Source organism: Flavobacterium piscis, assembly GCF_031457575.1.
Classification (GTDB): Bacteria; Bacteroidota; Bacteroidia; order Flavobacteriales; family Flavobacteriaceae; genus Flavobacterium; species Flavobacterium piscis_A.
Genome location: NZ_JAVDWQ010000009.1, coordinates 1 through 57,671, shown reverse-complemented (window position 1 = coordinate 57,671; position 57,671 = coordinate 1). Strand labels below are relative to the sequence as shown.

The 57,671-nt window shown below is 33.1% G+C and carries 57 protein-coding genes (1 of these 57 running past the window's edge); 35 read left to right on the top strand and 22 right to left on the bottom strand.

All coding sequences use genetic code 11. The features are described 5' to 3' along the window. Positions 1-231, bottom strand: the 5' end (the start) of a protein-coding gene (locus J2W48_RS13740) for an LTA synthase family protein (protein WP_310282207.1). 1,275 nt of this gene lie to the left of the window's left edge; 231 of the gene's 1,506 nt are visible here — the first part of the coding sequence; the start codon lies at positions 229-231; its stop codon lies off the left edge, out of view. A 512-nt stretch (positions 232-743) separates the two neighbouring features. Next, positions 744-1,559, bottom strand: a complete 816-nt coding sequence (locus tag J2W48_RS13735) for a 2,3,4,5-tetrahydropyridine-2,6-dicarboxylate N-succinyltransferase (RefSeq protein ID WP_310282205.1) — start codon at positions 1,557-1,559, stop codon at positions 744-746. A 261-nt stretch (positions 1,560-1,820) separates the two neighbouring features. Between J2W48_RS13735 and J2W48_RS13730 the strand changes: the two genes are divergently transcribed. The 4 genes from J2W48_RS13730 to J2W48_RS13715 all read left to right on the top strand — a co-directional run bounded on the left by J2W48_RS13730 (position 1,821) and on the right by J2W48_RS13715 (position 5,523). Next, positions 1,821-2,450, top strand: coding sequence for a PAS domain-containing protein (locus J2W48_RS13730; protein WP_310282204.1), 630 nt, complete (start codon positions 1,821-1,823; stop codon positions 2,448-2,450). Positions 2,451-2,610: 160 nt separating this feature from the next. Beyond that, complete coding sequence (locus tag J2W48_RS13725; protein ID WP_310282203.1) at positions 2,611-3,348, top strand: class I SAM-dependent methyltransferase; 738 nt, start codon at positions 2,611-2,613, stop codon at positions 3,346-3,348. 148 nt (positions 3,349-3,496) lie between these two features. Continuing rightward, positions 3,497-3,913 (top strand): Holliday junction resolvase RuvX, encoded by a 417-nt coding sequence (ruvX, locus tag J2W48_RS13720; protein WP_310282202.1) that lies wholly within the window; start codon positions 3,497-3,499, stop codon positions 3,911-3,913. A gap of 110 nt (positions 3,914-4,023) precedes the next feature. After that, the gene (locus tag J2W48_RS13715; RefSeq protein ID WP_310282201.1) at positions 4,024-5,523 is read left to right on the top strand and encodes a malate:quinone oxidoreductase; all 1,500 of its coding nucleotides are present in this window, start codon (positions 4,024-4,026) and stop codon (positions 5,521-5,523) included. A 30-nt stretch (positions 5,524-5,553) separates the two neighbouring features. Here J2W48_RS13715 and J2W48_RS13710 read toward each other — a convergent pair whose 3' ends face one another. Beyond that, a complete protein-coding gene (locus J2W48_RS13710; RefSeq protein WP_310282357.1) occupies positions 5,554-7,779 on the bottom strand; it encodes an FUSC family protein in 2,226 nt (741 codons plus the stop codon). Positions 7,780-7,981: 202 nt separating this feature from the next. Here J2W48_RS13710 and def point away from each other — a divergent pair, with 202 nt between their 5' ends. The 3 genes from def (at position 7,982) to mazG (ending at position 9,969) form a co-directional block, all read left to right on the top strand. Further along, entirely contained in the window at positions 7,982-8,572 is a 591-nt protein-coding gene (def, locus tag J2W48_RS13705) for a peptide deformylase (protein ID WP_310282200.1), read from the top strand. 42 nt (positions 8,573-8,614) lie between these two features. Further along, positions 8,615-9,094 (top strand): DUF5606 family protein, encoded by a 480-nt coding sequence (locus J2W48_RS13700; protein WP_310282199.1) that lies wholly within the window; start codon positions 8,615-8,617, stop codon positions 9,092-9,094. 104 nt (positions 9,095-9,198) lie between these two features. Next, positions 9,199-9,969 carry a nucleoside triphosphate pyrophosphohydrolase gene (gene mazG, locus J2W48_RS13695; RefSeq protein WP_310282198.1) on the top strand — a complete coding sequence of 257 codons (771 nt, stop codon included), beginning with the start codon at positions 9,199-9,201 and terminating at the stop codon, positions 9,967-9,969. A gap of 78 nt (positions 9,970-10,047) precedes the next feature. On the opposite strand, the gene J2W48_RS13690 is transcribed toward mazG, so the two are convergent. The 5 genes from J2W48_RS13690 to prfB form a co-directional block, all read right to left on the bottom strand. Next, the gene (locus J2W48_RS13690; protein WP_310282197.1) at positions 10,048-10,470 is read right to left on the bottom strand and encodes a DoxX family protein; all 423 of its coding nucleotides are present in this window, start codon (positions 10,468-10,470) and stop codon (positions 10,048-10,050) included. Between the two features lie 120 nt (positions 10,471-10,590). After that, positions 10,591-12,219, bottom strand: coding sequence for an acyl-CoA carboxylase subunit beta (locus J2W48_RS13685; RefSeq protein WP_310282196.1), 1,629 nt, complete (start codon positions 12,217-12,219; stop codon positions 10,591-10,593). Positions 12,220-12,465: 246 nt separating this feature from the next. Next, positions 12,466-13,464: a UDP-3-O-(3-hydroxymyristoyl)glucosamine N-acyltransferase gene (lpxD, locus tag J2W48_RS13680; protein ID WP_310282195.1), complete on the bottom strand. Its 999-nt coding sequence runs from the start codon at positions 13,462-13,464 to the stop codon at positions 12,466-12,468. A gap of 922 nt (positions 13,465-14,386) precedes the next feature. Further along, positions 14,387-14,833 carry a peptide-methionine (R)-S-oxide reductase MsrB gene (gene msrB, locus J2W48_RS13675; RefSeq protein WP_310282194.1) on the bottom strand — a complete coding sequence of 149 codons (447 nt, stop codon included), beginning with the start codon at positions 14,831-14,833 and terminating at the stop codon, positions 14,387-14,389. 105 nt (positions 14,834-14,938) lie between these two features. Further along, a protein-coding gene (gene prfB / locus J2W48_RS13670; protein ID WP_310282193.1) for a peptide chain release factor 2 occupies positions 14,939-16,037 on the bottom strand; the annotation gives its coding sequence in 2 pieces (ribosomal slippage) (positions 14,939-15,973 and positions 15,975-16,037; 1,098 coding nt in all). A 241-nt stretch (positions 16,038-16,278) separates the two neighbouring features. Between prfB and J2W48_RS13665 the strand changes: the two genes are divergently transcribed. Further along, positions 16,279-17,298 carry a threonine aldolase family protein gene (locus tag J2W48_RS13665; protein WP_310282192.1) on the top strand — a complete coding sequence of 340 codons (1,020 nt, stop codon included), beginning with the start codon at positions 16,279-16,281 and terminating at the stop codon, positions 17,296-17,298. Between the two features lie 169 nt (positions 17,299-17,467). On the opposite strand, the gene J2W48_RS13660 is transcribed toward J2W48_RS13665, so the two are convergent. Together J2W48_RS13660 and J2W48_RS13655 are read right to left on the bottom strand one after the other, a co-directional pair. Continuing rightward, a complete protein-coding gene (locus J2W48_RS13660; protein ID WP_310282191.1) occupies positions 17,468-17,926 on the bottom strand; it encodes a hypothetical protein in 459 nt (152 codons plus the stop codon). A 155-nt stretch (positions 17,927-18,081) separates the two neighbouring features. Next, positions 18,082-18,387 (bottom strand): hypothetical protein, encoded by a 306-nt coding sequence (locus tag J2W48_RS13655; protein ID WP_310282190.1) that lies wholly within the window; start codon positions 18,385-18,387, stop codon positions 18,082-18,084. 188 nt (positions 18,388-18,575) lie between these two features. On the opposite strand from J2W48_RS13655, the gene J2W48_RS13650 reads away from it, so the two are divergent. The 3 genes from J2W48_RS13650 (at position 18,576) to J2W48_RS13640 (ending at position 20,660) form a co-directional block, all read left to right on the top strand. Next, a complete protein-coding gene (locus J2W48_RS13650) occupies positions 18,576-19,148 on the top strand; it encodes a YciE/YciF ferroxidase family protein (RefSeq protein WP_310282189.1) in 573 nt (190 codons plus the stop codon). Between the two features lie 76 nt (positions 19,149-19,224). Continuing rightward, positions 19,225-19,956: a DNA-formamidopyrimidine glycosylase family protein gene (locus tag J2W48_RS13645; protein ID WP_310282188.1), complete on the top strand. Its 732-nt coding sequence runs from the start codon at positions 19,225-19,227 to the stop codon at positions 19,954-19,956. Continuing rightward, positions 19,953-20,660, top strand: a complete 708-nt coding sequence (locus tag J2W48_RS13640) for a DUF72 domain-containing protein (RefSeq protein ID WP_310282187.1) — start codon at positions 19,953-19,955, stop codon at positions 20,658-20,660. The genes J2W48_RS13645 and J2W48_RS13640 overlap by 4 nt, the downstream gene beginning before the upstream one ends. A 55-nt stretch (positions 20,661-20,715) precedes the next feature. Here J2W48_RS13640 and J2W48_RS13635 read toward each other — a convergent pair whose 3' ends face one another. Beyond that, positions 20,716-21,216, bottom strand: coding sequence for a pyridoxamine 5'-phosphate oxidase family protein (locus J2W48_RS13635; protein WP_310282186.1), 501 nt, complete (start codon positions 21,214-21,216; stop codon positions 20,716-20,718). A 190-nt stretch (positions 21,217-21,406) separates the two neighbouring features. On the opposite strand from J2W48_RS13635, the gene J2W48_RS13630 reads away from it, so the two are divergent. The 3 genes from J2W48_RS13630 to J2W48_RS13620 all read left to right on the top strand — a co-directional run bounded on the left by J2W48_RS13630 (position 21,407) and on the right by J2W48_RS13620 (position 23,517). After that, positions 21,407-21,838, top strand: coding sequence for a response regulator (locus J2W48_RS13630; protein WP_310282185.1), 432 nt, complete (start codon positions 21,407-21,409; stop codon positions 21,836-21,838). Between the two features lie 239 nt (positions 21,839-22,077). Beyond that, positions 22,078-22,419 (top strand): hypothetical protein, encoded by a 342-nt coding sequence (locus J2W48_RS13625; RefSeq protein ID WP_310282184.1) that lies wholly within the window; start codon positions 22,078-22,080, stop codon positions 22,417-22,419. Between the two features lie 270 nt (positions 22,420-22,689). Then, the gene (locus tag J2W48_RS13620) at positions 22,690-23,517 is read left to right on the top strand and encodes a hypothetical protein (RefSeq protein WP_310282183.1); all 828 of its coding nucleotides are present in this window, start codon (positions 22,690-22,692) and stop codon (positions 23,515-23,517) included. A gap of 70 nt (positions 23,518-23,587) precedes the next feature. Here the strand turns inward: J2W48_RS13620 and J2W48_RS13615 are convergent, their stop codons facing one another. After that, entirely contained in the window at positions 23,588-23,848 is a 261-nt protein-coding gene (locus tag J2W48_RS13615; RefSeq protein ID WP_310282182.1) for a SemiSWEET family sugar transporter, read from the bottom strand. Positions 23,849-23,864: 16 nt separating this feature from the next. Continuing rightward, positions 23,865-24,713, bottom strand: coding sequence for an SDR family oxidoreductase (locus J2W48_RS13610; protein WP_310282181.1), 849 nt, complete (start codon positions 24,711-24,713; stop codon positions 23,865-23,867). Positions 24,714-25,062: 349 nt separating this feature from the next. Between J2W48_RS13610 and J2W48_RS13605 the strand changes: the two genes are divergently transcribed. Genes J2W48_RS13605 through J2W48_RS13585 form a run of 5 tightly spaced genes read left to right on the top strand, consistent with a single transcriptional unit; the run spans position 25,063 to position 31,622 of the window. Continuing rightward, positions 25,063-26,286 carry a hybrid sensor histidine kinase/response regulator gene (locus tag J2W48_RS13605; protein ID WP_310282180.1) on the top strand — a complete coding sequence of 408 codons (1,224 nt, stop codon included), beginning with the start codon at positions 25,063-25,065 and terminating at the stop codon, positions 26,284-26,286. A 4-nt stretch (positions 26,287-26,290) separates the two neighbouring features. Continuing rightward, positions 26,291-29,863: a response regulator gene (locus J2W48_RS13600; protein ID WP_310282179.1), complete on the top strand. Its 3,573-nt coding sequence runs from the start codon at positions 26,291-26,293 to the stop codon at positions 29,861-29,863. 11 nt (positions 29,864-29,874) lie between these two features. Next, complete coding sequence (locus J2W48_RS13595; protein WP_310282178.1) at positions 29,875-30,240, top strand: response regulator; 366 nt, start codon at positions 29,875-29,877, stop codon at positions 30,238-30,240. A gap of 6 nt (positions 30,241-30,246) precedes the next feature. Beyond that, positions 30,247-31,056 (top strand): CheR family methyltransferase, encoded by an 810-nt coding sequence (locus J2W48_RS13590; protein ID WP_310282177.1) that lies wholly within the window; start codon positions 30,247-30,249, stop codon positions 31,054-31,056. Next, positions 31,038-31,622 (top strand): chemotaxis protein CheB, encoded by a 585-nt coding sequence (locus J2W48_RS13585; protein ID WP_310282176.1) that lies wholly within the window; start codon positions 31,038-31,040, stop codon positions 31,620-31,622. The genes J2W48_RS13590 and J2W48_RS13585 overlap by 19 nt, the downstream gene beginning before the upstream one ends. A gap of 311 nt (positions 31,623-31,933) precedes the next feature. On the opposite strand, the gene J2W48_RS13580 is transcribed toward J2W48_RS13585, so the two are convergent. Together J2W48_RS13580 and J2W48_RS13575 are read right to left on the bottom strand one after the other, a co-directional pair. Next, positions 31,934-32,440, bottom strand: a complete 507-nt coding sequence (locus J2W48_RS13580) for an MBL fold metallo-hydrolase (RefSeq protein ID WP_310282175.1) — start codon at positions 32,438-32,440, stop codon at positions 31,934-31,936. Positions 32,441-32,448: 8 nt separating this feature from the next. Further along, complete coding sequence (locus tag J2W48_RS13575) at positions 32,449-33,192, bottom strand: Dph6-related ATP pyrophosphatase (RefSeq protein ID WP_310282174.1); 744 nt, start codon at positions 33,190-33,192, stop codon at positions 32,449-32,451. A gap of 89 nt (positions 33,193-33,281) precedes the next feature. Here J2W48_RS13575 and J2W48_RS13570 point away from each other — a divergent pair, with 89 nt between their 5' ends. The 3 genes from J2W48_RS13570 to J2W48_RS13560 all read left to right on the top strand — a co-directional run bounded on the left by J2W48_RS13570 (position 33,282) and on the right by J2W48_RS13560 (position 36,972). Then, positions 33,282-33,848: a transposase gene (locus J2W48_RS13570; RefSeq protein ID WP_310282173.1), complete on the top strand. Its 567-nt coding sequence runs from the start codon at positions 33,282-33,284 to the stop codon at positions 33,846-33,848. 50 nt (positions 33,849-33,898) lie between these two features. After that, the gene (locus tag J2W48_RS13565) at positions 33,899-35,959 is read left to right on the top strand and encodes a M1 family metallopeptidase (RefSeq protein ID WP_310282172.1); all 2,061 of its coding nucleotides are present in this window, start codon (positions 33,899-33,901) and stop codon (positions 35,957-35,959) included. 110 nt (positions 35,960-36,069) lie between these two features. Next, entirely contained in the window at positions 36,070-36,972 is a 903-nt protein-coding gene (locus tag J2W48_RS13560) for a patatin-like phospholipase family protein (protein ID WP_310282171.1), read from the top strand. A gap of 76 nt (positions 36,973-37,048) precedes the next feature. Here the strand turns inward: J2W48_RS13560 and J2W48_RS13555 are convergent, their stop codons facing one another. Next, positions 37,049-37,570, bottom strand: a complete 522-nt coding sequence (locus J2W48_RS13555; RefSeq protein WP_310282170.1) for a DUF7935 family protein — start codon at positions 37,568-37,570, stop codon at positions 37,049-37,051. 124 nt (positions 37,571-37,694) lie between these two features. Here J2W48_RS13555 and J2W48_RS13550 point away from each other — a divergent pair, with 124 nt between their 5' ends. From J2W48_RS13550 to J2W48_RS13540, 3 genes are all read left to right on the top strand, one after another. After that, entirely contained in the window at positions 37,695-38,456 is a 762-nt protein-coding gene (locus J2W48_RS13550; RefSeq protein ID WP_310282169.1) for a sulfite exporter TauE/SafE family protein, read from the top strand. Positions 38,457-38,720: 264 nt separating this feature from the next. Beyond that, on the top strand, positions 38,721-41,057 hold the full coding sequence (locus tag J2W48_RS13545) for an ATP-dependent helicase (protein ID WP_310282168.1): 2,337 nt from the start codon (positions 38,721-38,723) through the stop codon (positions 41,055-41,057). Between the two features lie 112 nt (positions 41,058-41,169). Next, positions 41,170-41,790 carry an L-threonylcarbamoyladenylate synthase gene (locus tag J2W48_RS13540; protein WP_310282167.1) on the top strand — a complete coding sequence of 207 codons (621 nt, stop codon included), beginning with the start codon at positions 41,170-41,172 and terminating at the stop codon, positions 41,788-41,790. A 165-nt stretch (positions 41,791-41,955) separates the two neighbouring features. On the opposite strand, the gene J2W48_RS13535 is transcribed toward J2W48_RS13540, so the two are convergent. Genes J2W48_RS13535 through J2W48_RS13525 form a run of 3 tightly spaced genes read right to left on the bottom strand, consistent with a single transcriptional unit; the run spans position 41,956 to position 44,312 of the window. Further along, positions 41,956-42,789, bottom strand: coding sequence for an OmpA/MotB family protein (locus tag J2W48_RS13535; protein ID WP_310282166.1), 834 nt, complete (start codon positions 42,787-42,789; stop codon positions 41,956-41,958). Between the two features lie 33 nt (positions 42,790-42,822). After that, the gene (locus tag J2W48_RS13530) at positions 42,823-43,842 is read right to left on the bottom strand and encodes a glycosyltransferase family 2 protein (protein WP_310282165.1); all 1,020 of its coding nucleotides are present in this window, start codon (positions 43,840-43,842) and stop codon (positions 42,823-42,825) included. Between the two features lie 23 nt (positions 43,843-43,865). Continuing rightward, complete coding sequence (locus J2W48_RS13525; RefSeq protein ID WP_310282164.1) at positions 43,866-44,312, bottom strand: type I restriction enzyme HsdR N-terminal domain-containing protein; 447 nt, start codon at positions 44,310-44,312, stop codon at positions 43,866-43,868. 96 nt (positions 44,313-44,408) lie between these two features. On the opposite strand from J2W48_RS13525, the gene holA reads away from it, so the two are divergent. From holA to ettA, 3 genes are all read left to right on the top strand, one after another. Beyond that, a complete protein-coding gene (gene holA / locus J2W48_RS13520; RefSeq protein WP_310282163.1) occupies positions 44,409-45,413 on the top strand; it encodes a DNA polymerase III subunit delta in 1,005 nt (334 codons plus the stop codon). A 67-nt stretch (positions 45,414-45,480) separates the two neighbouring features. Further along, a complete protein-coding gene (locus J2W48_RS13515) occupies positions 45,481-45,663 on the top strand; it encodes a CAL67264 family membrane protein (protein WP_230714740.1) in 183 nt (60 codons plus the stop codon). Positions 45,664-45,735: 72 nt separating this feature from the next. Continuing rightward, positions 45,736-47,427 (top strand): energy-dependent translational throttle protein EttA, encoded by a 1,692-nt coding sequence (ettA, locus tag J2W48_RS13510; protein ID WP_310282162.1) that lies wholly within the window; start codon positions 45,736-45,738, stop codon positions 47,425-47,427. 182 nt (positions 47,428-47,609) lie between these two features. Here the strand turns inward: ettA and J2W48_RS13505 are convergent, their stop codons facing one another. From J2W48_RS13505 to J2W48_RS13495, 3 genes are all read right to left on the bottom strand, one after another. Continuing rightward, the gene (locus J2W48_RS13505; protein ID WP_310282161.1) at positions 47,610-48,053 is read right to left on the bottom strand and encodes a thiol-disulfide oxidoreductase DCC family protein; all 444 of its coding nucleotides are present in this window, start codon (positions 48,051-48,053) and stop codon (positions 47,610-47,612) included. Between the two features lie 11 nt (positions 48,054-48,064). Further along, positions 48,065-48,370, bottom strand: a complete 306-nt coding sequence (locus J2W48_RS13500; RefSeq protein WP_310282160.1) for a GIY-YIG nuclease family protein — start codon at positions 48,368-48,370, stop codon at positions 48,065-48,067. Positions 48,371-48,499: 129 nt separating this feature from the next. Beyond that, complete coding sequence (locus tag J2W48_RS13495; RefSeq protein ID WP_310282159.1) at positions 48,500-50,665, bottom strand: endonuclease MutS2; 2,166 nt, start codon at positions 50,663-50,665, stop codon at positions 48,500-48,502. A gap of 136 nt (positions 50,666-50,801) precedes the next feature. Between J2W48_RS13495 and J2W48_RS13490 the strand changes: the two genes are divergently transcribed. The 7 genes from J2W48_RS13490 (at position 50,802) to J2W48_RS13460 (ending at position 57,552) form a co-directional block, all read left to right on the top strand. Continuing rightward, positions 50,802-51,470 carry a uracil-DNA glycosylase gene (locus J2W48_RS13490; protein ID WP_310282158.1) on the top strand — a complete coding sequence of 223 codons (669 nt, stop codon included), beginning with the start codon at positions 50,802-50,804 and terminating at the stop codon, positions 51,468-51,470. Positions 51,471-51,696: 226 nt separating this feature from the next. Next, the gene (locus J2W48_RS13485; RefSeq protein WP_310282157.1) at positions 51,697-52,875 is read left to right on the top strand and encodes an AIR synthase related protein; all 1,179 of its coding nucleotides are present in this window, start codon (positions 51,697-51,699) and stop codon (positions 52,873-52,875) included. Positions 52,876-52,992: 117 nt separating this feature from the next. Next, complete coding sequence (locus J2W48_RS13480) at positions 52,993-53,349, top strand: hypothetical protein (protein WP_310282156.1); 357 nt, start codon at positions 52,993-52,995, stop codon at positions 53,347-53,349. A gap of 25 nt (positions 53,350-53,374) precedes the next feature. Continuing rightward, complete coding sequence (locus J2W48_RS13475) at positions 53,375-53,971, top strand: GNAT family N-acetyltransferase (protein ID WP_310282155.1); 597 nt, start codon at positions 53,375-53,377, stop codon at positions 53,969-53,971. A gap of 163 nt (positions 53,972-54,134) precedes the next feature. Then, entirely contained in the window at positions 54,135-56,474 is a 2,340-nt protein-coding gene (locus J2W48_RS13470) for a GH92 family glycosyl hydrolase (RefSeq protein WP_310282154.1), read from the top strand. 70 nt (positions 56,475-56,544) lie between these two features. Next, positions 56,545-56,988: a hypothetical protein gene (locus J2W48_RS13465; protein WP_310282153.1), complete on the top strand. Its 444-nt coding sequence runs from the start codon at positions 56,545-56,547 to the stop codon at positions 56,986-56,988. Between the two features lie 399 nt (positions 56,989-57,387). Further along, on the top strand, positions 57,388-57,552 hold the full coding sequence (locus J2W48_RS13460) for a hypothetical protein (RefSeq protein WP_310282152.1): 165 nt from the start codon (positions 57,388-57,390) through the stop codon (positions 57,550-57,552). Positions 57,553-57,671 lie beyond the last annotated feature (119 nt).

Below are 57,671 nucleotides of genomic sequence, written 5' to 3'. Positions count from 1 at the left end.
TGGCTTTTTTTGTAAGCCACCACGGCCAATAACAAGTATGATAATTAATGAAAGGACAAAATATGCTGTTTGTTGATAATAATTCTTTCTTGTTACGGTTTCTAAAATATGTATCTTTTTTAGATTTGGAATTAATTTCCAAAAAATAAAACTAAGCAAAAGAAATATTACTGCGATGTACCAAAACTCTTTTAAAAAATTGGGTATCAGTCCGATAGCTTCTTTTTCCATTCCCTTTGCAGTAATCATACCGTAAGTACTTCTTCTGCCAGTAAAACGATAATAAATAATATCTATAAAATTGGTAGCAATAAAAAGTAAATTAATAGCAAAAAAAGTAATTTTTAAAGTAAACTGATAGTTTCTGTTGTATTTAAAATTACCTGGAAACAAATGTACAATTACAAAAACAGTGTTGATAAAAGCAACTGCTGCAAAATCAAAAAGCAATCCTCCTGTAAAGGTTTGTAAAGTAAATTCATCAAATTGCTCAAGATTGATATAATAAAATAAAATGCGGCTCAGCTGATAAATAGTAACAATTAAAAGAAATCTTTTAAAAAATAAGGCAATACTTTTTTTGTAGTTGTTCATCGATAGTTAGTGCTTTGTTACGTTGTTAGCTAATGTTTTACTGATATTTCTGTAAACTAAAAAAGATTTAGAAAACATAATATATAGTTTTCTAAATCTTTTTATGAATATTAGAATTTGCGACAAAAATATAAAAAAAATGTATCTGATTATACCGCTACATCATATTCTCTTAACGCATTATTTAATGAAGTTTTCAAGTCTGTAGAGGGTTTGCGTGTACCGATAATTAGTGCACAAGGAACCTGAAATTCACCCGCAGCAAACTTTTTAGTATAACTTCCCGGAATTACTACAGAACGGGCAGGAACAAATCCTTTCATTTCAACTGGAGTTTCTCCGGTAACATCTATAATTTTGGTTGAAGCAGTCAAACATACATTTGCACCCAAAACAGCTTCTTTACCTACGTGAACACCTTCTACAACAATACAACGTGAACCTACAAAAACCCCATCTTCAATGATAACAGGAGCAGCTTGCAATGGTTCTAAAACTCCACCAATTCCAACACCACCACTCAAGTGAACGTCTTTACCAATTTGTGCACAACTACCAACAGTTGCCCAGGTATCTACCATTGTTCCTGCATCAACATAAGCACCAATATTTACATAACTTGGCATCATAATTACGCCACTGGAAATATAAGCCCCATAACGGGCAGATGCCCCGGGAACTACACGAACTCCTTTTTCAGCATAATCTCTTTTTAGCAACATTTTATCATTGTATTCGAAAATTCCAGCTTCTAATGTTTCCATTTTTTGAATAGGGAAATACATTACAACAGCTTTCTTTACCCATTCGTTTACCTGCCATCCGTCACCTATTGGTTCAGCAACACGAAGTTTTCCAGAATCTAATAATTCTATAACTTCCCTGATAGCATCAGTTGTGGTTGTTTCTTGTAATAAAGCTCTGTTTTCCCAAGCTTGTTCTATTATCGTTTGTAAAGAATTCATAAAGTTTAAGTTTTTGGCAAAGATATGTTATTTGAACAAATTCAAAAAGGCAAAACAATTTGAAAATGTTACAAATTTAACTTTTTGTTTTTAATTTAAGAAGTTGTCTTTTGAATTGACATTGCTTTTTGTTACTTTTTTTTATTTTATAAATATGATAAATATCAGATTTTGATTTTTAATTTGTCTTTAATTTTGCAATACATAAGACCATACTTAAGCTATAATACAAAACTAATTAACGATTTTAGACTACTATATATGAATCAGGAAAATCAGATCAAAAACAGAGTTACAGTTATTGATAAAGAAGTCACGTGGGACAAAACACAGGTTATTATGAGCAAAACAAATGCTTTTGGGATAATAGAATATGCCAATGAAGTATTTGTAGATGTTTCAGGTTATGAAGATTATGAATTAATGGGACAGCCACATAATATTATCCGTCATCCGGATATGCCAAAAGTTATTTTTAAAGTGCTTTGGGAAAATTTGAAACAAGGAAAAAACTTTCATGCAATTGTAAAGAATTTAGCGAAATCAGGCAGATATTATTGGGTAATTACTGATTTTGAAATTGCTAAAGATGAAAACGGTGTGATTGTAAATTATTTTGGCAGAAGACAATCTGTACCTCAGGAAGTTATTTCGCTGCATATTGAGCCGCTTTATAAAAAGTTACTGCAGATTGAAGCCGCTAGCGGGGTTGAATTTAGCGAGAAATATTTGATTGGATTTTTGGAAGAAAAAAAGAGAACGTATGTAGAATATATCAAGGAATTGATTTACGAACAGGAAAAGGCACAGTCCAAATTCAATCACTATGAAGTGCAAGAAGGAGATGATGAGGAGGAGAGAGGTTTTTTTAGACGATTATTTAATAAATAAAGATATTTTTTTAGTTGTTTTAATTTTTGGGTAAATCCGTTTTGAAATTTTCAAAGCGGATTTTTTTTATGATTTTTGATGTTGAAATTTAAAGTTCCTATTTTATTGAAAATATCATATCTTTAAAATTGTACAATTAGGATATAATTGAAATAATATTATGAAAGATAATTTTTCGAAACAGGCTGTTGATTATTCTAAATTTCGTCCACAATATCCTGATGAAATGATTGAATATGTAATTTCATTTGCCAATAAAAGATTAATAGCACTTGATGTTGCTACAGGAAACGGGCAAGTAGCAAACAAACTTTCGGTTTTTTTTGAAAAGGTTTATGCAACCGACATCAGTCAAAAACAACTAGATAATGCAATTAAGTCCGAAAATATAATTTACATTAAAGAATCTGCTGAAAAGACTTCTTTCGAAAATCAGCAATTCGATTTAATTGTTGTGGCACAAGCCGTACATTGGTTTGATTTTGAGTCTTTTTATAAGGAAATCTACAGAATATTAAAGCCTGAAGGCATTTTTGCAGTTATGGGCTATGGATTATTTTCTACCAATCCGGATTCAGATAAAATTTTGAGACATTTTTATTATGAGATTGTAGGGCCTTATTGGGATGTCGAGAGAAAATATCTGGATGAAAATTACGAAACAATTCCGTTTCCGTTTGAAGAAATTCCAGCAGAGAAATTTCAAAATCAATTTACATGGACTTTTGAAACATTGATAGGATATCTTCAGACTTGGTCTTCGGTGCAGCATTATATTTCAAAAAATAATCAAAATCCAATAGATTTGATTTTCGATGATTTGAAAATCTCGTGGAAAAATAATAATCAGGAAGTTACATTTCCGTTATTGTTAAGAATTGGAAAATTAAATCCATAAAGTATAGCCTGAAAAGTTTTATATTTGTATTGTAAATGAAAGTATTATGGAAGCGATTAGATTAGAGTTTATAACTGTTTACGAAGTTGATGTGAAAAATAAAAAGTTTATGTCTTCGGTTTCATAAAATATAAAGACTCCTTATAAAATGCCAAGAATTCTCTCCATAGACTACGGACAAAAGCGTACCGGAATTGCCGTTACAGATGAAATGCAGATTATAGCTTCAGGCTTAACCACGGTTCCAACCAATACTTTAATTGATTTTTTGAAGGATTATTTTGCCAAAGAAAAAGTTGAAGCAGTTTTAATTGGCGAGCCAAAACAAATGAACGGGCAACCTTCAGAAAGTGCTTCTATTGTAAAAGGATTTGTAACGCACTTTTCAAATATTTTCCCAGATATGAAAGTTGTTCGTGTGGATGAGCGTTTTACTTCAAAAATGGCTTTTCAAACTATGATCGATAGTGGATTAAGCAAAAAGCAGCGGCAGAACAAAGGACTGATTGATGAAATTTCCGCAACGATTATGCTTCAGGATTATCTTTCTTCAAAAAGATTCTAAATCAATATCATAATCTGGAATTTTGTAATTTTCTAACTTTTAACTTGTAAAAATTAGTTTTTTTTTGCGATTATAAAAAGTACCTTTGCATTTTAAATAAAATTACTGTTATGCCTGACAAAACAATACGTTCAAATAGTGAAGTAGTACTTATTGGAGCTGGAATTATGAGTGCCACTCTAGGAGTAATTTTGAAAGAATTACAACCTGATATTAAAATTGAAATTTACGAAAGACTCGATGTTGCGGCAGCTGAAAGTTCTGATGCATGGAATAATGCAGGAACGGGACATTCTGCATTTTGTGAATTAAACTATACCCCGGAAAAGGCAGATGGCAGTGTAGATCCTAAAAAAGCAATTAGTATTGCTGAATCTTTTGAGGTATCACGTCAGTTTTGGTCTTATTTGGTACAACAAAAAAAAGTACCTACTCCTGATAATTTTATTAAAAGTGTTCCCCACATGAGTTTTGTTTGGGGTGAGCAAAATGTAAAATACCTTAAATCACGTTTTGAGGCTTTACAAAAAAATCCATTATTTGCTGAAATGCTTTTTAGCACTGACTTTGAGCAATTAAAAGAATGGATGCCGCTTGTGATGGAAGGCAGGGAACCTAATGAAAAGTTGGCAGCAACTACAATGGCTATTGGTACCGATGTAAATTTTGGTGCTTTGACCAGAAGTATGTTCAATTATTTAGAAAAATTAGACGGTGTGTCTTTGCATTTTAATCATGAGGTAAAAAAATTAAGACAACGCGATGATAAATCATGGCGAATTAAAATTACAGATTTATCTACTGGGCAAAAACGTAAAGCATATCCTAAATTTGTATTTATTGGTGCCGGAGGTGGTTCATTGCCATTATTAGAAAAGGCAAATGTGCCGGAAGGAAATGGTTATGGAGGTTTTCCCGTAAGTGGTCAATGGTTAAAATGTACAAATCCGGAAGTTATCGCTAAACATCAGGCAAAAGTATATGGTAAAGCAAGTGTTGGAGCTCCTCCAATGTCGGTTCCACATATTGATACCCGTGTTATTGACGGTGAGAAAGCATTACTTTTTGGACCTTTTGCAGGATTTTCAACTCGTTTCTTAAAAAATGGTTCTTATCTGGATTTACCCTTGTCTATAAAAGCAAATAACCTAATTCCTATGTTGTCAGCAGGATTTCATAATATTCCATTGACAAAATATTTAATAGAACAGGTTAGGCAATCCCCAAAAGACAGAATTAAAGCTTTGCGCGAATATTTGCCTACAGCAAGATCAAAAGATTGGGTTTTAGAGAAAGCGGGACAACGTGTTCAGGTTATTAAAAAGGATGAAAAATCAGGTGGGGTTTTAGAATTTGGTACAGAGGTTATCAATACTCATGACGGGACCCTGGCTGTTTTGCTGGGTGCATCTCCCGGAGCTTCTACTGCTGTTTCTATTATGATAGATCTGATAAAAAGATGTTTTCCGGACCAGATTAAAACACAAGAATGGGAAGCAAAATTGAAAAACATGATCCCTTCTTATGGTCAGGTCCTAAATGATAAACCTGAACTTTTAGCGGAAATACGAAAAGTGACATCAGAAGTTTTACAACTAAAAAATAATTAAAACAGACTTTATATAAAACAGCAAGCCCGGTTAATTATCCGGGTTTGTTGTTTTTAGTTCTTGTGTAATTTTTAAAATCTTTTCGGATAGGTTGCTCATCCAAATCAATTGTTCTATAACCATCTGTGCCTCTTGCATCTTAGCCTGACGGGTTTCTTTATCAAGTTCATCATCAGTTGCCAAACGGGTGAAATTTTTACGCTTAAGTTCTTCAAATTGTAAAGTGACATCTTCTTTATCAAAAAAAGTATCGGTTATGATGGTTTCGTTCCTTAAAATTGAAACTGCATTGTCTAAATTTGAAAGAATTGTTTTTATAATGTAATTAAATGACTCTGAAGCTGAAGTAGTTTGATGTAATTGAATATAGGTTGATAAGGATGTTAAAGCAGATAATAATGAATGGTTTAGAACTACAAGTTTATTGACTTTTGGAAGTAATTTTTGTTTCGATTTGGGTTCCTGCATCATTCTCTGAAAAGAAGTCATTAAATTTCCAATTTCAATAAAAGTGTGTTTTCTCGCCAATCTGTATGAAGTTGGTACTTCACCTTTTTTATTATAAAAATCTGCAATTTCTTTAAGATATACGCGGTTAGCCCTAATCGAATTTTCAATGTGTATTGGAGTGTTAATAAACTCCCATGCCGGCCATAAGAACTGATTCGCAATAAAAGCCAAAATAGCTCCGGCAAGAGAATCCAGAATTCGAAACTGAATTACTTCTACTATATCCGGAACCAAAATGCCATATATAAATACAACATACATCGTAACAAAAGTAGCACTGATTTTGTAATTAATTTGTGCGAAGGAAATTCCAAGAAGCATACAAACAATAGAGAAAATGCTCAAGGCGACATGATTCTGTATAAAAGAGACAATCCCAAATGCTAGTAACCCGCCCAATATAGTTCCGAAAATTCGATTATAAGAACGTTCTTTTGTTAAGCCATAACCAGGCCTCATAATCACAACTATTGTCAATAAAATCCAATACACATTTTGAAAAGGAAGAAATTTTCCAATAATAAAACCAATTAAAATTGTAATGGTCAATCGCAATGAATGCCTGAAAATAGACGAAGAAAAGCTTAAATTTTCAATCAGGGTTCGCAATGGATAATATTGTGGTGTCAGGAATTTTTCTAATTCCTTATCTTTATCTTTTAATTTATAAGATTGCATGGCAAGCGAAAATGCACGCTGTATGATTTTAATTTTGCCAACCTGATTTTTGGCATATTTCAGCATGTTAGTTAACATTAAAACACCTTCGGCGGAGTCTTCTTTTCCTAACGTTTTTTCGTAGTCAAAAATGGCAAATTCAAGTGCATCAAGTTCGTTTTTTAAATCATTCTTATCAATATATTTTGTGATATGATGTACATTTTTGGATAGTTTTTTTAAGGTAGAAGCTAATTTATAGGCGACATTTTGATACGTTCGTAAAACATTTGGATGTTTATCAAATTTTTCATGGAGTTTACTATGGTCAAAAGAAGTATATAAGGCCAGTTCCTGAATTTCAACTAAGGTGATAAAAACCAATAGCATTTTTCGGTTTTGACTGCTTCCTGTGGTTGCATTTTGGTTACCAAATAATACTTCACGTAAATCTTCATGAATCAGATTAAGTTCAACCTGGATGCTTAATTGTTTTTCGATAATTTCTTTTCTATTCGCTTCCGGACTCCATAAATCGCCTCTGAGTTTTAAATATTTTGCAGTTAATCTTATGCCCTCCGCAATTTGAAGTTCAATATATTTATAAGGCTGTGCAAAATGAAAAATAAGCGATACTGTCAGATATAATATTCCTCCAATGAAAATATAAGAGGAGTAAAATACAGCTTCCATACCCTGATGCAAGTGACCGAAAGATAATGATATTGATAGTAAGGCCGAAAACGAAACTAAAGTTGCCCGTTGCCCGTACACTGAAATCATAGAGCATAAAAAAAGTAAAATTGCCAAAAACGGGTAGAATAAATAAGGAAATGGGTAAGCGAGATTTACCAATAAGTTTACTCCTGAAACGATAAATGAAGCAACTACCAGCCCTTTTATCTTATGGCTCAAAGTACTCGGAATATCACTTGGGTAAGTGAAAAAAGCACCAAGCGCAATAGTAAAACCAATTTCAAAATAGCCTAAAAAGTGTAAAGTTAAAACAGGGATAACTGATGCGATAGTTACTTTTGAAGCGTTTAAAAATGAGGTGCTGTTGGTAAATTTGGCAATACGGTCGAGCATATAAATTGGTTTACCAGCAAAGGTAAGAATTGTACGAATCAATTTGGCATAATTATGGCTTTGATTTTTAACAGTAGTCAAAAAAATAAGAGATAATATGCAATTTAGAAATATTCATTACTATATTTTTACTATTTTTGCCACCTGAATTCAGCGTATCAAATTCAGAATTTTCAGATGATAATTATATAAAATAATACAAATGATTTTACCAATTGTAGGATATGGTGATCCGGTTTTAAGAAAAGTGGGTGAGGCAATTACGCCGGAATATCCAAACTTAAAAGAAATATTAGCAAATATGTACGAGACCATGTACAATGCATACGGGGTAGGCCTTGCTGCGCCACAAGTTGGTGTTGCCATTCGTTTATTTGTTATTGATACTACACCTTTTAGCGATGATGAAGACTTACCGGCTGGTGAGCAAAAAGATCTTAAAGGTTTTAAAAGAACTTTTATCAACGCCAAAATTGTAAAAGAAGAAGGTGAGGAGTGGAGTTTTAATGAAGGATGTTTGAGTATACCAGATGTTCGTGAAGATGTGTACAGAAAGCCAACTGTTACTATTGAATATTGCGAGGAGGATTTTGTAATGAAAACGGAAGTTTTTGACGGTTTGATTGCAAGAGTGATTCAACATGAGTATGACCATATTGAAGGTGTTTTATTTACAGATAAAATTTCATCTTTAAAGAAACGTTTGATTCAGAAGAAACTAAAAAATATCACCGAAGGCAAAACATTTCAGGAGTATAGAATGAAATTCGCAGCTGCCAAAAAAGGAAGATAAAAAATATAATTAAAGAAATTCTTAATACTAATTTTAATAAACATGAATTTAGAGAAAATTTTAGCCATTTCGGGAAAACCGGGTTTATATGTATTGAAAGTGCAAACACGTACAGGTTTTGTGGCAGAATCATTATTAGATGGAAAAAAAATCACAGTAAATTTAAAAAGTAATGTAAGTTTATTGTCTGAAATTTCAATTTACACTTACGAAGGTGAAAAACCATTGACAGAAGTAATGCAACGTATTGCTGTTAAAGAAAACAAAGGTCAGGCTATTTCACATAAGGAAGATAATACAAAATTAATTACTTATTTTAAAGAAATATTGCCAGAATATGATGAAGAAAGAGTTTATCCTTCAGACATTAAAAAAATATTAAACTGGTATAATATGCTTCAGGCAAAAGGTTTAGTTACTGATGAAGCACCTGCAGCTACTTCAACAACTGAAGAAATTGCTGTTGAAGAGCCAGTAAAAAAAGCTCCTGCTAAAAAAGCAAAAGCAAAAAAAGAAGAATAGTAGTTTTTCTGCATTCAAATATAATTAATCCTGTCAAGATGTTTTTCCTGACAGGATTTTTTACTTTTACATTTATTCCGTAATAACCAGCAAAACTTTAAAAAATGAGTAAAGAACTTCAACTTCAGGCTTTCGAAAGATTATTAATTATAATGGATGAATTGCGCGAACAATGTCCGTGGGATAAAAAACAGACCATCCAAACGCTTCGGCATCTAACGATTGAAGAGACTTATGAGTTGGGTGATGCTATTTTAGATAATGATCTCAACGAAGTGAAAAAAGAGCTGGGTGATTTGCTTTTGCATATTGTGTTTTATGCTAAAATTGGAAGCGAAACTAATGATTTTGACATGGCTGACGTTTGTAATGAAATCTGTGAAAAACTCATTCATCGCCATCCCCATATTTACAGTGATACAGTTGTAAAAGATGAAGAGGAGGTTAAACAAAATTGGGAAAAACTAAAACTGAAAGAAGGGAAAAATTCTGTTTTGGAAGGTGTTCCTAAAAGTTTGCCCGCATTGGTAAAAGCAAGCCGGATTCAGGATAAGGTAAAAGGTGTAGGTTTTGATTGGGAAGAGCCACATCAGGTCTGGGATAAAGTTCAGGAAGAATTAGAAGAATTGCAGGCAGAAGTGACGTCAGGAGATCAGGATAAAATTGAAGCCGAATTCGGGGATGTATTATTTTCGATGATTAATTATGCAAGATTTCTAAATGTAAATCCGGAAGATGCTTTAGAGCGTACAAATAAAAAATTTATTAAACGTTTTCAGTATCTGGAAAGCAAAGCTGGCGAATTAGGAAAACCATTGATGGATATGACGCTGACAGAAATGGATGTTTTCTGGAATGAAGCAAAAAAGTTATAAAAAAAGAGATTCGATAATGAACCTCTCTTTCCTGAATTTAATAATCGACGCTTAAATACAATCCTGATTTAAAAAGATTTATTGTTGCATTTTGAAATAATAGTCTGCTGAGTGTTTTCCACTTCCGTAAAAAAGAAAAAAGATGCAAATTAAAAGTACAGTAACAGCTAAAACTAAATTTTCTGAATGCATTTGCCCCATAAAATTAACTAACACAGCTCCAAAAAGAATTGGTAACTGGGCAGCAATTGCCCAACGTGTCAGTAGTCCAAAAACAATCATAATTCCGCCAATCATATGGGCAGGTGCGATATAATGTAAAAGAAACATACCGCCTCCAAACTGATCAATAGGCGAAATTAACTCCTGTAAATACTGAATATTGGTTACAAATGAAATTCCTTTCATGAATAGAAAAACACCCAATATGATACGTACTAAATCAATAGGTAAATAAGTGTGCGCATTGGCCCATTTATTTAAATTTTTTACATTTTCCATGATACTTATGATTAAGAATAATACACTAAGTTACTAATTTTTAATTAGATATTTGTCTTTTAAGTATTTGAAAATAAGTTTTTTACATTTATTTAGATATATTTTGAGAATTTGTGAAAGCTAAACCTGAATGACACCTAAGTTAAATTGCTTTTGAATTGGTGCATGGTTGGCAGCTTCTATTCCCATAGAAATCCAGGTACGGGTGTCTAACGGATCAATAATAGCATCTGTCCACAATCTTGAAGCAGCATAATAAGGAGAAGTTTGTTCATCGTAACGTGCTTTTATTTTGTTGAACAACTCAGCTTCTTTGGCTTCATCTACGATTTCTCCTTTTGCTTTAAGTGACGACGCTTCAATTTGGGCCAGTACTTTTGCAGCCTGTGTTCCTCCCATAACGGCAAGTTCTGCACTTGGCCAGGCAAATATTAATCTCGGATCATATGCTTTACCACACATGGCATAATTTCCTGCTCCATATGAATTACCAACGATTACAGTAAATTTAGGTACAACCGAATTACTTACGGCATTGACCATTTTGGCACCATCTTTTATTATTCCGCCATGTTCTGATTTAGAGCCAACCATGAAACCGGTAACATCCTGTATAAAAACCAGTGGAATTTTTTTCTGATTACAATTCGCAATAAAGCGAGTGGCTTTATCAGCACTATCAGAATAAATTACACCACCAAACTGCATTTCGCCTTTTTTGGTTTTGACCACTTTTCTTTGGTTGGCCACAATTCCTACTGCCCAGCCGTCAATTCTGGCATAACCGGTGATTATAGTCTGACCATAGCCATCTTTATATGCTTCAAACTCCGAATTATCAACCAAACGATTGATGATCTCCATCATGTCGTATTGTTCATTTCGGGCTTTTGGTAAAATTCCGTAAATATCTTTAGGTTCTAAAGCAGGTTTTTCGGATTTGATACGGCTATAGCCGGCTTTATCATAATCACCAATTTTGTCAACTATATTTTTTATTTTATCTAAAGCATCTTTGTCATCTTTTGCTTTGTAGTCAGTCACCCCTGAAATTTCACAATGTGTTGTGGCACCGCCTAAAGTTTCATTATCGATTGATTCTCCAATTGCTGCTTTTACCAAATAGCTTCCAGCGAGGAAAATACTTCCGGTTTTATCAACAATCAAAGCTTCATCACTCATAATAGGTAAGTAAGCGCCTCCTGCAACACAACTTCCCATCACGGCAGCAATCTGAGTGATACCCATGCTGCTCATTTGGGCATTGTTTCTAAAGATGCGTCCAAAATGTTCTTTGTCCGGAAAAATTTCATCCTGAAGAGGTAAATAAACACCTGCACTATCTACCAAATAAATGATTGGTAACCTGTTTTCCATGGCAATTTCTTGCGCACGAAGGTTTTTCTTTCCTGTGACAGGAAACCAGGCACCGGCTTTTACAGTAGCATCATTGGCAACAACAATACACTGTTTGCCCTTAATGTATCCTATTTTAATGACAACACCTCCCGAAGGACATCCGCCATGCTCAGCATACATTCCTTCTCCAACAAAACCACCAATTTCAATACTTTTAGAATTTTCATCCAATAAATAATCAATTCGTTCGCGAGCTGTCATTTTACCTTCAGCATGTAGTTTTTCAATACGTTTTTCGCCTCCTCCTAATTTTACTTTGGCAAATTTTTGTTTTAGTTCAGAAAGTAATAGTTTATTGTGATCTTCGTTTTTATTGAAGTTTAAATCCATAAGATATTGATGTTTTTACAAAATAGTGTTGGCTAATTTACAAAATCAATTGAAACCCACATAATAAAATATTTTCTTCAGCGTGAATGAAAGAGGGTTGCTGTTATTCAAAATTCAGATAATTTTCAGGAAGTTGAAAAGTAATATTTTTAATCAGATTAAAAATTATTTTTTAAGAATGTAAAATGCTATAAACAAAAAAAACAGAAGCTGACTTCTGTTTTTATATGACAATATTAAGGTAAATTATTTTTTAGAATCGCACACCATTCGTTTTAAAATAGCCCATTGTTTTAAGGCGTCACGAGCTTCAACAGCAGGATATCCCAGCATGGTTTTTCCGGCAGGAACATCTCCTGTAACACCAGATCCGGCGCCAACAATGGCTCCGTCGCCAATATTAGTATGATCTTTTATAGATGCGCTTCCGCCAATAATGACTCCGTTTCCTAAAGTTACAGAACCGGCTAAACCACTATTTCCTGCCATGATACAAAATTTACCTAATTTACTATTATGCCCAATTTGAACCAGATTATCAATTTTACAACCATCACCAAGAACAGTTGAACTGAATTTTCCACGGTCAACACATGTATTAGCACCAATTTCAACTCCGTTTCCGATAATTACATTCCCTATTTGTGGAATTTTTACCAACCCTTTTTCTTTGCAAGGACGAAATCCAAAACCATCTGCACCAATTGTTGCATTTGGATGAATAATACAATCGTTCCCAATATGACAACGTTCGCGAACCACAGTTCCTGACCAGATAATTGTGTTTTTTCCAATAGTGCATTCGTCAAGAATAGTGACATTGGGATAAATTGTCACGTTTGGAGCAATTTCAACTTTTGGACCAATGTAGCATCCGGCACCAATACGGGCTCCTTCGCCAATAACAGCAGATTCATCTATAGTAGCTGTTTTATGAATATCGTTATGGAATAACGGAGTAGGAGGTGCAAAAAGAGCCAATATCTGAGACATTGCCAAATCAGCATTTTTTACTTTTATAAAAGCACGATTCACACCCGGTTCAATCGAAATATCTTCGTTAACCACTGCTACTGATGCTTTTGAGGAAGACCAGAATTTTTCATACTTTTTATTGCCTATAAAAGAAATTTCTGAAATAGCAGCCTTTTCTAATTGTTCTGCTGCAGTAATTTTTTCTGACGTAGAGCCATAAATTATTCCATCTAATACTTCGTTAATTTCTTGAATTGAATAGGATTTCATGTAATAAAATTTAATAAATGTTATTGGCGAATTTTTGCCAAATAAAATCAATTACATTTTAATTACCTAATATTGTTATTAAGATTTTTATATAGTGTTTTGAATAACAACTAAAATATTACAAATTTAACAGTAATTCTGTCAAATTATTGAAGGTTTTCTAATTTTGGTGATTAAACAGGCTTTAAATTTGCTTTCTGTAATAGCTTTTGTGAGTTTAGAATTTCCTCCGGATTCGCATAAACAATATACATGGTTTTATTGTTAAAAAAGAATCTTCTACATTAAAATCAATTGATTTTAATGTATTAATGTCCTTGTTTTTGGGTGTGGCAGATAAAAAAGTGAGATAAGGCCGAATAGGGTTTCCTGATTTCCAAATGCATTTTGTTTAGTGCTTTTTTGTAATTCCTGAGGTATCAAAAGAAGGATCGGAACCTAATATTCAATTTTTTTTTTAATTGAAATTGCAATTAAAATTTCTAATCTGAAGTATTAGTAAGTAAACTTTTAAAAATATATTTCCACTTTGAATATTAGTGCTCAGTTTTGTATTGTAAAATCTGTAAAAACGGCTCTAAGTACTTCTGTTTTAATGAGTTTTGACCACTTACATTGATACCCCAACAAAAACAATATGTAGGTTTCCATATTACTTAAAGTTAATTGACTAAACCATTATGGACTGAAAGGCCATAGATTTGGTTTGTCAGACTAAAATCCCGCAAGGCTGTAACACCTATTTAGTAACCACAAATCACACCAATTAACCCTAATTAATTGGTGGAAATTTGTGCAATTTGTGGCTATTATTTTTTAGAAGCTAAAGCATAATCCACTAAAGGACATAGTTGTAAAACTATATCTGAGACCAACAAAAAAATGATTTACTTTCGATTAAAAGGAATCGCTTTTTAAATTATTATTCTTTTATTTTAGATAAAGATATGGCATTAATACAATAACGTAAGCCAGTAGGCTCAGGGCCATCGGGAAAAACATGTCCTAAATGGGCATCGCAGGTATTGCAGACCACTTCAACCCGGATCATTCCGTATGATTTATCAGCATGGTAGGCAATAGCATTTTCCTTAATGGGTTGTGTAAAAGAAGGCCATCCGGTTCCTGATTCAAATTTTTCGCTGGCATCAAAAAGCAAAGTGCCACAACATTTACATTCATAGATTCCAGGATCGAACAAACTACAAAGCTCTGAACTAAAAGATCTTTCAGTACCTTTTAAGCGTGTTACCTGATATTCTTCAGGAGTTAAAAGCTGTTTCCAGTCTTCATCTGTTTTCTCTATTCTTTTTTCAGGAGTCGGATTTCCTTTGTTGGTGTACCGAATTATATCTGCCCATTTAATCATGACTTTTTATTTAGTTCTTAGTTCCGGTTTTCAGTTTCAGTTTCAGTCTCAGTTTTTTGCTGCTTTTAGAACTGCGATTGCGACTGAAAACTGCGACTAAAAAAATTATTCCTCTTCTTTCTGTCCCATCATCATTAAAAATGCTTTTAGGAAAGGATCGATATTTCCGTTCATAACCCCATCAACATCGCTGGTTTCGTAGCCTGTACGGACATCTTTTACTAGTTTATAAGGTTGCATTACGTAATTACGAATTTGCGAGCCCCATTCGATTTTCATTTTTCCGGCTTCGATATCGGCACGTTGGGCTTGTTGTTTTTTCAATTCGATTTCATACAATTGAGAACGTAACATTTGCATGGCACGTTGCCTGTTGTCTTGCTGTGAACGTGTTTCAGAACACTGAATCTGGATTCCGGTTGGTTTGTGCACCAATTGTACTTTAGTCTCTACCTTATTTACATTTTGTCCTCCTGCACCACTGGAGCGCGAGGTTGTAATTTCGATGTCAGCAGGATTAATGTCAATTTCGATACTATCATCAACAAGCGGGTACACATAAACTGAAGCAAAAGAAGTGTGACGTTTGGCATTACTGTCAAAAGGAGAGATTCTTACCAAACGATGTACACCGTTTTCTCCTTTTAAATATCCAAAAGAATAATCGCCTTCAAATTCTAAAGTTACGGTTTTGATACCAGCAACTTCGCCTGCCTGGAAATTTAGTTCCTTTATTTTGAAACCATAACTTTCTCCCCACATCATATACATGCGCATCAGCATTCCTGCCCAGTCACAACTTTCTGTTCCGCCTGCTCCGGCAGTAATCTGTACTACGGCACTTAAACTGTCACCTTCATCAGAAAGCATGTTTTTGAACTCAATGTTTTCAATATGCGCCTGCGTTGTACTGTAATGCTCATCTAATTCCTCTGCAGAAAGTTCCCCTTCTTTATAAAAATCATAGGCAAGTTGCAGTTCATCAGTAAGTTCAATGGCCTTGTCGTAATCTTCGATCCATTTTTTTTTGTTTCGAAGGTTTTTTACAATTATTTCGGCTTCTTTAGCGTTATTCCAAAAGTCGGGAGCAAAAGTTTTTTCTTCTTCGTTGGAAATTTCAATTAGTTTGGCATCAACGTCAAAGATACCTCCTCAACGCACCAAGGCGCTCCACAATACCTTTTATTTGTTCGGTAGTTGTCATAAATTTATAGTAATTTTGTTTTGAAAAATTATCGGGTCACCGATTTTTTAGCCTTGATAGAAGTGAAAATCCTTTTTTTGTAAAGGGTTATTTTTTGTTAAAGAAAAAAAGCGACCGGCGGAAGCTCTTTTTTCTTTTTACAAAAAAAACGTTTTGAAAAAAGATTGAAACGAATAGCAAGATTGGCTTCTGATAATTTTACTGGTTTTAAAATGCAAAAATAAGATATAGTTTTTAGAATATGGAAATAAATTTGATTAGCGATACGATTACCAAGCCTACCTACGAAATGTTGCAATATATGTTCAATGCCCAGGTGGGAGATGATGTATATAAGCAAGATCCTACGGTGATTGAGTTGGAAACAAGGGTTGCTGAGTTTTTTGGTATGGAAGCAGGTTTGTTTTTTCCGTCAGGGACTATGGCTAATCAGGCAGCAATTAAATTGCATACACAGCCCGGAGAGCAATTAATAGCCAATAAATATGCACATGTTTATCATTATGAAGGAGGAGGTGTTTCATTTAACAGCGGGGTTTCGTGTTGCTTATTAGATGGAAATCGCGGGATGATAAATGCAAATCAGGTAGCTGCAGCAATCAATGACCCGGAATTTTACCATAGCCCGTTAACGAGTTTGGTTTGTGTGGAGAATACAACCAATAAAGGCGGGGGAGCCTGTTATGAATTGGAAGATTTAAAAGAGATAAAAAAGGTTTGCGATACAAATAATCTGAAATTCCATTTGGATGGTGCGAGAATTTGGAATGCATTAGTTGCCAAAAGACAAAATCCGAAAGAATTTGGTGCTATTTTCGATACGATATCCGTTTGTTTGTCAAAAGGATTAGGGGCTCCGATAGGTTCTGTATTATTAGGAACAAAAGCAGATATTCACAGAGCGTTGAGAATCAGAAAGATATTGGGCGGGGGAATGCGTCAGGTTGGGTATTTGGCAGCTGCCGGATTATATGCCTTAGCACATAATATTGAAAGACTGGCCGATGATCACAGAAGGGCAAAAGAAATTGCAGCTGTGCTGGCAACAAAATCATGGGTTTCTGAAATTGAGACAGTGGAAACCAATATTTTGATTTTTTCGTTGGCTGAAGGATATAGCGATAAGCTTTTAATCGAAAAATTAAAGCAGAAAAATATTTTAATAAGTGCAATGGGGCACAATAAACTCCGAGTTGTTACGCATTTAGATTATAAAGAAGTGATGCATACCTATGTTATTGAAACATTGCAGAAGTTTTAGAAAAAGCTATAAGGTTTTAAAATTTCCTGCCAATTACCACTATCCTAAAAAGTAAGAACTGATTGGTTCTTCTTTTTTATAAACAATACATAAAATTCAAAAAAAAAATGATGAGGTGCCTTTAAACCCCATCATTTTTTATTTACACAGTTAGTGAGACTACCTAGATTTAAAATTTTCTAGGATCATTTTCCTCATAACTTTCTTCAGTTTCCTCTTCGATTTCGACATCTTCAAAATCATCTTCTTCCTCTAAATCATCATTTTCCAAATCCTCGTCGTCTTCAGTTTCATTAAAGTCATCAGAAGGATTGTCAAATTCGTCATTTATTTCTAATTCCTCGTCATCGTGTTCAAGATCTTTTGGATTATGAAAGTCATCATCCAGATCATCTAAATCATCTTCATCATTTGTAATTCTTTCCTGGTCAGGATTTGGGTTATTAGGGTCATATCCGTTTCTAATAGTATAACCGCGATCAGCAATTTCTTCATTGGTTTGTTTTAGCTCATCGTTTTCATACAATTCTTCGCTTACAATATTATTTCTGTCTCCTGCATTTTGATTTGAATTTTCGGGATTTCTTGTATCAGTTGCAAGGTTGTTTCTTTGTTCTGTAGTATTCATAATAATGATTTATTGATTATATATTTACAAATCTATTGATGATAAGTTAGAATGTGGTTATAGAATTTTTAAATGTAATTCTATAATTTACAGTTGATTATCTTGTTTAAATGCTATAATTTTCAAAGTTATACTTCTTTAATTTATCAAAAGGATTAATCATTTCGTTCTAAATCATCAGTATCGATGTTATCATCATTTTGTATACCTTCTTCCTCATCTTCAATATTTTCATCCCGGTAAAATTCTTCATCTTCCTGATGGTTTATAATATGTTCCTGTTCATTTATTACCTGTTCTTCATTAGGAATATTTTCATTTCGTAGAATATTGTCTTTTTTTAGAAGAGTATTAATAGCAATGTCTATAAACATGGCAGTCTCAACATTCAAATATCCTCCCTGGAAGTTTTGATGGAAATAAACTTCTGCTTCTTTACCTATATATGTATCTGTTTTCATAATATTAAATTTTATTGTTTGATTTAATACAAATCTATACATGAAATCATAAAATACTTTACAGGATTATATAATGTACTTTCATAATATTCAGGTGTTTATAATAGAACTTTAGAGTAAAATATTATAATCGAGTAGTTGATTTACAATTTAATTTTGAAAATATTAATCACATAAAACTCATATATATGAAAACTACAGAAAGTAAAAAAGAAACAGCTCCTAAAGAAGAAACCAAAAAAGGAGTAACAAAGGCAAAATCAAATGCTGCATCCGGATTAACAGAATTATTTGAAGATGGACTTAAAGATATCTACTGGGCGGAGAAAGCTTTAACTAAAGCGATTCCGTTAATGGCAAAAAATGCGACATCAGCTGACTTAATTGAAGCATTAAACAGTCATTTGACCGAAACGGAAGACCATGTAATCCGTTTAGAGAAAGTTTTTGAATTAATTGGCAAAAAAGCGAGCGCTAAAAAATGTGATGCTATGGAAGGTCTTATTGAAGAAGGAAAAGAAATTCTGGAAGAAACAGAAATTGGGGTTGTGCGAGATGCCGGAATTATTTCTGCAAGCCAAAAAATAGAACATTACGAGATTGCTTCTTATGGGACATTAAGACAGTTTGCCGAAACTTTAGGTTTTGAAGAAGTTGCTGCTTTATTAGAAGAAACATTGGATGAAGAAAAAGGCGCTGACAAAAAACTTACTGAAGTGGCTGTAAATGCAGTTAATCTTGAAGCTGCAGAAGCAGATTAAATAATAAAAGTATTTGAAAAAGTGCAGTTGCCTGACTGCACTTTTTTTGTTTAATGCATAATCTCAAATAAATAAAATGCCAGAAGGTCCGTCAATAGTAATTTTAAAGGAAGCAATGGAGCAATTTGCCGGTAAAAAGGTAATTGATGTTGCAGGTAATACCAGTATTGATATTGAACGTTTAAGGGATAAAAAAATACTTTCTTTTAAAACCTGGGGTAAACATTTTTTAATTTGTTTTGATGGGTTTACTGTCAAAATTCATTTGCTGATGTTTGGTACTTATCGCATAAACGAGAGGAAAGATACTGCTCCCAAACTAAGTTTAATTTTTTCAAAAGGTGAAGTTAATTTCTATACCTGTTCAATTAAAATCCTGGAAGGGGATATTAATTTGCATTATGATTGGCGTGAGGATGTGATGAATGAAAATTGGAATCCTGAAAAAGCCAAGGAAAGCCTGCATAAAATTCCGAAGCAGCTAATTTGCGACGCATTGTTAGATCAAAACATATTTTCGGGAGTGGGAAATATTATCAAAAATGAGGTTTTATACAGGACTAAAATTCATCCGGAATCATTGGTTGGTAAAATTCCCGATGAGAAACTCAGGATAATTATTGGTGAAGCTTCAATATATAGTTTTCAATTTTTAGACTGGAAGAAAAAGTATGAATTGAAAAAACACTGGCTTGCCCATTCCAAAAAAGTTTGTGTTCGCTGTGAAGTTCCCTTAGAAAAAAAATATTCAGGAATAAAAAAACGCCGTAGTTTCTTTTGTACTAATTGTCAAATATTGCATCAATGAAAAATGATATTTTAATTGGCTGTTCCAGTTACAACAATCGTTACTGGAAAGGGATTTTTTATCCCGAAAACCTGCCATCTTCCAAATGGTTTGATTATTACTGTCAACATTTTGATACGTATGAATTTAACGGTAGCTTTTATAAATTTCCAACAGTAAAAACATTTGATAATTGGTATAAAAAAGCCCCGGATGATTTTATATTTTCTGTAAAAGTACCCAAAGAGATTACGCATATTAAAAAGTTTACGGACTGCAGTAGCCTAATTTCAGATTTTTATACCATTTGCGAAACCGGATTAAAAGAAAAGTTAGGATGTATTTTGTTCCAGTTACCGCCAAGTTATGATTACAGCAAAGAAAGGCTTAATCTGATTATAATGAGTTTAGATCCAAAATTTAAAAATGTAATTGAATTTCGTCATGAAAGCTGGTGGAATGAAGAAGTTTGGGAAGCTTTTCTTGTAAATAATATTACATTTTGCAGTGTGAGTTATCCGAAACTTCCGGAAACTATTTTTACTGAATTTCCATTGCTCTATATCAGGCTGCATGGGAATTTAAAACTCTTTTATTCAGGTTATTCGCCAACAGAATTAAGTCATATAAAGAATAAAATAAAAGAGAAAAATGCCTTTGTTTATTTTAATAATACTGCAGGTACCGAAGGTATTTTAAATGCTTTGGAATTCAAAAAAATATAAAAAATTAATGGCAACCTCATAAATAAGAAATTACCATTAATTTGATAATAGAAAATTATAATTCTAAGTTTCCTTCAATCCCGTCATCCATAGTTTTTCCGGTAATTAGAGATACAGTCATTTTAGCAACGGCTACCATTTTGCCATGTTTGTTGTTCCAGTAGTGTCCGTCTTCTGGGATTACTTTAATAATACTTAAATTAGGATCGTCTTCCCCTTCCGGCATCCAGACTTTAATGATAGGATTCCACAATTCCTTAATTTTTCTTCTTTCATATAGTATAGTAGCATTTCCATGTAAAGTCAAAAACTTATCATGAGGCTGAGCAAAAAATATTTCTACTTTCGGATTCAGGTTTATTTCCTCATTTTTATTACTGTGTTTGTCAGACAAAAACCAAAGGTGCCCATTATCATCAATTTCCTGTACCGACATTGGTCTGGATTTCAGTTTTCCATCCTTGTAAGTACAAAACATACATGTTTTTATGTCTTCGGCCAGATCTTTTATTTTCTCTGTTGCCGATTCGTTTCTAAGGTCTTTATGATCTCCCATAATTTTATCTTTTTGTTATTAGAGTTTCTTTTATAAAGTTCTTATTTTTTTGACTTTAATAGTTTATATAATTCAGTTGTAAGATTGTCATTTTTCTATTTAAAAAAGACATATAGAAGTTTTCCATTAGTACTTAAATACATATTTTAATTATCTTTGACCTTCAATTATCTATAATTTCAAACCTGAGATGACTGACTTAACTATATTTTATACTGATGATGATGAAGACGATTTAAACATTTTTACTGATGCTGTTGAGTCATTACAAAAAAAAATACAGCTTCAGACTTATAATGGAGGAGATAAATTATTAAAAGCAATTTATAATCCCCCGCCAACACCAAATGTTATATTTCTGGATTTAAATATGCCTGGTAAAAATGGATTTGATGTACTGTCAGAACTTCGTAATTCTGAAACAAAAAGTGATATTCCGGTAGTTATATTTTCAACTTCAAACGAACCGGCCATTATTGAAAGATGTCGTTTATTAGGAGCTAACTATTTTATTACGAAACCGGTTTTAATGAAAGACATCGTAAAGTCAATTGAGCATTCATTGGAAATAGACTGGAATGAGTTTGTTCCTACAGATTGTAATTTTGTATATAAGTCATAAAGATTAGAATAAAATAGCAGTCATTATATTCAGAACCAATTATGAATATAATGGCATTTTTTTTACAATTTTAAAAGTAGCTCTGTTGCTTTTTTACTATGGTAATAACTTTTTTTTGTGATTCTCAGTTACAAAAAATATTAAATGGGATAATAATATTACTTATTGAGTCAATTAACAAATATAATATAAAGGAAATTTGTTATTAGGATTAGTTAGAAATATTAAAAAAGTGCATCATGAAAAGAGAATATTCAAAACACGAAACTGATTATATAGAAGAGTATCAAAAAAATGGGTATAACACTAATTTCTTGTTTGAGAATAATTGCCTGATTGACGTTGATACAAAATATGGATATAAGCCGGACGAAATTTTCATTGTAGCCCATCATCGTTACGAGGGCATGAGCGATCCGGATGATATGTCTATCCTATATGTAATTGAAACAGCCGACCAGATAAAAGGGACTTATTTACTTGGATATGGCCCTTCTGCTGAGTTGGAAGCTGCTGAATTTTTTAAGGATATTCCAAAAGAAAATTATTCTAATAATGCTGATATTCAAAAGCTGACATAAAATAACTTTCAATACTTCATTAAAAGCATAAAGGATCATACTTAGATTTTTTTATTTTGCTGAAAAAACAGCTGTTCAAATTTATTTTGGATAGCTGTTTTTGTTTTCAACCTAATTTATTAAGTAAAGTATTAATTATGAAAGGCATATAAAAAATTATATAACATTTTAAGTGGCAAGTATAGCGAAATTTGAATAGTTCAAAAAAGGTAAATAAATGACCTTTTAAAACTTCAAATTACTAGACATAAAATTTTAAATTGCTATATAATGAAAAAACTATACTTAAATACGGGCGGATTAGAAACTATTTTTGAGAATCTTCAAGATAGTTTACAGGGTACTCTCACGTCAGAAAATAATCAGTATAATTTAGTAATAAAATCTAAAAAGTCCAAAGGTACAATTAGCGGAATTTCGTTTACCAAACAATTGGCTTATATAGATTTTGATATGGAATTTAATGATGACGTTATTTTAAGTATGGAATCCTCAGTGAATTCACCTGTGGTATTTGCTTATTGTACAGACGGAACTCTGGAACATAGTTTCGGAATTAATGGCGAAAAGAAAAATTTGAAAGAAAACCAGGCAGGAATTTTAAGAAATACATCAGGCATTAACAGTGTTTTATTTTTTAAAGCTTTTCAGCGTGTTAAGTTTTCTATTATAAGCAGTAATGTTTCCAACCTGGAAAATGTAGAAAATTCAGATTTGTTCGCTGGTTTAAACACAATATTTACCAACCCATCCGGCAATTACAGATATGTTGGTCAACTTAATTTAAAAATAGCAGAAAAACTTCTGGAGCTTAAAAACGTTCCTCAAAAGGGAATAGTTGGAAATTTAGTAAAAAAGCGAATTTTAGAAAGTATACTGGGAACTGAGATGGCACTGCATAGCTATGGGTATATGAAAGCGATACAGCCTATCCTGACTTTAGCAAATAAACAAATTGATGATTTAAAAAGAATTTCAAATTTAAACATTGCAGAAGTTATTTATGGAGTTGGACAAGCTAGGCGGCATTATTTACCTCGATTACTGAAAGGAAAACACCATTTGGCATTTAGTTTTCACCACTCTAAAACGAGTTAGCTGGCAGGGCATTACATATTCTATCTTTTATTAGGAGAAAAACAGCTTTTATTGAGCTGTTTTTTTATACCTATTCTTTTTCGTAGTAAATAATAAAATAAACCATTATTAAATTTAAGAACAGTGAAATGCTATTACTAAGAATTATTGGAAAATCTTTTTTCAGAATCCCGTAAACAATCCATAATGCAATTCCAAAGGTCAAAACGCTAAAAGTTAATAATGAAATTTGCTTTACTTTTTTTGTTTTCCAAACTTTGACAATTTGTGGAACAACAGAAATAGTTACACAGATTCCGGCAGAAACTCCAAGGATATCAGTAATATTCATAGTGTTAGTTTTAAATTTAGCCTCCAACAATTTCACCGCCATTTATGTGAATAAATTGTCCTGTAATATAACTACTGTCTTCACAAGCTAGAAAAACATATGCTGGAGCAACTTCTGAAGGCTGGCCGGCCCTTCCCATTGGATTGTCTTTTCCAAAATCTGAAACTTTATCAAAACTGGCGACAATTAGGGGAGTCCATATCGGTCCGGGCGCTACGCCGTTAACACGTATTTGTTTTTTAGCAAGCATAGCAGATAATGATCTTGTAAAACTGACAATTGCCCCTTTTGTACTTGCGTAATCAACCAAATGTTCACTGCCGCGGTATGCAGTTACAGAACTGGTGTTAATGATGGTGTCTCCCTTCTGTAAATATGGCAATGCCGCCTTGGTAATATAGAAATAGGGATAAATATTGGTTTCAAATGTTTTGTGAAGCTGGGCTTCAGTAATATTTTCCAGTTCATTCTCAGGAAATTGTAGGGCAGCATTATTTACTACAATGTTGATTTTCTTAAATGTTGTATGGCATTTTTTTATTGCTTTTTTGCAAAATGCAGGATCCTTTAAATCCCCACTTATCAAAAGACATTGTTGTCCTTCTTTTTTTACTAATTCTTTTGTATCCAGTGCATCCTTATTTTCTTTTAAGTAAACTATTGCAATATCAGCACCTTCACGGGCAAAATGAATGGCAACACTCCTGCCAATTCCGCTGTCACCACCAGTTATAAAAGCTACTTTTCCTTGCAGTTTTCCGCTTCCTGTATAATTTTCCCGGATAATTTCTGGTTCGGGTGTCATTTTATATTCATTACCGGGAAGATTTTGCTTTTGTTCGGGAAATGATTTCGATTTTTTCATGATATTTATCTTTAATGTGTGAATTCTAATCTAAGTTATGACTAAGGATTTTATTTTTTTAACTGAAAAAAACGAAAGAATATCTCAATAAACACTTATTCATATTAATTTCAATCATCAGGAAATAATTAATCCCTTAATTTTGTTTTGCTTATTCATTTGTTTCTTATGAATAATTTACAAAAGAGGCTGCTTATTATTAGTTTTTTTATTTAATGGCATAAAAAAAGTAGTTTCCCTTGTATTTTTTATAAATTTGATAGCTTGTGTTATTGTAGTTAATTTTCTTAAGACAAACCTAACACTCAAATTAATTTTTGTATTTATTTATAACGTTTACCCCAATAAAATGATATTAATTGTAGATGATATCCGGGCTAATATAATAGCCCTGAAAAAAACTTTAGAAATGCATGATATAGAGGTCGATAGTGCTGATTCTGGAGAGGAAGCGTTAAAAAAAATACTAAAAAAAGAGTATTCCCTTATTATTATGGATGTTCAGATGCCTGGTCTGGACGGCTTTGAGGTTGTGAAAATTTTATCCGGAAATACTCGTACAAAAGATATTCCTGTTATTTTTTTGTCGGCAATTAGTATAGATAAAAAATACATTTCGAAAGGATATGAAACGGGAGGAATCGATTATATAACCAAACCTGTCGATATTGATTTACTTATTTTAAAAGTAAAAACGTATATAAAAATCTATAATCAGCAAAATGAGCTGAAAATAATGAAAGATTTGCTCTCAAAGGAAATCAAAATCAGAAAAGAAGCTCAGGATAATCTTGAAATTAAAATTGCTGAAAGAACCAAAGAATTAGTTGCAAAAAACGAAGAATTAGAATTCAGAAACCATGAATTGCAACAATTTTCCTGGGTAGTTTCACATGATTTGAATGAACCTATTCGTAAAATTCAAATATTCGTTAAAATTATCAAAGAACTCTATTTGGTTAGTGATGAAAAGGCAATTGATTATGTTAACCGTACTATTAAATCGGCTGAAAGAATGCAGACTCTGATTACTGATTTATTGGCTTATTCCCGGTTGTCATCAAAGGTTTCACCGGAAAAAACAGATTTAAACGTTGTTTTACAAGAAGTTTTATCCGATTTTGATTATTTGATAGAACGTAAAAATGCAATAATCAAAACAAATAAATTACCTACAATAGACAGTATTCCGAGTCAGTTGCGACAAGTATTTCAAAACTTAATCGGAAACGCCCTTAAATTTTCTGTAGACATCAGAATTCCACATATTGAGATAAGCTCAGAATTAATAGAAACAAAAGATTTTGACGCTAAAGTTTCACCTAATGGGAAATATTGCCGAATTATAGTAAAAGATAACGGAATTGGTTTTGATGAAATATATCTGGATCGAATTTTTATCATATTCCAAAGCCTTAACGATCGCCAAACTTATGAAGGAACAGGTGTAGGCTTGGCCATTGCAAAAAAAATAATCGAAAAACACAACGGATTAATTACTGCCAAAAGCCAGGTAGGAAATGGTGCAACTTTTATCATGGTTTTACCATTAGAATATGAAGAATTAAAATAGTTATATGAAAAAAAATAATTTTAAAAGAAATTTATTAATCAGTTCGTTTTTTTCGTTATTGATATTAACGGTTAGCTCGCTGGCTTCATTTCTTAGTATAAAAAGTCTATTAACCAGTAACTATTGGGTTAACCATACTCAGCAAGTTATTTATAATTTAAATGAAGGTGCGGCGTTAATAACTGACTCTCAAACTAGTATGAGGGGTTATTTAATTACTGCTGATGAACATTTTCTGGATCAATATTACAACGCTGAACAACTTTCCAATTCTTATTTTGACAAAATTGAAGATATGACTGTTGATAATACAGTTCAGCAAAAAAACTTAAAAGAATTAAAGAGGCTGAGAGGTAATTTCTTCAAATATTTAAATAATCAGGTTGTAAAAAAACGCTTAAACAAGAACATAGTCACTTTTGACCTTAATGAAGGAAAAAAAATGATGGATGAATTACGCAGTTATTTCAAGCGAATTGAAAGTTCTGAGCAGCAGTTATTAAAGGATCGCAGCGAAAACTCTCAGCGATATGGCACATATAGTTTTGTTTTAATAATTGTTGCTTTTGTAATTTCTTTAATTATCAGCATCATATTTATGGGCAGAATTTTAAAAGATTACAATGAGCGTACTTTGCTTCAAAATGAATTAATTAAAAAAGATAAAGAAACTGCAGAAAGAATTGAAGTTATTAGTGCCATTGCCTTTAATATTTCTAAAGGAAATTTTGACAGCCGTGTAGATGATACTAAAGCAGATGCCCTGGGAATTGTTGGGGATTCATTAAATAATATGAGCATTTCATTAAAAAATTCATTTGAGTTATTGTCGCACAAAGAATGGCTTCAGACTGGAATTGCAAAATTGAATAACGTAATGTTAGGAGATAAGGAAATAGAGCATTTAGCTGAGGATGTTATTGAATATTTATGTGATTATACAAATAGTAATGCAGGAATTTTATATACTTTAGAAGGGGATGAACTTTTAGCTGCTGCCGGCTACAGCTATATTCCGAGTAAAAATAAAGAGCGTATAAAAAAAGGTGATGGTTTAGTAGGACAATCTGTTGTTTCCGGGAAAATACTGGAATTAAAATCATTCGCACCGGAAGATATTCACATTAGCTATGCTCTTGGGGAATTAAAACCAAGCCATATTGTGGCAGTACCTTTGTTAGATACAAAAGTAGAAGGGGTGATTGAACTGGCAAGTATTACTGAATTTTCACCATTAGAATTAGAATTTTTACAAGTTGTTTCGGGTAATATTGCAATTGCTATAAAATCAACAAAAAACAGAAAACGTGTTCTGGAATTGTTAGAAGAGACTCAATCCCAATCGGAAGAGTTACAAGTTCAGCATAGTGATCTTGAGGCTATAAACGCTGAACTAGAAGCACAAACAGAAAAACTTCAGGCATCTGAAGAAGAGTTAAGGGTACAGCAGGAAGAACTTCAGCAAATAAATGAAGAGCTGTCTGAAAGAAGTGTTTTGCTGGAAGAAAAAAACAACGAAATTCAAAAAAAATCAGAAGCTTTAGAACTTACTACGCGTTACAAATCAGAATTTTTGGCTAATATGTCACATGAACTGAGAACGCCGTTGAATTCTATTTTACTGTTGAGCCGATTATTGTCTGAAAACAATAATCAAAGCATGAACACCGAAGAAATTGAATTTGCAAAAGTTATTATGAGTTCTGGTAATAGCCTTCTGGGATTAATTGACGAAATTCTTGATTTGTCGAAAATAGAAGCCGGAAAAATGGAACTTGAATTCTTAGATGTTTCTACGAAAGAAATAACGGATAATTTATCTGGTTTATTTACACAAGTGGCCAAAGAGAAAAACATTGATTTTGAAATTATTTCGGAAGAAGCGCCGATTATCATCAAAACTGATAAAATGCGTTTGGAGCAAATACTTAAAAACCTGATTTCAAATGCTATTAAATTTACAGAGAAAGGTTCTGTAAGCCTGGAAATTAAAATCAATACAGATGACGACAAGATAATTTGTTTTATCATAAAAGATACCGGAATTGGAATCCCATTAGATAAGCAGCCATTAATTTTTGAAGCTTTTCAACAGGCAGATGGTTCTACAAAACGTAAATATGGAGGAACCGGTTTAGGATTATCCATCAGCAGGGAATTGGCAAAATTGCTTAAAGGAGAAATTATTCTGCATAGTGAAGAAAATCAGGGAAGTACCTTTACTTTATGCTTACCAGTTTTTGGATCAGAAATTAAAAAAGTTGTTGTAGAAAAAACACCGCCAATACAAATTGAGCAGGTAGAAGAAACAAAAGAAAATAATCTTAAAAAGAAATATATCAGTACCATCATTCCTGATGAAATTGAAGACGACAGAAATTCGGTACTAATAAATGACAAGGTTATTTTGATAGTAGAAGACGATATGAATTTTGCAAAATCCTTATTAACTTTTACACGCAAAAGCGGCTACAAAGGTATTGTATCCGTTCGGGGAGATTATGCATTAGACTTTGCTTTGCTTTATAAACCGGTAGGAATATTGCTTGATATAGAACTTCCTGTAAAAAGTGGCTGGGAAGTTCTGGAAGAATTAAAGAATAATATGCTGACAAAGCATATTCCGGTTCACATTATGTCGTCGCATAAATTAAAACAGGAAAGTTTATTAAAAGGGGCAGTTGACTTTCTGGACAAACCAGTAGCATTTGATAAAATTCCGGAAGTTTTTATGAGGATTGAACATATTATTAACAAAGAATCACAAAAAGTCCTGATTATAGAAGATAATCCGAAGCATGCGAAAGCATTATCTTATTTTTTAGAAAACTATAATATCAACTCTGAGATTAAAAGCGAAGTTTCTGATGGGCTTACCGCTTTGAATAAAGCTGATGTGGACTGTGTAATTTTAGATATGGGAATTCCGGATAAACAAGCATATCAGATTTTAGATAGCGTGAAGAAAAGCCCTGGATTGGAAAACCTCCCTGTTATTGTATTCACCGGGAAAAGTTTATCGCTTAAAGAAGAAGTAAAAATTAAAAAATATGCTGATTCTATAATTGTAAAAACAGCACATTCTTATCAACGAATGCTTGATGAAGTTTCTCTTTTTCTGCATTTGGTTGAGGAAGATAAAGGTCACAACGGTAGAAAAGAAAGCTATAAAAAACTCAATTTATTAAATAATATTCTATTTGAGAAAACCGTTTTGATTGTTGATGATGATGTACGTAATATTTATTCATTGACAAAAGCCCTGGAAGTTTTTAAGATGAAAGTAATTACAGCATTTGATGGAAAAGAAGCAATCAATGTCTTAGAGGAAAATCCTAATACAGATATTGTATTGCTGGATATGATGATGCCACATATGGATGGATATGAGACAGCTGAAAAAATAAGAATCAATCCCAAATATTTGAACCTTCCAATAATTGCTGTTACTGCAAAAGCAATGACAGGAGATAGGGAAAAATGTATAAAAGCTGGTGCTTCAGACTATATAACTAAACCGGTAGATATTGATCAGCTGCTTTCTTTATTAAGAGTATGGCTGTATGATAAAGTTTAAAAATTAAAAAGATGAATAAAAAAAGGCTATTAATTGTTGATGATGATTCAAGGAACATTTTTGCAATGGTCAATACCTTGCGTGCAAAATCATTTGAATGTTTGTCTTGTTTGAGTGCTGAGGAAGCTTTAAAAATATTAAGTTCCGATGAAATTATTGATGCTGTTTTAATTGACATGATGATGCCAGAAATGGACGGATACGAAGCAATTCCTTTAATAAAGAAAATCCCTTCCGGAAGGTCTGTTCTTATAGTAGCTGTAACTGCCCAGGCAATGCCAGGCGATAAAGAGAAATGTTTGGAGGCCGGAGCTGATGATTATATTTCTAAACCTGTGGATGTTGATAAATTGCTTATGATTTTAAGCAAAATTTGAAAGATTATGATAGAAGACATCGAGTTAGAAACCCTTATAAATGACGTGTATGAATATTACGGTTTTGACTTTGGAAGTTATTCCAGGGCCTCTTTAAAAAGACGTGTGAACAGGGTATATCAACTAGATGGATTTACTCACTTTCACGAATTTCTGTCGAAAGTCAGATATGACCCTGAATATTATAAGCACATGGTTGACGAAATAACTGTAAATGTTACAGAAATGTTTCGCGACCCTGCAGTTTATAGTGTAATACGAAATCAGATATTACCGCAATTGGCTCCTAAACCATTCATTCGATTGTGGCATGCAGGCTGCTCTACTGGTGAAGAAGTCTACTCAATGGCAATTTTACTAAAGGAAGCCGGACTGTTACATAAATCACTTATTTATGCTACCGATATAAATGAAAAAGTATTGGAAACAGCAAAAAAAGGTATTTTTCCATTAAGAATGATGAAAGAATATTCAGAAAATTACAGGGATGCTGGCGGAAAGGAAGATTTTTCAAGTTACTACACAGCAAATTATGGAATAGCAAAATTTAATGCAGAATTAGGTCAGAAAATGGTTTTTTCACAACACAATTTAGTTTCAGATACTTCATTTAATGAATTTGACTTTATAATATGTCGCAATGTTTTGATTTATTTTGATAATGATCTGCAAAAAAGAGCCATTAATTTATTTGATGAAAGCTTATCCGTTCTGGGTTTTTTGGCTTTAGGAACCAAAGAGACCATTAAATATTCAATGTCGTTAAATAAATACAAACAACTCGATAGGGAAAAAATATGGAGGAAAGTAAAATAACAGCAGATTGTAAAGTCATTATTATAGGAGGTTCAGCCGGAAGTTTACATGCTTTAATAAAGATATTGCCTGAACTGCCTAAAATAAACAGGCTTGCCATCGTAATTGTCGTTCATAGAAAAAGTACAGATGAAGAAACTTTAGAAGAACTCATTAAATTAAAATCCAATATAGAAGTTAAACCAGTAGAGGATAAAGTACCACTTTTGCCCGGATTTATCTATGTTGCGCCATCAAATTATCATTTGCTATTTGAAAAAAACAACCAATTGTCGCTTGATACCTCTGAAAAAATAAATTACAGCAGACCCAGCATAGATGTTTCCTTCGAATCAGCCGCAGAAATTTATAAAGATCAATTAATTGGGATTTTATTATCAGGTTCTAATGCTGATGGAACTAAAGGACTTAAAGCGATTCAGAATTTTGGTGGAATTATTGTAGTTCAGGATCCCCTTTCTGCAGAAATGCCATTTATGCCAAGTAATGCAATCCGGAATACAACACCTGATTTTATTTTGGATATACCTCAAATTATTCAGTTTATCCTATCTATAGACAATTAATTTTTAACTGTTTAGTATTCAAAAAAGGAGTTATTTATAACAAGGTTATAATAATTTGCCAGCCTTGAAATGAATTATATAAATATAGAGCTAATTATATCATAAATTATTAATGAATTCACCTATTTATGTTCTGGGAACAGGGCTTTCGCACAACGGACCAGCAGTTTTATTTAAAAAACGGGCGTATTTGTTTAGACATTGTGGCTTGTCCAGTTTTTATCAATAATATCTTTTGAACATCGTTGTTTAGTTTTTCAATATCAAAAAAACATCGGAAACTTTATTGAGCGTACTAATTTATCCATAATTTAATCTCTTAACCATTTTAACATTTTAGGAAAAGCTTCTTTGCCTTCTTTTTCTGCGCGTTCTTTTCCTAAAGCAAGTCCAGCCCATTCCAGAAAAGGTAAACCAATGTAATTTCCGCTGTTAAAATTTGAAATAAGCCACTCCGATTCATTTTTGTATCCCTTCGGATGAAATACAAATTCTATTGGCAATTCTAAATATTTTATTGCTGCAAAAGACCAGAGAATTGCTGCAATCTCTTCTCCTTGACTAGGCCAGTTGCAAACCATTTCATTTGTACCTGCTATTTTTCTCTCTGCAGTAGTAGTTACAGCCAAATGTCCCGCTTCATGCAGAATATCGCCAGGATACAATAATTTTTCAAAATCAATATATAAACAAGTTGGGCCTAAACTTAATCCCGGCAAAAATGAAGTTTCCAGTTCTTTCTCAATTACATCAATTCCTATTTCGTTTAAGAATGACAGGAGTTTTTTTAATTCAGGAGATTGCTTATTTATTGTCATGGTAAAAATTAATTAGGGATTAAGTCAATATACCAAAATCCGTAATCAAAAGCATCAGTTGCATTTGTGTCGCAAGCAGTATTAGATGAATCTTCATTTTTTGGTTTTTCATATTTTCGATACACCGTTTCACCGATTTCAAAATTAATGGGTTTCGAGAAAATTGGCCCATCAAAAGTAAAGGTATGAAACTCCCCATTTTCTCCACATACGTCTACATTTTCAGGTAAATCATTGATGAAATCCTGATCAATAATTCGGCCAACAAAACTTTTGTCTAAATGGCGTTCGTTTACACAAACAACAATTGTTTTAAATCCTAAACTGATAAATTCCTGAATCAAATCGTGAGTTGGAATTTTCCATAAAGGAAAAACGCCTTCAAAACCAATTTGAGCTAATTTATTCTCACGGTATATTCGCAAATCTTCCAGAAAAATATCTCCAAAAACCGAATGGGTAATACCTTGTTTTTTCAATTCGTCTAAGGTTTTGGCCATTACATTTTCATATACTTCCATGGTTGGCATTTCCGGAATCTGCATAATTTTCAAAGGCAAACCAATGCTTTTTGCCTGAGCTTCCAGCAGTTCTACACGTACACCGTGCATGGAAATTCGCTGATGTTGCTGATTAACGCTAGTTAACAGACATTCAATTTTAAATTCAGGATTTTGAAGAATTTTGTATAAAGTAAGGGCAGAATCTTTTCCGCTGCTCCAGTTAAATAAGGCTTTTTTTGGTGTTGACACGTTCTTGTAATTTTTCTAATGTAAACATACAAATTTCATTCGATTTGTTGACGAAACCTTTGTAACTTTGGATTTTTACAACCCCAAAGATGACATTATTTAAAAATAAATTTAAAATTGATTCAAATAGATTGAGAAATTGGGATTATTCTAATGAAGCAATTTATTTTATTACGATAGCAACTAAAAACAGGGAATGTATTTTTGGTTCTATTGAAAAAGGTAAAATGATTTTAAATGATAATGGGCAAATTGTTGAAAATGCACTTTTAAAATCAATTAAAATTCGTAAAAATTGGTTTTTTCATAATTGGGTGGTGATGCCCAATCATATTCATTTATTGATTGAAATTCAAAATGATCATTGTTCAGATTCTAACGTAGAGACGCACAACGTAGAGATGCACAGCAGTGCATCTACACACAGAACATCAACAAATGTAAAGACAATCGTTGAGAAGATGCACTGCTGTGCGTCTCTACAGAAAAACCAATCGGAATCAAAATTATCCAGAAAACCCAATTCAATCTCATCATTTGCAGCAATTTTTAAATCTGTTACGACTAAACAAATTAATGATGTTGAATCAATTCGGCAGTCTAATTATCATGACCATATTGTACGTAATTATAAAACAAAATTTATCAATACATAAAAAACCAATCCGGTAAACTGGAATACGGATTCTATAAATTCAAATTTTCAATGAAATACATCTTCTTATTTATTACCAGCTTCATATTTGCCCAACAAACTCAATTTGTCGATTTTAAATCGGTTTCCGGTCAATTGAAATTTAAAACTGATGAAAAATTGGTTTCAGGTTCCGTTGATTATCAATTTGAGGTTTTAAAATCGGTTGATACTATTAAGATTGATGCTAAAAACATGGAGTTTTCAAAAGTTAGAATTAATCAAAACGAGGCTATTTTTATCAATACCGGTAAACAATTGCAAATCATAAACAATTTTCAAAAAGGCAAAAATAATTTGACTTTTGAATATACCGTAAAACCGAAACAGGCTTTATATTTCGTAGATATCGAAAATTCTGATGTTCAAATCTGGACACAGGGACAGGGAAAATACACTAGTAATTGGTTTCCAAGTTTTGATGATGTTAATGAGAAAGTAATTTTTAATATTGGGATTTTTTACGATAAAGAATATAAGGTTGTTTCGAATGGAGTTTTACAAAATAAAATAGAAAACAACAACCAGGTTCACTGGCAATATAAAATGGAAAATCCAATGAGTTCGTATTTATTGATGCTCGCCATTGGAAAATTTGATAAAAAAGAATTCAAATCAAAATCTAAAATTCCTTTAGAATATTATTTAGAACCTAAAGATGCAGATCGATTTGAACCTACCTACCGCTATTCCAAACGGATTTTTGATTTTTTGGAAAAAGAAATAGGAGTGAAGTATCCCTGGAAAATCAACAGGCAGATTCCGGTTCGTGATTTTTTGTATGCCGGAATGGAAAATACAACGACAACACTTTTTGCAACACGTTTTGTAGTTGACTCAATTGGTTTTGAAGATAGAAATTACACCAATGTGGATGCACACGAGTTGGCGCACCACTGGTTTGGCGATTTGGTTACAGCTGAAAGCAGCACACACCATTGGCTTCAGGAAGGTTTTGCTACTTATTATGCAGCATTAGCAGAAAAAGAAATTTTTGGTGATGATTATTTTTACTCAAAATTATATGATACTGCACAACAACTTAAATTCGCTTCCAGAACCGACTCGATTCCGGTTTTAAACGCCAAGGCGAGTTCACTGACTTTTTATGAAAAAGGGGCGTGGGCATTATTTGTTTTACATGAATCGATTGGAGATAAAGCGTTTAAAAAAGCTATTAAGAGTTATCTGAAGAAATATGCGTATCAAACTGTTAATACGCAGAATTTCTTTGATGAGATTAAGAAAGTTTCGAATTTTGATTTGGATAAATTTCAAAAAACCTGGTTGGAAACAACTTCTTTTGATACGCCAACCGCAAATGCTTTATTGAGTAAAAATAAAATGATTCAGATTCGTTTGGAAGTTGATAAACTGAAAAAGACAGCATTGGCTGAAAAACAGGATTACTTTTTAGAGCTTTTAAATTCAGATGTTTATCACAGTGTAAAAGAATCAATTATTGATCAAATTAAATCTGAGAAATATGACGGCAAGAAACCACTTTTGTTAGCCGCTTTACAAACCAACAATATTCAGGTTCGACAAGCTGTTGCAGCTACAATGTCAAAGATACCTGAAGATTTCAGAACAGAATATGAAACTTTACTCGATGATAAATCCTATCAGACACAGGAAATTGCGCTTTATTTTTTATGGAAAAATTTTCCGGATCGTCAGGCAGAATATCTTAATAAATCTAAAGAATGGATTGGTTTTAACGATTACAATCTTCGTGCTTTATGGCTTTCACTAGCGCTGTCTACACCCAATTACGGCAATAATTCAGAAGTTTTAATTTCAGAATTAATAGCTTTTTCTTCAACGCAATATGAAGCAACTACACGACAAAATGCACTTGAGAAACTTATTTCCTTTAAAATAATTAACGATCAGGTTTTGAGTAATTTAGTCAATGCCACAACGCATCACATGTGGCAGTTTTCTAAATTTGGAAGAGATTCTATTCGACCGCTATTAAAAAATCCTGAAATGCGTGCTTCATTTAATAGAATTTTACCTAATTTGAACCCCGATGAACAATTTCAGTTGAATCGTTTATTGAAAGAGTAAAGAGAGAATAGAACAAAGAAGCAAGGGTATAGATTCAAAAAAATCTTTTTTCTGGATTCTTTGTTCTATTTTCTCCAAAAAAATCCAAAAACAAAACCTAACAATTATTTATGAGAGCATTGGTTATTTCCGGAGGTGGCAGTAAGGGCGCATTTGCCGGAGGTGTTGCACAATATTTATTAGAGGTAAAAAGACATCAATACGACTTATTCCTCGGAACTTCAACCGGAAGCTTATTGATTCCGCATTTGGCTCTCGGAAATATCGAAAAAATACATTCGGTTTACACCAATGTCGATATGTCTAAAATATTTAATATTTGCCCTTTTGTTGTTAAAACAAAAGATGGTGTTGACATTGTGACTATAAATCACTTTAATGTTTTACGCCAGTTTTTTAAAGGAAAAAGAACATTTGGAGAAAGCAGAAGCTTGCAGAAATACATAAAAAACAATTTTTCATTATCCGATTTTAATCAATTAAAAAAATTAAAAAAAGATGTTATTATTACAGTGACCAATTTTACAAAAAACGAAGCTGAATATAAATCGATTAAAGATTGTACGTATGATGAATTTTGTGACTGGTCCTGGATTTCCAGCAATTATGTTCCGTTTATGAGTTTGGTTAACAAAAATAATTACGAATATGGTGATGGTGGATTCTCAAGTTTGGTTCCAATCCGTGAAGCTATTAATCGGGGAGCAACTGAAATCGATGTGATTATTTTAGAAACAGAAGTAAATATGGATAAAACCGTAATTGGAAAAAATCCATTTTCACTTATGATTGATTTGTTCCGTATTGCCCTTGATCAGGTTGAAAAACACGATATTGCTATAGGAAAACTGATAGCAAACAATAAGAATGTAAAACTTAATTTATATTACACACCAACAAAGTTGACAAATAATGCCTTGATTTTTAATAAAGAAGTGATGAAATCATGGTGGGAACAAGGGTATGAATATGCTCAGAATAAGTCTGAGATCATGAGTGATAATAAAGTTTGATTTTAGAATTTAGAATATAGATTTAGGAATTGAAGTGATTGCCGAAATTCAAAATCTACATTCTAAAATTTTATAGCTACCAAAGTTCCGCAACTTCATTTTTAATATATCCTAAAGCAGCATTACTAGGAGATTGTTTTTCTAATAAATCATTCAGAATAACTTCACGCAATTTATCAGCACTGTCCACACGGTCACTCATGGCAGCTTTTCGAATAATTTGTATGGTTGAGTTTTTAGCCGTTGTAATAATCATCCAGCATTCGTCTGACATATAAATTTGTTGCGTTAGATTGTGCTCGAATTCCTGTTCAATCTGATCGATTACAAAGTTTTCATAATCGTGTTTTTGGTTCGAAATCGGGGCAATACGAATCAATAGTTTCGTCAGGTTGATACGTTCTAAATATAAAGTCATGCGTTCGTAAGCCTGTAAACGTATGGGTAATGACTCGGAATGAGCTTGTTTATTTAATAAAAAAGCACGCTTTTTATCGTTGTTTTTAATGTGTAATTCAAAAAAACTATAAGCCACAAATCCGGTAACAATGGCTGGTAAAGTATAACTCGCTAATTCTATAATTCGTGTAAAATCCATTTTAATAATTTTTAAGCAAAAATATACTTTTTGAAGAGAAATCCACTTTAAATTTTATTTAATAAACGAATTGAAACCTTACTTTTGCACAAAGTTTTTATAACCTGCCGTAATACACTTTTTAATGGACTCATACGTAATAATTTTGCTTTGTTTAGCTGCTTTTGCAGCGGGTTTTATTGATGCAATTGTAGGCGGTGGCGGATTGATTCAAACTCCAATGGGACTAATATTGCTACCTAATTTACCAGTTTCAACGGTCATTGGAACTTTAAAAATTCCAGCGTTCAGTGGTACCGCTTTTGCCGCTTTTCAATATCTGAAAAAAGTGGTTATTCAATGGCGATTACTTTTAATCATGATGTGTTTGGCTGTTCCATCGGCATTTTTAGGTTCCACTATATTAACACTTGTCAGCAATGATTTTATGAAACCACTTTTATTGGTGGTTTTATCTTTATTATTTATTTATACTTATGCCAAGAAAAACTTCGGTCAGCATGCAGCCAAAGAGCATTCGGCTAAAACTCAAATTTTATACGCGATTGTAATCAGTATAATTATTGGTTTTTATGATGGTTTTATTGGTCCGGGAACCGGGAGTTTTTTTGTAGTTGCTTTTATTGCTTTATTGGGTTTTGATTTCTTGCATGCTTCTGCAAATGCTAAAATGGTTAACCTGGCAACTAATTTTGGTTCGATTTGCTTGTTTATGGTGAAAGGAAAAATCATATGGTCAATTGCAATTCCGATGGCAATAAGCAATGGACTTGGCGGATGGCTTGGCGCTAAACTGGCAATTTACAAAGGGAATGGTTTTATTAGAATTTTCTTTTTGGTTGTGGTAATTGGAACTTTAATCCGATTTGCTTATGATGTATTTTAAGCAAGTTTCTAAGGTGCTAAATCTCTGAGTTGCTGAGTATTTTAGAAATAAACTTAGAAACTTACATTCTTAGAACCTCTGTAAAAATATGCTAATTGATTTGATTTTAAACTGATAAAGGTATTTCCAAAAGGGTGAACCATATTTAACAAATGCGGATTGCCTTACTTCAAAGAATAAAAAAATGACCACTTAGAACCTCAGAAACTTAGTAGCTTATTAAATGATTAATTCTTATTTTTGCATAAAAAGGAGAACAATTTCATGCATAAATATATTGACCAGCTCAACGAGGCACAACGAGAACCCGTTTTACAAAAAGATGGGCCAATGATTATTATTGCTGGTGCAGGTTCGGGAAAAACCCGTGTATTAACAATTAGAATTGCCTATTTGATGCATCAGGGCATTGATGCTTTCAATATACTGTCGCTCACATTTACGAACAAGGCTGCCCGTGAAATGAAGCACAGGATTTCTGCTATTGTTGGCGCCAGTGAAGCAAAAAACTTGTGGATGGGAACTTTTCATTCTGTTTTTGCACGTATTCTTCGTTCTGAATCAGAACATTTAGGATACCCTTCCAACTTTACAATTTATGACTCTCAGGATTCGGCGAGGCTAATTTCTTCTATTATCAAAGAAATGCAGCTGGATCGCGATATTTATAAACCAAAACAGGTTTTAGGACGAATTTCGAGTTATAAAAATAGTTTAATTACTGTAAAAGCTTATTTCAACAATCCTGAATTACAAGAGGCGGATGCTATGGCCAAAAAACCAAGGTTAGGTGAAATCTACCAGGAATATGTAGAGCGTTGTTTTAAGGCTGGAGCAATGGATTTTGATGATTTATTATTGAAAACTAATGAATTGCTGACACGTTTTCCAGAAGTTTTAGCCAAATACCAAAACCGTTTTCGTTATATTTTGGTTGATGAGTATCAGGATACGAACCATTCTCAGTATTTGATTGTTAGGGCCTTATCGGATAAATTTCAGAATATTTGTGTGGTTGGTGATGATGCGCAAAGTATTTATGCTTTTCGTGGAGCAAATATCAATAACATTTTGAATTTCCAGAAAGATTATGAAGGTGTAAAAACCTTTAGGCTGGAACAAAATTATCGATCAACCCGAAACATTGTTGAAGCCGCCAATACGATCATTGATAAAAATAAAACCAAGCTTGATAAAATCGTCTGGACAGCTAATGATTTTGGTCCGAAGATAAAAATACACCGAAGTTTGACTGATGCCGAAGAAGGTCGTTTTGTGGCAAGTACCATTTTTGAGCAAAAAATGCAAAACCAATTGCATAATGGATCTTTTGCTATTTTGTATCGAACGAATGCACAATCGCGTGCAATGGAAGATGCTTTGAGGAAACGTGATATTCCGTATAGAATTTACGGAGGCTTATCATTCTATCAACGCAAGGAAATCAAAGATGTTTTGTGTTATTTGCGTTTGGTGATTAATCCAAAAGATGAAGAAGCTTTGGTTCGTGTCATCAATTATCCTGCTCGCGGAATTGGAGATACAACTGTTGAGAAATTGACCATTGCGGCCAATCACTACAAACGTTCGATTTGGGAGGTAATGGTGAATATTGATAAAATCGATTTGAAACTGAATTCCGGAACCAAACAAAAACTGAATGATTTTGTGACTATGATTCAGAGTTTTCAGGTCATAAATCAAAATCAGGATGCTTTTTATATTACAGACTACGTTGCTAAAAAAACAGGTTTAGTTCAGGAGTTGAAAAAAGATGCTACACCAGAAGGAATGGCAAAAATTCAGAATATCGAAGAACTCTTAAACGGTATCAAGGATTTTACAGAAGGACAAAAAGAAATTGACGGAGCAAGAGGAGCCTTGTCTGAATTTATGGAGGATGTAGCGCTTGCGACAGATTTGGATAAAGATACATCTGATGAAGATCGTGTGGCTCTGATGACCATTCACTTAGCTAAAGGACTTGAATTTCCCCATGTTTTTGTGGTGGGGATGGAAGAGGATTTGTTTCCTAGTGCCATGAGTATGAGTACAAGAAGTGAATTGGAAGAAGAACGTCGATTGTTTTATGTAGCGTTAACACGTGCAGAACATCAGGCATATTTGACGTATGCACAATCACGTTATCGCTGGGGAAAACTAACCGATAGTGACCCATCACGGTTTATTGAAGAAATTGACGGGCAATATTTGGAATATTTAACACCAACCGAAAACAATTATCGTTACAAACCAATGATCGACAGCGATATTTTTGGAGATATAGATAAATCCAAACTGCGATTGGCAAAACCGGTTGGAGGAACACCACCTAAATATAGTACTGACAATGAACCGAAAATAGATTTGAATATTCGGAAACTGAAACCCGTTGCAGGAACAAATCCAAATAGTGGGGCTCCAAATTTATTTGACAGTAAACTCACAATTGGAAATATAGTAATGCACGAACGTTTTGGAAAGGGAGAAGTGATTAATCTGGAAGGTGTTGGAGCCGACAAAAAAGCTGAAATCAAATTTGAAGTTGGTGGAATTAAAAAATTATTGCTGCGATTTGCCAAATTGGATGTTGTGGGGTAAAAAAATGTTTCAGGTTTCAGGTTTTGCAAACTTTTTGGTTAGATTTTAAGCCATTTTAAGTATTCATTTCAACTTTAAACATGAAACAAAATAAACTTTAAAAAAAACAAAAATGGCAGAATTCATAAAAATATACCCCGATAAACCCAGTGAAGCTGCGATTGCAAAAGTGGTAAAAGTACTTCAAAATGGGGGTTTAGTTATTTATCCAACCGATACCGTTTATGGTTTAGGTTGTGATATTACCAACTCACGTGCTTTGGAAAAAATTGCAAAAATTAAAGGAGTTAAATTAGAGAAAGCAAATTTCTCGTTTATCTGTCATGATTTGAGCAATTTATCAGATTATGTAAGGCAGATTGATACCTCTACTTTCAAAATTTTAAAAAGAGCTTTACCTGGCCCTTATACTTTTATTTTACCAGGAAATAATAATTTACCTAAAGAATTTAAAAAGAAAACAACAGTAGGTATTCGTGTTCCGGACAATAATATTGCATTGGAAATAGTTAGGAAATTGGGAAATCCAATTGTCTCAACTTCTATTCGTGATGAAGATGATGTGATTGAATATACAACAGATCCGGAATTAATTTTTGAAAAATGGCAAAATCTGGTTGACCTGGTAATTGATGGGGGGTATGGTGATAATGTTGGTTCTACAATTATAGATTTATCAGAACATGAACCAGTTATTGTGAGAGAAGGAAAGGGAGATATAGGAATTTTGTAAAAAAAGACTTAAATATATCAACTTTAAAAAAAATAGTGCTAACTTTAAGGTAAGTTAAAATTTAGTTAGTTAATTAAAAAAAATGCTATCCTTTATGGTTAAAGGATATTAAAAAAGCAGGTCAATTGACCTGCTTTTTGTATAATAAATTATAATATTAAAAAATTATTGTTGTTGTTTTTTCATTTCTTTTTCAATCATTTCATAGAATTGATCGATTTTTGGCATAACAACAATTCTGGTTCTTCTGTTTCGGCCTTTATTTTCAGCAGTGTCATTGGCAACTAAAGGAATGTAAGAGCTTCTACCGGCAGCAATTAATTTAGCTGGATTTACTCCTAAATCATTAGTTAATACACGAACAATTGAAGTAGAACGTTTAACACTCAAATCCCAGTTGTCTAGCAAAATTCCGTTACTTTTGTAAGGAACGTTATCTGTGTGACCTTCAACCATACATTCGAAATCAGGTTTGTCGTTTACAACTTTTGCAACTTTAGCTAAAACGCCTTTTGCCGCGTCAGTTACCTCATAACTACCACTTTTAAATAATAATTTATCTGCAATAGAAATAAATACAACTCCTTTTTCTACATTAATTTCGATATCCGGATCGTTGATTCCAACAGCTCCTTTTAAACTTGTAACTAAAGCCAGTGTTACACTATCTTTCTTAGTTAATGCATCCTGAAGCCTTGAAATTTTCAAATCTTTTTCTTTTAGACTTTCTAGAGATTTTTCAAGATTTTCAGCTCCTTTTGTAGTTAAAACAGTTAAATCTTTTGAAGTACTGATCAAGTCCTGATTGTGTTCTTTATAGCTTTTGGCTGTAGCTGCCAATCCTGCTTTTTCTTCTAAACAAGTATTTAATTTAACAGTGCAAGAGTTTAATAAGTCTTGGGTTTCTTTGTTTTTAGCTTCCAATTCTGCATACTTCTTTTTAGAAACACACGATGTTAAAGCCATAAGTACTGTTAGAGCGATTGCTATTTTTCTCATAAGGTAAAATTTAATTTGATGTTAATTACAAAGTTAGTTTTTAATATTTTGATTAGTGTTAAAGATATCTTTAAAAAAAATCAATTTTTTTATATAATATAAGAAAACGACACTTTTTACGGTATAGTATCTTTGCATTTGAAAACATTTTCTCTTTTTTAAGTAGGGTAATGATAAACAATAGAATGAAAAATGGGCGTGTAAAATAGCTAGTGTATGTTTGAATTTCCCTTGCGTTAAAAATCTGATACCAGCTATCCCATCAAGAACCATTCTGAAAAAAATGATAAAAAACAATCCTTTTTTAGGAAGGTTTTTAACGAGCATTAACAATGAATTTCTAAAATTTAGATATGTTTTTTTAGGATTTCCCTGCTCTAAAGTTGCCCCGCCCACATGGTATACAATCGACTGATAACAGTATTTGATGCTATGCCCATCATTTTGTGCACGCCAGCATAAATCAATTTCTTCCTGATGGGCAAAAAATGTTTCATCAAATCCGCCTAATTCATGATAGATTTCTTTTCTTATAAAAAAACATGCTCCGGAGGCCCAGAATATATCAGAATTATCATTATATTGACCACTATCTTTTTCCATAGTATCAAAAATTCGTCCACGACAAAACGGAAAACCAAATTTATCAATAAAGCCCCCTGCAGCACCAGCGTATTCAAAATATTCCTTGTTCTTAAAATCCAGAATTTTAGGCTGAATAATGACAGTATTTTTTTCAGTTTCAAAGATTTCAATAATAGGTTTCAGCCAGTTTTCAGTCACTTCAATATCTGAATTTACTAAGGCATAAATTTCAGCATTAACTTCTTTTAAAGCGTCATTATAACCTTTTGCAAAACCGTGATTGCCAGAATTTTTTATGATTTTTATCGTAGGGAAATTTTTCTGAACGAATTCTACAGAACCATCTGTGGAAGCATTATCTGCTACATATATAGTGGCTTCTGTCGAAAATTGAACAACAGATGGTAAAAATTGTTCTAACAATTTTCTTCCGTTCCAATTTAAAATGACTACTGCTATCTTATTCAAAAGTATATTGTTAATTGATATTTTTATTCTTTGTAATTAGGCAGGGATTGAAGAAACTGATATTTCTCGTTTTCAAAATCCATCTGACAATAATAATGATTCAGTCCGTTTGTGACTTTCAAAAACCGTGCCTGCATTGTCATATTATAACGTGCAATCTGATCAAAAGTTGCCTGCGATATTTTTACTTCCGGTGCTTTGCATTCTACCAATATATGTATGGAACCATCCGAATTAAAAACCACAACATCATAACGTTTTCTTAAGCCATTGATTGTTAAAACTTTCTCTACGTTTATAAGCGATTTTGGATATTTTTTTTCATTCATCAAATAATGAACAACATGCTGACGAACCCACTCTTCCGGAGTAAGAATGATAAATTTTTTCCTGATTTCATCAAAAATAGACACTTTATTTTCGCTATTTTTGAATCGGAAAGTATAAGAAGGAAAATTTAATTGCTGCATAAGGCAAAAATATAAAATAGTTTCAGGTTTCAAGTTTAAAGTTTCAGGTTATTGAAATGAGAACTTGAAACTTTAAACTTGAAACAAAAGTATTGAATGGAGGAAGTTGTAAAGATTGTCAATGATATAAAAACTGGAAATATAAAACCGATTTATTTTTTAATGGGGGAAGAGCCTTATTATATTGATAAATTATCGGAATATATTGAGCAGAATATCCTTTCGGAAGAAGAAAAAGGATTCAATCAAACCGTTTTGTACGGAAGGGATGTTTCTGTAGAAGATATCGTTTCAACTGCCAAGCGCTATCCGATGATGGCTGACCGTCAGGTTGTTATTGTAAAAGAGGCGCAGGATTTATCAAGAACTATTGATAAAATAGAATCCTATGTTAATAATCCGATGGAAACAACAGTTTTGGTTTTTTGTTACAAATACAAAACACTTGATAAACGTAAAAAAGTTACCAAACTATTGGCACAAAAAGGGGTTGTTTACGAAAGTAAGAAATTGTATGAAAATCAGGTTGGAGATTGGATAAAGCGTGTTCTTGCAGGAAAAAAATATACTATTGACCCAAAAGCAAATGCGATGCTGGTAGAGTTTCTAGGAACAGATTTGAGTAAAATAAATAATGAACTGGAAAAATTACAGATTATTTTACCGCAGGGAACCGTAATTACGCCACAACATATTGAGGAAAATATTGGTTTCAGTAAAGATTATAACGTATTTGAACTTCGAAAAGCAATTGGGGAACGCAATCAACTTAAAGCTTATAAAATTGCTGAAAATTTTGCTCATAATCCAAAAGAATACCCACTGGTAATGACAACCGGATTAGTTTTCGGTTTTTTTGTCCAGCTTTTAAAATACCACGGACTTAAGGATAAAAATCCTAAAAATGTAGCAGCAGCTATTGGAGTAAATCCTTTTTTTTTAAAAGAATACGATTTAGCAATCAAGAATTATCCAATGCGAAAAGTGAGTCAAATTGTTGGAGCCTTACGTGATGTAGATGTAAAAAGTAAAGGAGTTGGAGCGAATGCTTTGCCTCAATCAGATTTACTAAAAGAAATGCTATACAAAATATTTAATTAAGCCATGAAAATTCACGATATTTGCGTTTCTAAAAAAATTACTACTTAAAAATAATAATTATACAATTATGGGAATGAATAAAAATACCGTTTTAGGATGGGCTACTTTTATAATGATACTTATGGGATTGTTACTTATAGGTCTTGGCGCTTTTAGATACAGTGATGTTTCGGGCTGGGGATTTGCGGCTACAGGTGTTGGGTTTCTAGCTAATGCATGGGTTTTTAATGCTTTGAAAGGGAGAGTTTAACAAAATTCAATTGCAATCACAATATCAAAATTCAATAGAGAAAAAATAATAATTAAAATTTAAAATAAACAAATGTCAGACGATAAGAAAGTAATTTTCTCAATGCAAAAATTGAGCAAAACCTATCAGGGAGCAGATAAACCGGTACTAAAAAACATCTATTTGAGTTTCTTTTACGGAGCTAAAATTGGTATTTTAGGTCTTAATGGTTCAGGAAAATCTTCTCTTTTAAAAATTATAGCCGGAGTTGATAAAAACTATCAGGGAGATGTTGTTTTTCAGCCAGGATACACAGTAGGTTATTTAGAACAGGAACCGATTCTGGATGATTCTAAAACTGTTATCGAAATCGTTCGTGAAGGAGCTGCTGAAACAATGGCAGTTTTGGAAGAATACAATCAAATCAATGATTTATTTGGTCTTCCGGAAAACTACGAAGATCCGGATAAAATGGATAAGTTAATGGATCGTCAGGCTGCTTTACAGGACAAAATTGATGCTCTCGGGGCCTGGGAAATCGATACAAAATTAGAAATAGCAATGGATGCCTTGCGTACGCCGGATGGTGATACGCCTATAAAAAACCTTTCTGGTGGAGAGCGTCGTCGTGTAGCTTTATGTCGTTTGTTATTGCAACAGCCTGATGTATTGCTTCTGGATGAGCCTACCAACCACTTAGATGCTGAATCTGTACTTTGGTTAGAGCAGCACTTAGCACAATATGCAGGAACTGTAATTGCTGTAACGCACGATAGATATTTCCTTGATAATGTTGCCGGATGGATTTTAGAGTTGGATAGAGGGGAAGGTATTCCGTGGAAAGGAAATTATTCTTCCTGGTTAGACCAAAAATCAAGCAGAATGGCTCTTGAAGAAAAAGTAGCTTCAAAACGTCGTAAAAACTTAGAGCGTGAGCTGGACTGGGTTCGCCAGGGTGCTAAAGGTCGTCAAACCAAGCAAAAAGCGCGTTTACAGAACTACGACAAATTATTAAACGAAGATCAAAAGCAACTGGATGAAAACTTGGAAATCTATATTCCAAATGGTCCACGTTTAGGAACGAATGTTATTGAAGCCAAAAATGTAGCCAAAGCTTTTGGAGATAAATTATTGTACGACAATTTAAACTTCACGTTGCCACAAGCTGGTATTGTTGGAATTATCGGTCCAAACGGTGCTGGTAAATCTACCATTTTCAAAATGATTATGGGCGAACAAAAAACAGACAGTGGAGAATTTTCTGTTGGAGAAACCGTAAAAATTGCATACGTAGATCAGGCGCATTCAAATATTGACCCAAATAAATCAATCTGGGAAAACTTTGCCGACGGCCAGGAACTAATCATGATGGGAGGAAAACAAGTAAATTCAAGAGCTTATTTGTCACGTTTTAATTTTGGTGGTGGCGAACAAAACAAGAAAGTTTCAATGCTTTCCGGTGGAGAACGTAACCGTTTGCACCTGGCGATGACTTTGAAAGAAGAAGGAAATGTACTTTTACTGGATGAGCCTACAAATGATTTGGATGTAAATACACTTCGCGCACTTGAGGAGGGTCTTGAAAACTTCGCTGGTTGTGCTGTAGTAATTTCGCACGACAGATGGTTCTTAGACAGAATTTGTACACACATTCTGGCTTTCGAAGGTGATTCTGAAGTATACTATTTTGAAGGAGGATTCTCTGATTATGAAGAAAACAAAAAGAAACGTTTAGGTGGTGATTTAACTCCAAAACGTTTGAAATACAAAAAATTAATTAGATAATATTCTAATTAGAAATCTCAAAAGCCTCAGATTTATATGAATTTGAGGCTTTTTTATTTGAAGCTGTTTCCTGCTGTCCGCTGTATCTTTTTATTTTTAAAGAAAAAATAAAAAGGATGCCGCTTCCATCAGGGCTAGGGAGTTAGTTTTCAAAATAAATTTTAAGGAATACTAATCTATAATTATAAAAACTTAGCCTTTAATTCAGCAGTTGGAATCATACAGCTTTCCTTTTTGCCATACCATTTATACCTATTTTTGGCAATATAATCGTAGATGTAATTTCGAAGTTTCTCCGGAAGAATTTTAAAAATGGATGCTAAACTATATATTCCGCCCAACTCTTTACCAATTTCCAAAACTGCAGAAGATTTGTAATAATAAGCAACTCCGGGATTATATAAAATAATGCTGTCAATTTTTGATTGATCTAAACCAATATAATTGCAAATTTCAATTCCTAATTCCGATTGCAGAGCCACAAACCTAAATACATCTTTTTTATCATGTTTAATGATAAACTGAACTGCGCTATCGCATAAATTGCAAACGCCGTCAAAGAGGATTATTTTTTTATGCTCACCAGTCCTTGCGAGGAACGAAGCAATCTCACTACGTATTTCCATTTCAATTTGTATTATTCAGTCATTATATTCTTAATATCTTCAAATAAATCTTTCCAGGTTGGATTTAATGTACGAATCAATTCATTTTTAACTTCTCTTGAACCTGCTTTTATTTGTTTTTCTTTAGTTATTGCGTCTCCAATAAATTGAAATTGCTCGAAATAAACTAAAACATTTACATTATATCGAGCTGAAAATGACTTTGGATATTTTTTGTTCTTATGTTCAAGTATTCTTTGAGGAAGATTTGACGTTACACCAGTATACACCACGGTTTGATATTTATTAGTGATGATATATACAAATCCTGGTTTCATATTTTTATTTTTTGTCATTGCGAGGAACGAAGCAATCTCACTTAGTATTTACTTAAAGACTTGCTAATGTTAGTGCGGTTGCTTCGTTCCTCGCAATGACTTTGCATGTGTGAAACTACTACCTAAAACTTACTTCTTCGCCGCCTCAACCAACTCTAATTCATCTAAACTTACTTTAGAAGTAAAGATTCCATAATTTACAGTAGCCTTATTTTTTTCAATAACATCAATACTTCCCACAGATCTTCCGTCGAACATTCTTACTCTGTCACCAACTTTCAAAATAGGTTTTGGTTTTTCAATAACAGGTTTCAATTTCTTCTCTTTTTTCTCTTGCCGAATTTCTTCGACTTGTACAGAAACTTCTGCAATCACTTCTTTTTTCTTTTCGATTATCGCTTTGGCTTCTTTTGGAGTAGCTTTTTTACGTTTTGAATTTTCAATTTCAATGATTTTCAAAAACTCTCCAATAAGATCTTTTTTGTTTTTATTATTGAAATATTTCTCGGCTATATCCTCTATTTTCTGACCAATGTAAATCGTCTTTTGGTTGCTGTCGTACAATTCCTGATAGCTTTCCAGTTTCTGTTTGATTTTTACATTGATGTTTTCCATCTTTTTGCTTTCCTCACGGGCTCGGGTTTCTTCTTCTTTAAGATTGATAGAAGTTTTCTCCAATTTAGAACGTTCTTTTTGAAGTGTTGCAATCGTTTTGTCAAAACGAACTTTTCCGACTTCAATTTTCTTTTTGGCACGATTAATCAATCCAAATGGAATTCCGTTTTTTAGGGCAACCTCAAAAGTAAACGAACTTCCCGCCTGACCAAGAGCTAATTTATACATTGGTTCAAGCGATTTTTCATCAAACATCATATTCGCATTTGTAGCAAAAGGCAATTCATTTGCCAGAATTTTCAAATTCGAATAATGTGTTGTAATGATTCCGAAAGCTTCACGATGATAAAATTCTTCCAGAAAAATCTCTGCCAACGCGCCACCCAATTCAGGATCAGAACCAGTTCCGAATTCATCAATTAAAAACATGGTTTTCTTATTACACTTTTTTAGGAAATAATTCATGTTTTTTAATCGATAGCTGTAAGTGCTCAAATGATTCTCAATAGATTGATTGTCTCCAATATCGGTTAGGATTCGGTCAAACAAGAAAGTTTCACTTCGTTCATGAACGGGTATCAACATCCCGGATTGCAACATCAATTGCAATAAACCAACTGTTTTAAGCGAAATGGTTTTTCCTCCCGCATTTGGTCCGGAAATTACGATAATTCGGTTGTCCTGTTTTAATTCAATGGTCTGCGGATGAGTAATTTCGTTCTTTTGTTTATTATTCAAATACAAAATCGGATGGTATGCTTCTCTAAAAAATAATCTTCTTTCTTCTGTAATATTGGGTAATATTCCGTTAATTCTATTGGCATATTTAGCTTTCCCTGCAACTACATCAATATCACTTAAAAATTCCTGATATTCAATTAACAAAGGTAAAAATGGTCGAATCTCATTTGATAATTGCTTTAAAATTCGGGTAATTTCCTCTTTTTCTTCGTACTCCAGATTAGCCAGTTCTCTGGAATATTGCAGTGTTGCTTCAGGTTCAATATAAGCGATGCTTCCCGTTTTTGAACTTCCTAAAATAGAGCCTTTAACTTTACGGCGATACATGGCCAAAACGGCTAAAACACGACGATTTTGAACAAAGCTTTCCTTTATATCATCTAAGTATCCAAGGCTGTTATTGTGGGTAAGGGCAACTCCAAAACTTTGGTTTACCTTACCACGAACAATATTCATATTCTGACGGATACTCAAAAGGGCAGGAGAAGCATTGTCTTTTATTTCACCATATTTATCTACTATAGCATCAATAAGTGTAACAATATCTTTGGTGTACTCAACTCTTGAAGCCCTTGCATTTAAGTTCGGATAATAATCATCAAACTTTTTCAGGAAATTCAATAAGAAATTAGCTGTCGATGAAAGTGTTGCAATTTTTCTAAAACTGCCAACTTCCAAAAAACTATCCTCAATAGCTAAGAACTTAATTTCATGCGTTATGGCGTCAAATCCATGATTAGGAATGGCATTGTTATTTTCAAAAGAGGAAACATATTCTGATGTCTGCATTAAAGCCTGTATCAAAGTCTCCTTATCTCTAAATGGGGTAATTTGTAAAGCTTTTTCTTTTCCTATATCTGTGTTACAGCCAGCCGAAATAGTTTCGAGCACTGTTGGGAATTGTAAATCTTGTAATGTTTTTTCGGTAATACTAATCATTTAATTTCTTTAACAAAGTACAGGCAAAAGTACAAAAATAGTATCATTGAATTTTACAAAGTTCCTGTCTAAATTTTGTGGACTGTTAAATATGATTTCAATAAAAAAATTACGAGATTCGCATTAAAAAAAAGTCATGGACGTAAAAATGCATCATTCCTGGAAACCAATTTTGAATGAAGAATTTGAAAAACCATATTTCAATGAATTAATTGCTTTTGTAAAATCTGAATATGCTACTAAAGTTTGTTATCCAAAGGGTGGGCAGATTTTTTCAGCTTTTGACCACTGTCATTTTGATCAGGTAAAAGTTGTTATTATAGGACAGGATCCCTATCACGGCCCAAATCAGGCAAATGGTTTGTGTTTCTCTGTGAATGATGGGATTCCGTTTCCTCCATCACTCTATAATATCTTCAAAGAAATCGAAGCCGACTTAAATATACCGATTCCTAAAACCGGTAATTTAGAGCGTTGGGCGGATCAGGGTGTTTTTCTGTTAAATGCTACTTTAACAGTTCGACAATCTGAAGCCGGAAGTCATCAGGGTAAAGGTTGGGAAAAATTTACAGACGCTGTTATCAAGAAAATTTCTTCTGAAAAAGAGAATGTTGTCTTTTTGCTTTGGGGAGGTTTTGCTCAAAAAAAAGGAGTCTTGATTGATGCTGAAAAACATCTGATTTTAAAATCAGGGCACCCTTCTCCTTTAAGTGCCAATAGGGGCTTCTGGTTTGGAAACAAACATTTTAGTAAAACAAATGTTTTTCTTAAATCAAAAGAAATTAAAGAAATTTCTTGGTTTTAAAAATATTTTTTGTAAATTTAGTATTACAACTATGCTTTTGCATAAAATGCTACTATAATCTTTTATGAAAAATATATAAAATACAGATTTCCAAAAACTGTTTTTGATGAAAATCCAATAGCAATTTGAATGTTATTGGATTTTTTTATGAATCAGACATACGAATCAATAAAAGAATTAAAAAAAGGGATTATCTTTGCACCACATTCAACACAAACTAATTTTCATGAGTTCAGATTCCAGCAAAAGGTACGCACAAAGAGGTGTTTCGGCATCAAAAGAAGACGTACACAACGCCATAAAAAATATCGACAAAGGTTTATTTCCTCAGGCATTCTGTAAGATTGTGCCAGACTACTTAACACAAGATTCAGAATATTGTTTAATTATGCACGCTGACGGGGCTGGTACAAAATCGTCATTGGCATATATGTATTGGAAAGAAACTGGAGATATTTCGGTTTGGAAAGGAATCGCTCAGGATGCCTTAATCATGAATATTGATGATTTATTATGTGTTGGGGCAACCGATAATATTTTACTTTCTTCTACAATAGGAAGAAACAAAAACTTAATTCCTGCCGAAGTTATTTCAGCAATTATTAATGGGACTGAAGAATTAATCAACGAATTAAAATCTTTTGGCGTAACCATTCATTCAACGGGTGGTGAAACTGCTGATGTTGGAGACGTAGTTCGTACCATTATTGTAGATTCTACTGTAACAGCCCGTATGAAACGCAGCGATGTAGTGGATAATGCAAACATAAAAGCCGGCGATGTGATAGTAGGTTTGACCTCTTTTGGTCAGGCAACTTACGAAAAAAGCTATAATGGCGGAATGGGAAGTAATGGCCTGACATCTGCCCGTCATGATGTTTTCGGGAAATATTTAGCTAAAAAATACCCTGAAAGTTATGATGCCCTTGTTCCGGAAGAATTAATTTATTCAGGTCAGGTTAATTTAACTGATGAAGTTGAAGATAGTCCGATAAACGCTGGTCAGTTGGTACTTTCGCCAACCAGAACTTTCGCACCAATTATTAAGAAAATTTTGGATACGTATACGCCAAACGAAATTCATGGAATGGTGCATTGCAGTGGAGGAGCACAGACTAAAATTTTACATTTCGTTCAGAATTTACATATCATAAAAGATAATTTATTTCCGGTTCCACCATTGTTTAGGTTAATTCAGGAACAATCTAAAACCGACTGGAAAGAAATGTACCAGGTTTTCAATTGCGGTCACCGTATGGAAATTTATGTTCCTGAAAATATTGCTCAGGATATTATCGCAATTTCAAAATCATTCAATGTCGATGCACAAATAGTAGGTAGAGTAGAAGCTGCTGATTCCAAAAAACTGACTATTACCAGCGAATATGGTACTTTCGAATATTAAATATATAACTATTAGCTTTTTCAGGAGCTAATCCCGCTATCCGTTACAATCTTTTGCTTTTTAAAGAAAAAAGCAAAAGGATTTTCACTTCTATCGGGGCTAAAACACCATCTTGTTATGTACGAATTACTTTTTTGGAGATATTTAGAAGAAGTTTACCTGAACCATCATGAAGTTTATGAAGCGCTGCTTGAAAAACATGAAGTTGAAGGTTTAGAGATTCTTCCCGTCGGGGTAATTCTCAACCGAATCAATTCAGTTTTCTCACAATGGGAAAAAGTAGATGAGAATAGTTGGAAAAACAACTCAGGAAAAGGTGCATTTCAGGTAATTTCAACTCCACAAAGTATCAAAATCGACTGTTATGGTACTGAAGGAAAAACCATGAATAAGTTGGTTGAAGTATTGGAAGAATTCAAATGTCCATTATATGATCCGCAAGTTCCGGAACGTTATGACGAAATGAGTGAGTAGTTTTTGTAAATAATTAGCTTTATCAATGGATTTTAATTTCTCAGAAAATATTATTTTAGAAGACAATTTGGTTTTATTGCGTTCTCTGCAAGAATCTGATGTCGATAATTTATTAGAAATTTCCATCAACGAGCCGGAAACCTGGAAATATTCTTTAGTAGGTGCTGACGGAAAAGAGAACTTGATCAATTATATTCAATCAGCAGTAATAGCAAGAGATAATCAAAAGGAATTACCTTTTATAGTTTTCGATAAAAAATCTCAAAAATACGCAGGTTCAACACGTTTCTACGACATGAATCTCGAATATAAAACACTTCAATTAGGTTTTACCTGGTATGGTTCAGCTTTTAGAGGAACCGGACTCAACAAACATTGTAAATATTTATTACTTCAATTTGCCTTCGAAACACTCGGAATAGAGCGTGTAGAATTCCGGGCCGATAATAATAACGAAAGAAGTATTGCTGCTATGAAAAGCATTGGTTGCAAAGTCGAAGGTGTTTTGCGAAGTAATATGCCAACTAGAGGAGTGGATGTTCGTCGTGATTCTATCGTCTTGAGTATCTTAAAAGAGGAATGGTTTGCTGAAGTAAAAGAAAATCTACACAAAAAGCTGTAGATTTATACAGCGTTTCTTTGAGGACTCATGATATCCAAAATCTTTTCCTTTAATTTTTTAAAAATTATATTTTGTTGTAATTTGCTAACGTGAAATTATGTTAAATCGTTTTAGTAGCTCACTTTGATTATAATACAACTAAAATGATGAAAAAAAATATCCAATGAATATTACAAATAATAAAGGTGTTTTATTAGGCTTATCTATCTTGCTATTTAGTTTTACAAATCAAATAAAGGCACAAAAAAAAACTCCCGAAAAACGAAATCTAGTACAGTATGCCGACCCAATGATTGGAACGGCCAAAATGGGACATACCTATCCCGGTGCAACAGTGCCTTTTGGGAGTGTGCAATTAAGCCCGGAAACTGATACTATTGCGTATAGCCTAAACGGAAAATACAATGGAGATGTATACAAGTATTGTTCAGGATATCAATATGAAGACAAAACAATTGTAGGTTTCAGTCACACCCATTTTAGCGGAACAGGACATTCTGACTTAGGAGATTTTTTAATCATGCCTACAACAGGTGAACTACAATTGAATCCCGGGGTTGCTTCAAAACCTTTATCTGGATATCGATCTGCATTTTCTCATACAACAGAAAAGGCTGAACCAGCTTATTACAGCGTACTTTTAGAAGATCATAAAATTAAGGCAGAACTTACGGCAACAACGCGCGTCGGAATGCATCAATATACCTTCCCAAAATCAGATGAAGCCCATATTATTCTCGATTTGACTTCCGGAATTTACAATTACAATAAAAAAAATGTTTGGACATTTGTTCGTATTGAAAACGATACTTTAATTACAGGATACCGCCAGACAAATGGATGGGCAAGAACCAGAACAGTTTATTTTGCCATGTCTTTCAGTAAACCAATCAAAAGCTACGGACAGGCGGCACAGGAAAAAAGTGTGTACAGAGGTTTTTGGGGAAGATTCGATCAAACCAAAAACTTTCCCGAAATGGCAGGACAAAACCTAAAATTGTTCTTTGATTTTAATACTGATGAAGGAGAGAAGATAAAAATAAAAATGGCTCTTTCGCCAGTGAGTTCAGCAGGTGCACTTGAAAACATGAAAAAAGAAGTTCCGGGTTGGGATTTTGAAAAGGTAAAAAAGCAAAGTCAGGAAGTGTGGAATAACGAACTGAATAAAATTCAGATAGAAACCATTCAAAAAGAAGATTTGGTCAATTTTTATACCGCCATGTATCACGCGTTTTTAGGTCCTACAGAATATATGGATTTAGATGGTAATTATAAAGGTCTGGATATGAATGTTTACAAAGCAGAGGGTTTTAAAAACTATACCAGCTATTCTTTATGGGATACTTATAGAGCTTTGCATCCTTTATTTAATATAGTACAGCCAACTCGAAATTCAGATATGATCAGTTCAATGTTGGCACATTCAGATCAAAGTGTACATAAAATGCTGCCAATCTGGTCGCATTATGCTAATGAAAATTGGTGTATGATTGGGTATCATTCTGTTTCTGTCATTGCTGACGCAATTGTAAAAGGCAATACCAGTTTCGATCCTGAAAAAGCACTTCAGGCTTGTGTTACTACGGCAAAAGTACCGTATTATGATGGTTTGGAATATTATATGAAAATGGGTTACGTTCCTGAAGATAAAAATGGTTCCTCAGTTTCAAAAACTTTAGAATATGCTTATGATGATTGGGCGATTGCTCAGGCAGCAAAGAAATTAGGAAAAACGGATGTTTATAATGAATTCATCGAAAGATCTAAAAATTATAAAAATGTCTACGATGCCAAAACCGGTTTTATGCGTCCTAAATTAAATGACAGAAGTTTCAAAAAAGAATTCGATCCTTTAGATACGCACGGACAAGGTTTCATCGAAGGCAATTCATGGAATTATAGTTTGTATGTTCCGCAGGATCCGGCAGAAATGATTAAAATGATGGGTGGCAATGATAAATTCAATGTTCGGTTAGATTCGTTATTCAACATGCATTTACCGGATAAATATTTTGAAAACACCGAAGATATCACCAGAGAAGGAATCATAGGGAATTATGTGCACGGAAATGAACCTTCCCATCATGTTGTTTACTTATATAATTGGACAAATTCGCCTTGGAAAGCACAGGACAAAATCAGAATGATCCTGAAAAAAATGTACCGAAATGGCGCTGACGGTTTAGGCGGAAATGATGATTTTGGGCAAATGAGTGCCTGGTATATTTTTAGCAGTTTAGGATTTTATCCTGTAGCGCCGGGTTCTGATGAATATGCTTTAGGTAGTCCGTTAGTTAAAAGGGCAGTTTTCAATTTGGAAAATGGTAAAACATTCGAAGTAGAAGCCATAAATCAATCCGATAAAAATGTATTTGTTAGCAAAGTACTTTTAAACGGGAAAGAACTTTCAAAACCTTTCTTAAAACATTCTGATATTATAAACGGGGGTAAAATGACATTCTATATGAGCAGCAAACCTAATAAAAAGAATTATCAAAATTAATAAAAAGCAAAACATAGCATAGTTTGAAAAAAACTTCACGAAATTTGCACCTTAATATAAATTGACCCTTATGAAAATAAATCTAAAATCAGGAATTGATAAATTGCTTTTCGGAATGAAGCAAAATGATGTAACGGCTGTTTTAGGAAAACCGGATAAAAATTATAATGACGAAGATGATAATGTAATTTTTGTCTATAACACACAAAAAATAAGATTAACGTTTTATCAGGAAGAAGATCTAAAATTAGGATATTTAGTTGCTTCAAGTAATGATTTAGAAGTTTTCGGATTCAAACTTATAGGAAGAAAAATTGCAGACGTAAAAAAAGATCTGGCAACGAAAGGAATTACAAAATACAATCAGGAAACTTTTGACACTTTCGAAAATTATTTTAATGAAGATAACTGGTTTATTCTTCAAACCGAATTTGATGAAGTTGTAAAATTTGAAGTTGGTGCAATTATCAATGATAAAGATGAATTTGATTGGAAATTTCCAGTTAAGAAATAAGATTGCCATACAACACTAATAAATAAACCCGACAGATTTTATAACTGCCGGGTTTGTTATTGTAATATAGTAGAGATTCCTACTATATTATATATGAGTAATCTTTAGTAATAGAGTTTTCAGGAGCTTAATCCCGCTCTCCACTACAATCTTTTGTGCCGAACCCCGGCACAAAAGGATTTTCGTTTCTATCGGGGCTAGGACGGAAGTGTCCAACAGAACATCCTTCTTCTATATAAAGGAGCAGAAGTTTAAAGAACCAAACAGTATTATGGAAAAGAAAACTTAGCGCCTCTGTGTCTTTGCGCGATTAAAATAAGTTATAAAAGAACTTTTGCGACTTTTCAGCTCTGCGATAAATAGCTTTAGGCTTTGTTAAGCATTCAGAACTCAAACTACGTGAAAAAACTTTGGTTTTTAAAAACCAGCATGCCAGCCACTTATAAAAAAGATGGAAAATATATAATAAAAAGGCTTGCAGATGTAAATAAAGGTGCTACTTTTGCACCCGCAACAGCGATAGACGTTCCTTTAAATACTGACAAGCAAACGAATTTGGATTGAAAAATTTTTTTCAAAAAAAGATTCAAAAAAGCTTGTGAGATTTGAAAACAGATGTTACATTTGCACCCCGCAAAACAGGGAAAGTTCATTGATAGATTGGTAAATAAGAAGAAGAAAAA

Bases quoted from the DNA above. Each gene is read 5' to 3' on its own strand.
- J2W48_RS13735 (WP_310282205.1), bottom strand. From the start codon at position 1,559: ATGAATTCTTTACAAACGATAATAGAACAAGCTTGGGAAAACAGAGCT.
- J2W48_RS13730 (WP_310282204.1), top strand. From the start codon at position 1,821: ATGAATCAGGAAAATCAGATCAAAAACAGAGTTACAGTTATTGATAAA.
- J2W48_RS13725 (WP_310282203.1), top strand. From the start codon at position 2,611: ATGAAAGATAATTTTTCGAAACAGGCTGTTGATTATTCTAAATTTCGT.
- ruvX (WP_310282202.1), top strand. From the start codon at position 3,497: ATGCCAAGAATTCTCTCCATAGACTACGGACAAAAGCGTACCGGAATT.
- J2W48_RS13715 (WP_310282201.1), top strand. From the start codon at position 4,024: ATGCCTGACAAAACAATACGTTCAAATAGTGAAGTAGTACTTATTGGA.
- J2W48_RS13710 (WP_310282357.1), bottom strand. From the start codon at position 7,779: ATGCTCGACCGTATTGCCAAATTTACCAACAGCACCTCATTTTTAAAC.
- def (WP_310282200.1), top strand. From the start codon at position 7,982: ATGATTTTACCAATTGTAGGATATGGTGATCCGGTTTTAAGAAAAGTG.
- J2W48_RS13700 (WP_310282199.1), top strand. From the start codon at position 8,615: ATGAATTTAGAGAAAATTTTAGCCATTTCGGGAAAACCGGGTTTATAT.
- mazG (WP_310282198.1), top strand. From the start codon at position 9,199: ATGAGTAAAGAACTTCAACTTCAGGCTTTCGAAAGATTATTAATTATA.
- J2W48_RS13690 (WP_310282197.1), bottom strand. From the start codon at position 10,470: ATGGAAAATGTAAAAAATTTAAATAAATGGGCCAATGCGCACACTTAT.
- J2W48_RS13685 (WP_310282196.1), bottom strand. From the start codon at position 12,219: ATGGATTTAAACTTCAATAAAAACGAAGATCACAATAAACTATTACTT.
- lpxD (WP_310282195.1), bottom strand. From the start codon at position 13,464: ATGAAATCCTATTCAATTCAAGAAATTAACGAAGTATTAGATGGAATA.
- msrB (WP_310282194.1), bottom strand. From the start codon at position 14,833: ATGATTAAATGGGCAGATATAATTCGGTACACCAACAAAGGAAATCCG.
- J2W48_RS13665 (WP_310282192.1), top strand. From the start codon at position 16,279: ATGGAAATAAATTTGATTAGCGATACGATTACCAAGCCTACCTACGAA.
- J2W48_RS13660 (WP_310282191.1), bottom strand. From the start codon at position 17,926: ATGAATACTACAGAACAAAGAAACAACCTTGCAACTGATACAAGAAAT.
- J2W48_RS13655 (WP_310282190.1), bottom strand. From the start codon at position 18,387: ATGAAAACAGATACATATATAGGTAAAGAAGCAGAAGTTTATTTCCAT.
- J2W48_RS13650 (WP_310282189.1), top strand. From the start codon at position 18,576: ATGAAAACTACAGAAAGTAAAAAAGAAACAGCTCCTAAAGAAGAAACC.
- J2W48_RS13645 (WP_310282188.1), top strand. From the start codon at position 19,225: ATGCCAGAAGGTCCGTCAATAGTAATTTTAAAGGAAGCAATGGAGCAA.
- J2W48_RS13640 (WP_310282187.1), top strand. From the start codon at position 19,953: ATGAAAAATGATATTTTAATTGGCTGTTCCAGTTACAACAATCGTTAC.
- J2W48_RS13635 (WP_310282186.1), bottom strand. From the start codon at position 21,216: ATGGGAGATCATAAAGACCTTAGAAACGAATCGGCAACAGAGAAAATA.
- J2W48_RS13630 (WP_310282185.1), top strand. From the start codon at position 21,407: ATGACTGACTTAACTATATTTTATACTGATGATGATGAAGACGATTTA.
- J2W48_RS13625 (WP_310282184.1), top strand. From the start codon at position 22,078: ATGAAAAGAGAATATTCAAAACACGAAACTGATTATATAGAAGAGTAT.
- J2W48_RS13620 (WP_310282183.1), top strand. From the start codon at position 22,690: ATGAAAAAACTATACTTAAATACGGGCGGATTAGAAACTATTTTTGAG.
- J2W48_RS13615 (WP_310282182.1), bottom strand. From the start codon at position 23,848: ATGAATATTACTGATATCCTTGGAGTTTCTGCCGGAATCTGTGTAACT.
- J2W48_RS13610 (WP_310282181.1), bottom strand. From the start codon at position 24,713: ATGAAAAAATCGAAATCATTTCCCGAACAAAAGCAAAATCTTCCCGGT.
- J2W48_RS13605 (WP_310282180.1), top strand. From the start codon at position 25,063: ATGATATTAATTGTAGATGATATCCGGGCTAATATAATAGCCCTGAAA.
- J2W48_RS13600 (WP_310282179.1), top strand. From the start codon at position 26,291: ATGAAAAAAAATAATTTTAAAAGAAATTTATTAATCAGTTCGTTTTTT.
- J2W48_RS13595 (WP_310282178.1), top strand. From the start codon at position 29,875: ATGAATAAAAAAAGGCTATTAATTGTTGATGATGATTCAAGGAACATT.
- J2W48_RS13590 (WP_310282177.1), top strand. From the start codon at position 30,247: ATGATAGAAGACATCGAGTTAGAAACCCTTATAAATGACGTGTATGAA.
- J2W48_RS13585 (WP_310282176.1), top strand. From the start codon at position 31,038: ATGGAGGAAAGTAAAATAACAGCAGATTGTAAAGTCATTATTATAGGA.
- J2W48_RS13580 (WP_310282175.1), bottom strand. From the start codon at position 32,440: ATGACAATAAATAAGCAATCTCCTGAATTAAAAAAACTCCTGTCATTC.
- J2W48_RS13570 (WP_310282173.1), top strand. From the start codon at position 33,282: ATGACATTATTTAAAAATAAATTTAAAATTGATTCAAATAGATTGAGA.
- J2W48_RS13565 (WP_310282172.1), top strand. From the start codon at position 33,899: ATGAAATACATCTTCTTATTTATTACCAGCTTCATATTTGCCCAACAA.
- J2W48_RS13560 (WP_310282171.1), top strand. From the start codon at position 36,070: ATGAGAGCATTGGTTATTTCCGGAGGTGGCAGTAAGGGCGCATTTGCC.
- J2W48_RS13555 (WP_310282170.1), bottom strand. From the start codon at position 37,570: ATGGATTTTACACGAATTATAGAATTAGCGAGTTATACTTTACCAGCC.
- J2W48_RS13550 (WP_310282169.1), top strand. From the start codon at position 37,695: ATGGACTCATACGTAATAATTTTGCTTTGTTTAGCTGCTTTTGCAGCG.
- J2W48_RS13545 (WP_310282168.1), top strand. From the start codon at position 38,721: ATGCATAAATATATTGACCAGCTCAACGAGGCACAACGAGAACCCGTT.
- J2W48_RS13540 (WP_310282167.1), top strand. From the start codon at position 41,170: ATGGCAGAATTCATAAAAATATACCCCGATAAACCCAGTGAAGCTGCG.
- J2W48_RS13535 (WP_310282166.1), bottom strand. From the start codon at position 42,789: ATGAGAAAAATAGCAATCGCTCTAACAGTACTTATGGCTTTAACATCG.
- J2W48_RS13525 (WP_310282164.1), bottom strand. From the start codon at position 44,312: ATGCAGCAATTAAATTTTCCTTCTTATACTTTCCGATTCAAAAATAGC.
- holA (WP_310282163.1), top strand. From the start codon at position 44,409: ATGGAGGAAGTTGTAAAGATTGTCAATGATATAAAAACTGGAAATATA.
- J2W48_RS13515 (WP_230714740.1), top strand. From the start codon at position 45,481: ATGGGAATGAATAAAAATACCGTTTTAGGATGGGCTACTTTTATAATG.
- ettA (WP_310282162.1), top strand. From the start codon at position 45,736: ATGTCAGACGATAAGAAAGTAATTTTCTCAATGCAAAAATTGAGCAAA.
- J2W48_RS13505 (WP_310282161.1), bottom strand. From the start codon at position 48,053: ATGGAAATACGTAGTGAGATTGCTTCGTTCCTCGCAAGGACTGGTGAG.
- J2W48_RS13500 (WP_310282160.1), bottom strand. From the start codon at position 48,370: ATGAAACCAGGATTTGTATATATCATCACTAATAAATATCAAACCGTG.
- J2W48_RS13495 (WP_310282159.1), bottom strand. From the start codon at position 50,665: ATGATTAGTATTACCGAAAAAACATTACAAGATTTACAATTCCCAACA.
- J2W48_RS13490 (WP_310282158.1), top strand. From the start codon at position 50,802: ATGGACGTAAAAATGCATCATTCCTGGAAACCAATTTTGAATGAAGAA.
- J2W48_RS13485 (WP_310282157.1), top strand. From the start codon at position 51,697: ATGAGTTCAGATTCCAGCAAAAGGTACGCACAAAGAGGTGTTTCGGCA.
- J2W48_RS13480 (WP_310282156.1), top strand. From the start codon at position 52,993: ATGTACGAATTACTTTTTTGGAGATATTTAGAAGAAGTTTACCTGAAC.
- J2W48_RS13475 (WP_310282155.1), top strand. From the start codon at position 53,375: ATGGATTTTAATTTCTCAGAAAATATTATTTTAGAAGACAATTTGGTT.
- J2W48_RS13470 (WP_310282154.1), top strand. From the start codon at position 54,135: ATGAATATTACAAATAATAAAGGTGTTTTATTAGGCTTATCTATCTTG.
- J2W48_RS13465 (WP_310282153.1), top strand. From the start codon at position 56,545: ATGAAAATAAATCTAAAATCAGGAATTGATAAATTGCTTTTCGGAATG.